The sequence below is a fragment of the Streptomyces sp. NPDC100445 genome, assembly GCF_044759735.1.
In the GTDB taxonomy this organism is placed as follows: Bacteria; Actinomycetota; Actinomycetes; order Streptomycetales; family Streptomycetaceae; genus Streptomyces.
Map to the genome: position 1 here is coordinate 1078284 of NZ_JBIVZV010000001.1, position 57197 is coordinate 1135480.

Here is a 57197-nt window from a genome sequence, read left to right on the forward strand (position 1 = left end):
CCGGTAGTCGCGGGGACCGCCCCGGTCCATGCCGGGGCGCGCGGTGTGGACGGTACGGGGCCGGCCCGGCCCCACGGGCGGCTCCGTACGGCGCTCGACCAGGCCGTCGGTCACCAGAGCGTCCAGGTGGAAGCGGACGGTGTTGGGATGCAGGCCCAGCCGCTCCGCCGTCTCGGCGACGCCCAGCGGCGTCGGCGCGGCGCGCAGCACGTCCAGGACCTGCCGGCGCCGTGGGCTCTGCCGCGTGGTCACGCCCGGACACCTCTCCCCGCCTGCCGCCGCTTTTTCACGAACCCTACCTGTATTAATTGTAGGCTGGCCCGGACCCCCAGCGGGTCGAGGAACGACCGAGCCGAGGGGAACTCCGTATGCCGCCGTCCGCGACGGACACCGCACCGGGCGGCCGCCCGCCGGCGGAACCACGCGTCCTGTGCGACACCCGCGCGCTGGCCGAGGCGCCTCCGGTGCCGGCGGGCGCGCTGTGGAAGCTGGCCGAGAGCGGCCGCCAGCTCGACGCCAACGTCGTCCGCCTCGCTCCCGGCGCACGGATCACCGTCCACACCGAGGCGCAGCTGGACGTGCTGCTCCTGGTCGTCGCCGGTGACGGCGTGCTCGACAAGGGCCCCTCGGCCGGGCAGGAGCCGCTCACCGGGGGTGCCCTCGTCTGGCTGCCGCACGGCGCCCCGCGCGGCGTCGCCGCGGGCACGGACGGCCTCACCTACCTGACCGTGCACCGTCGCCGCCCCGGCATGTGGATCGGCGGCGCGCCGGCTCCGGGCACGGACGCCGCACCGCGCTGACCCGGTGGTGAGGGGCGCTCACGGGCGGCACGGAGTGGGCGACCAGGGTGCCCGCGTGAGTGTGTCCACCGAAGAGAACGTCCCGGGCCGGTACGGCCCCCACGCGACCACTCCGGCGGACCCGCGCGAGGTCGGCCGGGTGCGCACCGAGTACTCGCCGGCCCACGACGGCGACCCGGACCCCGGGGAGATCGTGTGGACCTGGGTGCCGTACGAGGAGAACGACGGCCGGGGCAAGGACCGCCCGGTACTGGTCGTGGCCCGGGAGGCGGCGGGCACCCTGCTCGCCGTCCGGCTGTCCAGCAAGCGGCACGACGGCGACCGGGAGTGGGTGCCGATCGGCGACGGGCCGTGGGACCGGTCGGGCCGGGACTCCTGGGTGGCCGTGGACCGTGTGCTGCGGCTCCACGAGCAGGGCATGCGCCGCGAGGCGTGTGCGCTGGACCGGGCACGGTTCGACCTGGTCAGGCGACGGTTGCACGAGCGCTACGGCTGGACCTGACCGACGCCCCGCCGGCTCGCGCCCGGGCGGACCCGCGCAGGCGTGCACCCCCGGCGCCACCCCCGTGGGTGCCGCGACCGCCGCCTGCGGGGTCTCCCCCGTCGTGCTCACGCACGCATCTTGGGTGATGCTGGTGAGCGGTGCAACGGAGTTTTCCCGCCCGGGGAACGCTCCCCGATCACGCACGGAAACGGAAGTGACCGATCCGGAACGTCCCTCCGGGCGCCCTTGTGCGAATCGGTTCGAGGGTCTTGGGTGGAACGAGTACCGGCCCCGCCCCCACGGCGGACCAGGGCCGGTGACATGGTGGAATCTCAGGAGGATCCCGACATGTCCGAATCCAGGAACGACGGTGGTGATTGTACGGAGCCCCGTACCGCCGTCACCGAAGCCGAGGTGGAGGCCCTGGTCAGGGGCATCTGCTTCAAGACCGGACCACCCCGCGCGCTCGGGGTCGAGCTGGAGTGGCTCGTCCACGAACGGGAGCGGCCACAGCTCCCCGTCACATCCGAACGGCTCGAAGCGGCCTACGCCGCCCTGCGGGCCGTACCCCTTCGATCGGCACTCACCGTCGAACCCGGCGGCCAGCTCGAACTGAGCTCGCTGCCCGCCGCCTCCCTGATGGAGTGCGTCGACACCGTCGCCGCCGACCTGGACGCCGTCCGGGCCGTGCTGGCCGAGGACGGTCTCGCGCTCGCAGGCATCGGCCACGAACCCTGGCACCAGCCCCGCAGGTTCCTGCGCGAGCCGCGCTACGACGCCATGGAGGCATGCCTGGACCGCACCGGTCCGGCGGGCCGGCGGATGATGTGCGCGTCGGCCTCCGTGCAGGTCTGCGTGGACGCCGGGTTCGAGGAGCCCGGCCCGCTGGGCCACATCCGGCGCTGGTGGCTCGCGCACCAGCTGGGCCCGGTACTGGTCGCCGCGTTCGCCAACTCCCCGCTGGCCGGGGAGCGGCCCACCGGCTGGATGTCCACCCGGCAGCTGGTGTGGACGGAGATCGGTGCCGGCCGGGCCGGCGCTCCCCCGCTGGACGCCCGGCCGCGGACCGCCTGGGCCCGGCACGTGCTGGACTCCCCGGTGATGTGCGTCCGCCGGGACAGCGGGCCGTGGGAGGTGCCCGAGGATCTGACCTTCCGGGAGTGGACCCGCTCGCGGTCACCCCGGCCGCCCACCCGGGCGGACCTCGACTACCACCTGACCACGCTGTTCCCGCCGGTCCGGCCCCGCGGCCACCTGGAACTGCGGATGATCGACGCGCAGCCCGGGGAGGACGGCTGGACGGTGCCGCTGGCGGTGACGGCGGCGCTGTTCGACGACCCGCAGGCCGCGGAGACCGCGTACCGGACCGTCAAGCCGCTCACCGAACGGACCCTGAACCGGCCGGCCCCGCACAACCCGCTGTGGGTCGACGCGGCCCGGCGGGGGCTCGCCGACCCGGAGCTGCGCGACGCCGCCGCCGTCTGTTTCGAGGCCGCCCTGGAGGCGCTGCCCCGGCTCGGGGCCACCGCCCGGATCATCGGGGCCGTGGCCGCCTACCGGGACCGCTACGTCGCCCGCGGCCGGTGCCCGGCCGACGACCTGCTGGACCGGCTGCCCGCCGGCCCGCCCCGATCGGGGGCCGGCCCGGCCACCGCGCACGGGAGGAAGGACATCCGCGCATGACCGCCCCGGAGACCGACATCACGACCGCCGAGACGGACAGCGAGGCACTGCGGAAGCGGGCCCTGGCCTCCCTGACCGCGGCCCGCGAACGCACCACCCTGCTGACGACGTGCGTCGACGGCCCGGACCTCACCGCGCAGCACTCCCCGCTGATGTCACCGCTGGTGTGGGACCTGGCGCACATCGGCAACCAGGAGGAGCTGTGGCTGCTGCGGGCCGTCGGCGGCCGGGAGGCGATGCGTCCGGACATCGACTCCCTGTACGACGCCTTCGAGCATCCGCGCGCGGAGCGCCCCTCGCTGCCGCTGCTGCCGCCCGCCGAGGCCCGCCGGTACGCGGCCGACGTACGCGGCCGGGCGCTGGACCTGCTGGAGGGGGCGGACTTCCACGGCTCCCGGCTGACCGAGGCGGGTTTCGCCTTCGGGATGGTCGCGCAGCACGAACAGCAGCACGACGAGACCATGCTGATCACCCATCAGCTGCGGCGGGGACCGCGGGTCCTGACCGCCCCGGACCCGGAGCCGGCCCCGCCGTTCACCGGACCGGCCGAAGTGCTGGTGCCCGGCGGCCCGTTCACCATGGGCACCTCCACCGAGCCCTGGGCCCTCGACAACGAACGCCCGGCGCACACCCGGGAGGTGGCGCCGTTCTGGATCGACACGACACCGGTGACGAACGGCGCGTACCGGGCGTTCGTCGAGGACGGCGGCTACGACACCGAACGCTGGTGGTCGCCGGAGGGCTGGGCGCACGTCAGGGAGCACGGCATCACCGCCCCGCTGTTCTGGCGGCGGGACGGCGGCCAGTGGCTGCGGCGCAGGTTCGGGGTGACGGAAGTGGTCCCGCCGGACGAGCCGGTGCTGCACGTGTGCTGGTACGAGGCCGACGCTTACGCCCGCTGGGCCGGACGGCGGCTGCCGACCGAGACGGAGTGGGAGAAGGCGGCCCGCTTCGACCCCGCCACCGGCCGTTCGACGCGCTACCCGTGGGGTGACGTCGACCCCGCGCCCGAGCACGCCAACCTCGGCCAGCGCCATCTAGGTCCCGCCCCCGCCGGCAGCTACCCGGCCGGTGAGTCGCCGCTCGGGGTGCGGCAGTTGATCGGTGACGTGTGGGAGTGGACGGCCAGCGACTTCCTGCCGTACCCGGGCTTCCGGGCGTTCCCGTACGACGAGTACTCGCTGGTGTTCTTCGGCTCCGGCCACAAGGTGCTGCGCGGTGGTTCGTTCGCCGTGGACCCGGTGGCCTGCCGGGGCACCTTCCGCAACTGGGACCTCCCGGTCCGGCGGCAGATCTTCTCCGGGTTCCGCACCGCGCGCTCGGAGACCGTCTGATGTGCCGTCACCTCGCCTACCTGGGACCCCAGGAGCCGCTCGGCCGGGTGCTGACCGAGCCCGCGCACAGCCTGCTGCGTCAGTCCTGGGCGCCGCGGCGGCAACGGTACGGCACGGTCAACGCCGACGGGTTCGGCGTGGGGTGGTACGCCCCCGGGGACCCCGAGCCGGCGCGCTACCGGCGGGCCGGGCCGATCTGGGCGGACCTGTCCTTCGCCGACCTGGCACGCGTGGTGCGCTCCGGTGCCGTGCTCGCGGCGGTCCGGGACGCGACGCTGGCGGGCGCGGACGCCGAGGCCGCGGCGGCGCCGTTCGCGGCCGGCCGGTGGCTGTTCAGCCACAACGGCGCGATCGCCGGCTGGCCGGACGCGGCGGCGCCACTGGTGTCCACGCTTCCCCCGGTCGAACTGCTGTCACTCCAGGCCCGTACCGACTCGGCGTTCGTCTGGGCGCTGGTGCTGCACCGGCTGCGGGCGGGCGACGAGCCCGCCCGGGCCCTCGGCGACAGCGTGCGCGCCCTCGCCGAGGCGGCCCCCGCCTCCCGCCTGAACCTGCTGCTCACGGACGGCGCGACGATCACCGCGACCACCTGGGGCGACTCGCTCTGGTACCGCGTGGAGCCCGGCCGCAGCGCGGTCGTCGCGTCCGAGCCGTACGACGACGACCCGCTCTGGCGGGAGGTGCCCGACCGGACCGTGCTGACCGCGAGCCGCGCCGGTGTGCTGCTCGCCCCGCTGGAGGATCCGGCGTCCGAACCATCGAAGGAGCACTGCCGTTGAGCCCCCTGCACATCACCCGCACCCTTCCCGAGGACACCACGGGCGCCGCGCTGCGCGCCGACGTCCTGCACGGACTGACCTCCACGCCCAAGCGACTGCCGCCCAAGTGGTTCTACGACGCCCGGGGCAGCGAGCTGTTCGAGCGGATCACCGAACTGCCCGAGTACTACCCGACCCGCGCCGAGCGGGAGATCCTCGTGGCCCGGTCGGGGGAGATCGCCGCCGCGAGCGGTGCCCGGACACTGGTCGAGCTGGGGTCGGGTTCCTCGGAGAAGACCCGTTACCTCATCGAGGCGCTCCCCCTGTCGGCGTACGTCCCGGTGGACGTCAGCGAGAGCGCCCTCAGCCAGGCGGGGCGGGCGCTGGCCGGGGAACGCCCGGACCTCGACGTCCACGCGCTGATCGCCGACTTCACCGCGCCGCTCACCCTGCCGGTCACGCCCGGGCCACGCCTGGTGGCCTTCCTCGGCGGCACGGTCGGCAACCTGCTGCCGGCCGAACGTGCCGCGTTCCTCGCCTCCGTGCGGACCCTGCTCGCCCCGGGTGACGGGCTGCTGCTCGGCACCGACCTGGTCAAGGACGAGGAGGTGCTGGTCCGGGCGTACGACGACGCGGCCGGGGTGACGGCCGCGTTCAACAAGAACGTGCTGGCCGTCATCGACCGGGAGCTGGGCGCCGACTTCGATCCGGACGCCTTCGACCACGTGGCCCTGTGGGACGCCGAACGCGAGTGGATCGAGATGCGGCTGCGTTCCCGTACCGCGCAGACGGTGAAGGTGCCCGCGCTGGACCTCGCCGTGGAGTTCGCCGCGGGCGAGGAGCTGCGCACGGAGGTGTCGGCAAAGTTCCGCAAGGACGGGGTGACGGCCGAACTGGCCGCCGCCGGGCTGGAGCTGACCCACTGGTGGACGGACGGGCCGGGCCGGTTCGCGCTGTCGTTGAGCGTGGTCCGGTGAGTCAGCCTAGGTCGGGGGCGAGCATCCTGGTGATCGCGTGGGAGGCTTTGCGGGCCTCCACCGCCGCGTCGGCCCCCTTCAGCACCCGCGTCATGTAGTCCTTGATCGGGTTGTCGGCCTCGACGTCCGCCCACTGCGGGGTGTTGGGGGTCGCCCTGCCGTGCGCCGCTCCCGCGGCCATGGCGGCGACCCCCTCCTCCCCGGCGACCGCGCCGGCCAGCGAGGTCTTGTTCGGCACGTAGTTCATGGTGCGGGCGAGTTCGGTGTCCCACTTGGCGCCGGTGAGCGCCGCGACGACGGTGGTGGCGGCGAACTGGTCGCCCGTGTTCTGCGGGACGACGAGGTCGGAGCCGCCGGTGAAGACGGTGCCGGCCCGTCCGGCGGTCGGGCCGGGCACCGGGAAGTAGCCGAGCTTGTCCTTCAGCTTCGGGTTCTGCCGCACGACGGCCTGGGTGAGTCCGGGTACGGCGATGATCTGGGCGACCTTGCCGCCGGCGAACACCCCGGCCTGGGGCGGGTGTTCCTCGTCGGCGTCCACGGGCCCCTCGCCGAGGGCCTGGAGGCGCCGGTAGAAGTCCATGCCGCGCAGCGCGGCGGGCGTGTCCAGGGTGCCCTGCCACTCGTAGTCCTTCTCGCGGGCCAGTTCGCCGCCCTCGTCCCAGATGAAGCCGGAGAGGGTGTACCAGTCCTGTCCGGCGAGGTAGATCCCCTGCGTGTCACCGGAGTCGAGTTCGCGGGTGTCGGCCAGCCACTCGTCGCGGGTCCGCGGCGGGCGGGTGATGCCGGCCCGCGCGAACATGTCCTTGCGGTAGATCACGACCCGGTTGGCCGCGTACCAGGGGATGCCGTACTGCTTGTTGCCGTCCCGGCCGGGCTGGGCGAGACCGGGCAGCCACTTCTCCTTGCCCCAGTCCCGCATCGACTCCAGCGTGAGGTCCACCAGCCGGCCGTCGTCCGCGTACAGCGGCACCTGGGTGTTGCCCACCTCGATGACGTCCGGTCCGTCGTGCGCGCCGGGTTTCAGCGCGGCGCGGACTTTCTCGACGATGCCGGTCCACTCCTGGATGCGGATGTCCAGCCGGAGGTCGTCGTGGGTGCGTTCGAAGTCCTCGGTGAACCGGTGCAGGAACTCCTTGGACGCGCTGTCCTTCATCAGCCACACCGTGACGGTCTTCCGGTCGTGTCCACCGGGCAGCATCCCGCAGCCGCTGACGAGGGTTCCGGTGACACAGAGGAGGGCGATCAGACGACGTCTCACGAGGGGTCCTGTTCTGTCTGGCACGGTACTGCGGACAGGGGTGGGGGCCCGACGTGGGGGGACGAGTGGGGCGCTCGTACGGGTCTGCTGGATTTTGGTATGGACCAATACGGAGGTCAAGGGCTACCGGGCGGTACGCCCCGGACGCGCGTGCGGGCGGGGCGCGGATACGGCACGGTGGAGTACGCGTGAGACGAGAGGAGCACCCGCATGTCGAACCACACCTACCGGGTCACCGAGATCGTCGGCACCTCGCACGAGGGCGTCGACCAGGCCATCCGCAACGGCATCGCCCGCGCCGACCAGACGCTGCGCAACCTGGACTGGTTCGAGGTGACCCAGGTCCGCGGCCAGATCGAGAACGGCCGCATCGAGCACTACCAGGTGGGCATGAAGGTCGGTTTCCGCATCGAGGACGAGGGCGGCTCCTGAGCCCCGTCAGGTGCGGCCGTCCCGCTCCTGCGCCTCCTCCAGCGCGGCCGACCTCGCCGCCCAGCGGGCCCGCACGACGGTGAACCCGGCGCGCTCGGCTTCGTCGCACACCAGCTCGTCGTCGTCCACCAGGAACCGCACCTCGCGGTCCCGGGCGAGCCGGCGCAGGATCCGCAGCTTGGTGGACCGGGCGGGCCTGCGGTCGGCGTCGCCGCGCATGTGCACGGGCCCCTCCGGCAGCCCGTGGGCCGCCAGCCACTCCAGGGTGTCCCGGCGGCACCGCTCGGGGCGGCCGGTGAGGTAGACGACCTCGCAGTCGCGGGCGCTCTCCAGGGCCAGCGCCACGCCCTCGGCGAGCGGCGGGTCCTGGGGCGCGGCGGCGAAGAACCCGTCCCAGTCGCGCGGCCGCTTCTCCAGGAAGTGCTGCCGGTGGGCGGTGTCGGCGAGCGTGTTGTCCAGGTCGAACACCGCGAGCGGGCGACTGCTGCTGTCGATCACACCGACCACCCTAACCGGCCCCGCCCCCGCCCCCGGCGACCCGCGCACCGCCCACCCCACCGGCGGCCCGTCCCCCGGGCCCCCGCCGACTCGGCGCCCTCGGGGGCCCGCCGCCCCGGGAACCCCGCGACCCGGGTACCGACCGGCTCACTCACCGCGAAACCGTCCGGCGCCTTGACCAGGCCACCGCGCCGACCCAACCGCCCCGCTGCCCCATCGATCCCTCGCCCCCGGGCGGCCCGCGCCCCGCCGCCCCGCTCCTCGCGGTGGCTGGTCTCCCGGGTTCCGGGAATCAGGGAGCCGCGCGGGTGTTGAACACGAGGTGAGCAGTTCAGTGATCGCCCGGACCCGGTTCTCCCTCCTCGACCGCTCCCGTACCCGCGAGGGGCACCCGCCCGCCGAGGCGCTGCGGGACACCGTGGCGCTGGCCCGGGAGGCGGAGGCGCTCGGGTTCCACCGGTTCTGGGTCTCGGAGCACCACGGCGTGCCGGGCGTCGCCGGTTCCGCGCCGACCGTGCTCGCCGCCGCCGTCGCCGCGGCCACCCGCACGATCCGGGTCGGCACCGGCGGTGTCATGCTGCCCAACCACCGGCCGCTGGTCGTCGCCGAACAGTTCGGTGTGCTGGAGTCGCTGTTCCCGGGGCGGATCGACATGGGACTGGGCCGTTCCGTGGGTTTCACCGACGGGGTCCGCCGGGCGCTCGGCCGGGACAAGGGGGACGCCGAGGACTTCGGGGCGCAACTCGCCGAGCTGCTGGAGTGGTTCACGGTCGGCTCCCCCGCCGGGGTGCACGCCCGCCCGGCGGAGGGGCTGCCGGTGCGGCCGTTCGTGCTGGCGATGGGCGACGGCGCCCGCACCGCCGCGCTCGCCGGACTGCCGATGGTGATCGGGGACCTGCGCGACCGCGCGAAGATGCTGCGCGGCATCGACCGCTACCGCTCCCTGTTCCGCCCCTCCCCCTGGGCGCCCGAGCCGTACGTGGTGGTCTCCGGCACGGTCGCGGTGGCGGGCACCGAGGCGGAGGCGCGCCGGCTGCTGCTCCCCGAGGCCTGGTCGACGGCGTACTCCCGCACCCACGGCACCTTCCCGCCGCTGGCCCCCGCCGAGTCGGTCGAGGCCCGTCGGATGTCCGCGAGGGAACGGGACCTCTTCGAGGGCGCACTCGCCGGGCACATCGCCGGCACCCCGGATCAGGTGGCGCACGAGCTCGAGGCGGTCCTGAAGGAGACGGACGCGCGGGAGGTGCTGGTCACCACCAGCACGTACGACCGTACGGCCCTGCTCGACTCCCACCGGCGGCTCGCCGGGCTCATCGCTCCGCCCCGGTGAGGCGCCCGAGATGCGGACCCGGCCGGGGCCGGTGACCCTGGGAGGGCACATTCCGAACGACGAGGAGGCTTGTCAATGTCCTTCATGGACAAGATCAAGGGAATGCTCAAGGGTCACGAGGACATGGCCGGCAAGGGCATCGACAAGGGCGGCGACCAGATCGACCAGCGGACCGGCAACAAGTACCGGTCGCAGGTCGACACCGGGCAGGACAAGCTGAGGGACGAGTTCGGCACCCCGCGCGACCCGGGCAACCCGGGCAACCCGCCACAGGGGTGACCCGCGGGGGCGGCTAGAGTCTTCTTCCCATGCACAGCCCCCATGACCCCTACGTCCGCGTCCGCGGCGCCCGCGAGCACAACCTCAAGGGCGTCGACGTGGACGTCCCCAGGGACGTGCTCGCCGTGTTCACCGGCGTCTCCGGCTCGGGGAAGTCGTCCCTGGCGTTCGGCACCATCTACGCCGAGGCCCAGCGGCGGTACTTCGAGTCGGTCGCTCCCTACGCGCGCCGGCTGATCCACCAGGTCGGGGCGCCGGCCGTCGGCGAGATCAGCGGACTGCCGCCCGCGGTCTCGCTCCAGCAGCGCCGCTCGGCGCCCACCTCGCGCTCCTCGGTGGGCACGGTCACCAACCTCTCCAATTCGCTGCGGATGCTGTTCTCCCGCGCGGGGACGTACCCGCCCGGTGCCGAGCGCCTCGACTCGGACGCGTTCTCGCCGAACACCGCGGCCGGCGCCTGCCCCGGCTGCCACGGCCTCGGCCGGGTGCACGGGACGACGGAGGAGCTGCTGGTCCCGGACCCGTCGCTGTCCGTCCGCGAGGGTGCCGTCGCCGCCTGGCCGGGTGCCTGGCAGGGCAAGAATCTGCGGGACATCCTGGACACGCTCGGGTACGACGTGGACCGGCCCTGGCGGGACCTGCCCGCCGAACAGCGCGAGTGGATCCTGTTCACGGACGAGCAGCCGGTCGTCACCGTCCATCCCGTCCGGGACGCCGACCGCATCCAACGCCCCTACCAGGGCACGTACATGAGCGCCCGCCGGTACGTCCTCAAGACGTTCGCGGACACCCGCTCGGCCACCCTGCGGGCCAAGGCCGAGCGGTTTCTCACCAGCGCCCCCTGTCCGGACTGCGGAGGCAGCCGGCTGCGGCCCGAGGCGCTCGCGGTGACCTTCGCCGGCCGGACCATCGCCGAGCTGGCCGCCCTGCCGCTGACCGACCTCGCCGGCCTCCTCGAAGGGGAGACGGAGACCGCCCGTGTCCTCACCGGGGACCTGAGGACCCGGATCGAGCCGGTGACCGAACTGGGCCTCGGCTACCTGAGCATGGACCGGGCCACCCCCACGCTGTCGGCGGGCGAACTCCAGCGGCTGCGGCTCGCCACCCAGCTGCGGTCCGGACTGTTCGGCGTGGTGTACGTCCTGGACGAGCCGTCCGCCGGACTGCACCCCGCGGACACCGAGGCGCTGATCGCCGTGCTGGACCGGCTGAAGGCCGCGGGCAACTCGGTGTTCGTGGTGGAACACCACCTGGAGGTGGTGCGCGGCGCCGACTGGCTGGTGGACGTGGGTCCGGGCGCCGGCGAGCACGGCGGACGGGTGCTGTACAGCGGACCGGTGGCCGAGCTGGCCGGGGTGGAGGGGTCGGCCACCGCCGCGTACCTCTTCGACGAGTCGCCCGGGCCGGCGCGTGAGGTGCGCCGGCCGCGCGGCCGGCTGACCGTCGGCCCGGTGACCCGGCACAACCTGCGCGGGGTGACGGCCGAGTTCCCGCTCGGCGTGTTCACGGCGGTCACGGGGGTGTCCGGCTCGGGGAAGTCCACCCTCGTCGGGGAACTGGCGGAACGGCCGGGGGACGTGGAGCGGCTGGTCCGGGTCGACCAGAAGCCCATCGGACGCACCCCGCGCTCCAACCTGGCCACCTACACGGGCCTGTTCGACGTCGTGCGCAAGGTGTTCGCCGGCACCCCGGAGGCGCGGGCGCGCGGCTACGGCGTCGGGCGGTTCTCCTTCAACGTGGCGGGAGGACGGTGCGAGACCTGTCAGGGCGAGGGGTTCGTCAGCGTCGAGCTGCTGTTCCTGCCGAGCACGTACGCGCCGTGCCCCGACTGCGGCGGGGCCCGCTACAACCCCAGGACGCTGGAGGTGACGTACCGGGGGCGGAGCATCGCCGAGGTGCTGGACCTGACGGTGGAGTCGGCGGCCGCGTTCTTCGCCGACACCCCGGGCGCCGTGCGCGCTCTGGGCGCGCTGCTCGACGTGGGCCTCGGCTACCTGCGGCTGGGCCAGCCCGCGACCGAGCTGTCCGGCGGGGAGGCGCAGCGGATCAAGCTGGCGAGCGAACTCCAGCGCGGGCGCCGCGGCCACACCCTGTACCTGCTGGACGAGCCGACGACCGGGCTGCACCCGGCCGATGTGGAGGTGCTCACGGACCAGTTGCACGGACTGGTCGACGCCGGGCACACGGTGGTCGTCGTCGAGCACGACATGACGGTCGTCGCGGGCGCCGACTGGGTGATCGACATGGGGCCGGGCGGCGGCGACCGGGGCGGCCTGATCGTGGCGGCCGGCCCGCCCGAGCGGGTGGCCCGGGCCCGGGACAGCGCCACGGCGCCGTTCCTGGCGCGGGTCATGCCCTGAGTCGGGCGCGGCCCGCCGGCGCGGTGGCCACGGCCGTACCGGCGTACGGTCCGTGCAGGACGCCCGCGACCAGGGCGGCGTGGGTCCAGGCGGGCTCGGGGGCGTCCGGCCGAGCGGCGTGGGCGAGGGCCCGCCGGTCGCGGTGGGTGCCCGGCGGGATCACCGGCCGGACCTCGACCTCGGCGACCAGGCCCCGGGTGCGGACCACCCGCCACAGCGAGGCCAGAAGGGTGTCCTCGCCGACGAAGGCCGCCGCGGTGCCGGGTCCGCCGTCCAGCCGCCGGTAGCGCAGGCGGACCGGCTGGACGGGCACGCCCGCGTCGAGCGCGGCCTGGAAGACGGCACGGTGGAAGCGGCCGTGGGCGCGTCCGCACCAGGTGCTGCCCTCGGGAAAGGCGGTGACGGCGGCGCCGGCCCTGAGGGCGCCGGCGATCCGGTCCACGGTCCCGGGCAGGGCGCGCAGCCGGTCCCGTTCGATGAACAGGGTCCCGGCGCGCCCGGCCAGGGCACCCACCACGGGCCACCGCCCGATCTCGCTCTTGGCGAGCATCCGGGCGGGGCGTACGGCGGTGAGCAGCGGAATGTCCAGCCAGGAGACGTGGTTGGCGACCAGCAGCAGCCCGCCGGCCGGCGGGGCGGCGCCGGTGATGCCGACGCGCACTCCGGCGGCTCGCACGACGGCCCGGCACCACCGTCCGGTCCAGTCGGCGGGGAGTGGGCCGGGGCGGCCCCGGCCGAGCGGGTACAGCACGATCCCCGCCAGGACCAGGGCCGTGAGCGCGGCGAGCCGCAGCAGGGCCCGGGGCAGGGCCACGACGGCCCCCGGCCGGTCCACGCAGGTGCCCGGGGTGCAGGGCGCGCCGGGCTGCCGGCCGCCCATCAGGCCGGCACGAGGGAGAGGAAGTGCCGCAGGTAGCGGGGGTCTATCCGGCGCATCGACAGCAGGACGTACAGATCGGCGACGCCGAAGGCGGGGTCGTGGGCGGGCGGGCCGCAGACCTGGGCGCCCAGGCGGAGATAGCCGCGCAGCAGGGCGGGGAGTCCGGTGCGGGCGGCCGGGAGGCCGGGGGCGGGAACCCACGGCAGCAGGGGCCGGACGCGGAACGCCTCGGGTGCGAGGTGGCGGGCGCGGACCCGGTCCCAGGTGGCGGAGGCGAGGGCGCCGCCGTCGGCGAGCGGCAGGGAGCAGCAGCCAGCCAGCCACTCGTGGCCCCGGTCGGTCATGTAGCGGGCCACGCCGGCCCAGATCAGGCCGATGACGGCGCCGTCGCGGTGGTCGGGGTGGACGCAGGAGCGGCCGACCTCGACCAGGTCGGGCCGGATCGCGTCGAGCGCGCTCAGGTCGAACTCGCCGTCGGCGTAGAGCCGGCCGGCCACCGCGGCCCGCTCCGGCGGCAGCAGCCGGTAGGTGCCGACCACCTGCCCGGTCTCCGTGTCGTGGACGAGCAGGTGGTCGCAGTACGCGTCGAAGGCGTCGATGTCGTGGCCGGGCTCCGGGCCGGCCGTCAGGGCTCCCAGCTCACCGGCGAAGACGTCGTGCCGTAGGCGCTGCGCGGCGCGCACCTCGGCCTCGTCACGGGCGAGGGTGACGGTGTAGCGGACGGGTGCCGGGGGCTGCGGGGGACGGTCGAGGGTGGACACGCCGGTCATGGCACTCTCCTGGGCACGGGCGGGTCGGCGGCAGCGGCGGCGGGCCCGGGTGCGTGCGGCCCGCCTCCCCTGTTCTCCCGACGCCGGTTGGCGTGTACGTGACGGGTGCCGGGAGAGCGGATGTGGGGATGCTGAACGCCGGGATAGCCGGTCCGTGCCGGCCCGTTTCGCGCGGCGGGGAAACCGGACGGGGCCGGGTGAGCACCTACCCGGCCCCGCCCGCCCGCCCCTCGATGGGCGAACGTCCGCCGCGCTGTCCGGGGGCGCGGGGAGCCGCGGCCGGGCGCGGTCCTCCCCTCCCCCGGCGGCGCTACCGCCTGACCTTGCGGGTGGCCCGCAGCCACTCCTTGTTCATGCGGGTGATGGAGACGAGCGGGATGCCCTTGGGGCAGGCGGTCGCGCACTCCCCGGCCAGCGTGCAGCCGCCGAAGCCCTCGGCGTCCATCTGCGTCACCATGTCCAGCACGCGGGTCTCCCGTTCGGGCGCGCCCTGCGGCAGGACGTTGAGGTGGTTGACCTTCGCGGAGGTGAACAGCATCGCCGCCCCGTTGGGACAGGCGGCCACGCACGCGCCGCAGCCGATGCACTCGGCGTGTTCGAAGGCGAGGTCGGCGTCGGCCTTCGGGACCGGGGTGGCGTGCGCCTCCGGCGCCGAGCCGGTGGGCGCGGTGACGTACCCGCCGGCCTGGATGATCCGGTCGAACGCCGACCGGTCGACGACCAGGTCCTTGACGACCGGGAAGGCGGACGCCCGCCAGGGCTCGACGTCGATCGTGTCGCCGTCCCGGAAGGAGCGCATGTGCAGCTGGCAGGTGGTGGTGCGTTCGGGCCCGTGCGCGTCGCCGTTGATCACGAGCGAGCAGGCGCCGCAGATGCCCTCGCGGCAGTCGTGGTCGAAGGCGACGGGCTCCTCGCCGGAGAGGATGAGCCGTTCGTTGAGGACGTCCAGCATCTCCAGGAAGGACATGTCGGGCGAGATGCCGTCCACCTCGTAGGTGGACATGGCGCCTTCGACGTCGGCGTTCTTCTGCCGCCAGACGCGCAGGGTGAGCTTCATGCGTAGCTCCGCTGGGTGGGGTGGACGTACTCGAAGACCAGGTCTTCCTTGTGCAGGACGGGCGGCTCGCCCGTGCCGGTGAACTCCCAGGCGGCGGCGTAGGAGAACGCGTCGTCCTCGCGGGCGGCCTCGCCGTCCGCGGTCTGGGACTCCTCGCGGAAGTGGCCGCCGCAGGACTCGGTGCGGTGCAGTGCGTCGAGGCACATCAGCTCGGCGAGCTCCAGGTAGTCGACGACGCGGTTGGCCTTCTCCAGCGACTGGTTGAGCTCCGCGCCGGTGCCGGGGACCTTGACGCGCCGCCAGAACTCCTCGCGGATCTGCGGGATGCGCTCCAGGGCCTTGCGCAGCCCGCTGTCCGTACGGGCCATGCCGCAGAATTCCCACAGCAGTTCGCCGAGTTCGCGGTGGAAGGAGTCCGGGGTGCGGTCGCCGTCCACGGCAAGCAGCAGGTTGAGCCGGTCCTCGGTCTCGGCCAACGCCTCCTGGACGACCGGGTGTCCGTCGGTGACCGGCTCCTGGTGGCCGGTGCGGGCCAGGTAGTCGTTGATGGTGGCCGGCAGCACGAAGTAGCCGTCGGCCAGGCCCTGCATCAGCGCGCTGGCGCCGAGCCGGTTGGCGCCGTGGTCGGAGAAGTTGGCCTCGCCGATGGCGAACAGCCCGGGAACGGTGGTCTGGAGGTCGTAGTCGACCCACAGTCCGCCCATCGTGTAGTGCACCGCCGGGTAGATCCGCATCGGGACCTGGTACGGGTCCTCGTCGGTGATCCGCTGGTACATCTCGAAGAGGTTGCCGTACTTCGCCTCGACGGCCTCGCGGCCCAGGCGCGCGATGGCGTCGGCGAAGTCCAGGTAGACGCCCTGCCCGCCGGGGCCGACTCCCCTGCCCTCGTCACAGACGTTCTTCGCGGCCCGGGAGGCGATGTCACGGGGGACCAGGTTGCCGAAGGACGGATAGACGCGCTCCAGGTAGTAGTCGCGCTCCGCCTCGGGGATCTCGTGCGGCGGGCGGGTGTCGCCCTTCGCCACGGGCACCCAGATACGGCCGTCGTTGCGCAGCGACTCGCTCATCAGGGTCAGCTTGGACTGGTGGTCGCCGGTGCGCGGGATGCAGGTGGGGTGGATCTGGGTGAAGCAGGGGTTGGCGAAGTGGGCGCCGCGCCGGTGCGCCCGCCAGACGGCGGTCGCGTTGGAGTTCATCGCGTTGGTCGACAGGTGGAAGACGTTGCCGTAGCCGCCGGAGGCGAGGACGACGGTGTCCGCGAAGTACGTGTCGATCCTCCCGGTGACCAGGTCCCGGGCGACGATGCCGCGGGCCCGCCCGTCGACGACGATCAGGTCGAGCATCTCGGTGCGCGGGTGCATCTCCACGTTCCCGGCGGCGATCTGCCGGGACAGCGCCTGGTAGGCGCCGAGCAGGAGCTGCTGGCCCGTCTGGCCGCGGGCGTAGAAGGTGCGGGAGACCTGGACGCCGCCGAAGGAGCGGGTGTCGAGCAGGCCGCCGTACTCGCGGGCGAAGGGCACGCCCTGGGCCACGCACTGGTCGATGATCGCGACGGAGATCTGCGCGAGCCGGTGGACGTTGGACTCCCGGGCGCGGAAGTCGCCGCCCTTGACGGTGTCGTAGAACAGCCGGTGGACGGAGTCGCCGTCGTTGCGGTAGTTCTTCGCCGCGTTGATGCCGCCCTGCGCGGCGATGGAGTGGGCGCGGCGCGGGGAGTCCTGGTAGCAGAACTGGACGACGTGGTAGCCCTGTTCGGCGAGGGTGGCGCCCGCGGAACCGCCGGCGAGGCCGGTGCCGACGACGATGACCGTGTGCTTGCGCCGGTTGGCGGGGTTGACCAGCTTCGCCTCGAAGCGGCGCCGGTCCCAGCGCTCGTGGACGGGCCCGGCGGGGGCCTTGGTGTCGGCGATCGGCGCGCCGGTCGCGTAGGCGGTGTAGTCGGTGGAAACGGTCATGTCAGCTCACCACTCCGGTCATGACGCCCACGGGTACGGCGACGAAGCCGGCCGTGAGCAGCAGCGCGAGGACGTCGGCGACGGCCTTCAGGGCGCGGTCGCGGGTGCGGCTGCCGACGCCGAGGGTCTGGGCGGCGCTCCAGAAGCCGTGGCGAACGTGCAGGCCGAGCGCGAGCATCGCGACGATGTAGACGACGTTGCCGTACCAGGTGGAGAAGGTGTCCACGACGTTCTGGTACGGGTGGCCCGGCTGGAAGCCGCCGGGGTGCACGGTGCCGGTGGTCAGGTCCAGCACGTGCCAGACGATGAACAGGCCGAGGATGACACCGCCCCACCGCATGGTGCGGGTGGCGTAGCTCGCCCTCGGCTTCTTGTGCGCGTAGGCGGTGGGCCGTGCCCTGAGGTCGCGGCGGCTGAGCTGGTAGGCGGCGGTGGCGTGGGCGACCACGGCGGCGACCAGGACGATCCGCACGAGCCAGAGCGTCCACTCGTAGCGCATGAACGGCTCACCGACCGTGCGCAGCCAGTGGGCGTAGTGGTTGAACTCCGCCGCGCCGAAGAAGATCTTCAGGTTGCCGATGACGTGGGCGACCAGGTACAGCAGCATGATCACACCGCTGACGGCCATCACCGTCTTCTTGCCGACGGTGGAGTCCCACAGCGTGCGTGCCATGGACGGTCGTCGGTCCGTCCGCGTTGCCAGAGCCATGAAGAGCACGCTAGGCCTGGAGCGGCCGATCGGTCCAAGACATGGTCCGGCTCGTTTCGATAGGCGGTGACTATGCTGGTTGTATGCAGTTCCAGCAGCTCCAGTACTTCGTGGCCGTCGCCGAGACCCGGCACTTCACCCGGGCCGCCGAGCTGGTCCACGTGGCCCAGCCGTCGTTGTCCCAGCAGATCAAGGCGCTGGAGCGGGAGCTCGGCGCGGACCTGTTCCTGCGCGCCCGGGGCAACATCACGCTCACCGACGCCGGCGCGGCGCTGCTGCCGCTGGCCCGGCGCATCCTCGCCGACGCCGACACCGCCCGGCAGGAGGTGCAGGAGCTGGCGCAGCTGCGGCGCGGGCGGGTGCGGCTCGGGGCGACACCGAGCCTGTGCACCGGCCTGCTGCCGGACGTGCTGCGCGCCTTCCACGACCGGTACCCGGGGATCCGCCTGCTCGTCGAGGAGGGCGGCTCGCACGACCTGGTACGGGAGCTGGCGCGCGGCGCGCTCGACCTGGCACTGGTGGTGCTGCCGCTGCCCACCCCGGCGCCCGCGCTGACCACCGTGGAACTGCTCCGGGAGGACCTGGTGGTGGTGTCCTCACCGGAGGCGCCGGTGCCCGGCCGCGGCGGACCGGTCCTGGAGGTCGCCGAGCTGGAGGGGGAACGGCTGGTGATGTTCCGGCACGGGTACGACCTGCGGGAGCTGACCGTCGCCGCGTGCCGCTCCGCGGGGTTCGAGCCGGACTTCGCCGTGGAGGGGGGCGAGATGGACGCGGTGCTGGGCTTCGTACGGGCGGGGCTGGGGATCGCCGTGGTGCCCCGGATGGTGGCGGTCCGGGCGGGTCAGGGGCTCCGGGTCACCCCACTGGCCCGGCCGGGACTGCACCGGACCATCGCCCTGGCCCACCGCAGCGACGTGGCCCCACCCCGAGCCGCACGAGAACTCCAACACATGCTCCTCGAACACTGACCACCCCGACACGTGCCGTGGGCAGGGGCGCTGGCCGCGGGTATCGGGCGGGGACGGGCAGGGGGCGCGGAGGGCGAGCGCGGGCGCTGGGCAGGGGCGCCGGGCAGGCGACGGGCACGGGTTCCAGTTGAGGGCAGCGGACATAGGCACCGGGCAGGGGGCGGCACGGGCGCCAGCCGGGTACGGCGGGGACAGGAGCTAGGTACGGGCGCCAGGCAGAGACGTCGGCCACGGGCAACAGGCACGGATGCCGGCCATGGGCGCGAACGCGGGCCCAGGGAGGGGCGCCAGCACAGCCGCCGGCCACGGGGGCAGGGGCGGGGACGCGGGCGGCAGGCAAGGGCGGCGCACAGGCGCAGACACGGGCGCCAGCCGCAGGCTGCGAGCGCGGGCGGAGGGCGGGGGCGGGCTCCAGCCACGGCAGTGGTACTCGTGGGCTCGCGCATTCAACTGTCGCCAGTTGTCGGTGCTGCTGAGCGTGGTAGTGACTTTCATGATCTCCAGCGGGTTGTCCCCAGGCCCGCTACTCCTGCGTCAGCCCGTGGCACCGCTGTAGTTCCGCAGGACGTTCAGAGCCCTGTCGAAGGCTGAGTCCCTCTTCTTGTCGAACTCCTCCTTCGTGAAGACCGGCTCCTTGAGGTGCGGCGGAATGCCCGTGCCGTCGAAGGTCCTGCCCGACCGGGTCAGGAACTCCTCGTTCGGAAGCCAGGCCGACATGCCGTTGGGGAGCTTGCGCGACATGACGTCCGAGAAGACGCCCTGTGTGGGCTGCCCGATCCGGACCGTCCTGCCAGGCCGGTCCATGAGGGCCTGGGTGAAGGTCTCCCCCGCGCTGACGGTCGATCCGCCGGTCAGTACGGCGACCGGCCCGGTGTAGCGGGGGCCCTGAGCGGGCGTGACATACGCGGGCTGGGGGCGGGTGTGCCGGGTGGGGTCGGCGGGGTCGTTGCGTGCCCGCTTGGAGTAGGCGAGGTAGGGGGTGTCGGTGAGGCGCTCGGCGATGTGGATTCCCAGGGCGTCGGAGCCGCCGCCATTGATCCGCAGGTCGATGATCAGGCCCTTCAGGCTCTGGGGGCGCTCCTGGCTGAGGACCGTGTCCAGCGCCCTGTCGAGCTCGGCCAGCTGGGCGGCGTAGGGGGCGTGATCGCCCGCGTATCCGCCGAAGCCGGAGATCCGCAGATAGCCCTGCCCGCCGGGGAGGTCGGCGTAGGTGATCCGCCCGTTGGCGAAGTCCTGGAGGTTCCGGGCGTTCTTGAGGTCGCGCGCCACGATGAATTTCTTGACCTTGGCGTCCAACCCCTCGGTGGGCACGACAGTGCCGGGGCGAACCTGTGCGAAGACGTGATCGCCGTCCTGGACGGCAACGTGGGCATCGTAGAGCGGCTTGACCATCTCGCTGAAGACGGCGTAGAGCTCGTCCCTCGTCGTCCCAGCGTGTACCCCGGGGCGGTATTGGTCGCGTACGGCGTGCCAGTCGATGCCCTTGGCAGAAAAGAAGGGGTAGTTCTCCTCGAAGGACTGCCAGAAGACGTCAAAGGCAGCGAGCGGACCCTTGGGGGCCGGACTCGTGCAGGCGTCGGGCAACTCCGGGATCCGGCGCAGGTTCCGGTCGCCGACGGAGCCGTCCGCCCGCATGGACCCGCGGTCGCGGCCTCCGTGGGTGCGCACGGTGAGGACAGTGCCGTCGGGCATGGTGTAGGTGCTGGGGCCGGTCCGCTGCGCGGAATCGCCCTTGAGACAGCTGACGGCGGTGGTCTCGTACTCCTGGAAGGTTCCGTTCCGGATGGATAGGACTGTGCCGTAGCCGTCCATGCGCCAGATGCCGTCGGTGGTCGGCTGGTGGGCGGTGGCGGCTGGCGCGGCTTGCCCGGCGAGGGCCAGGGCGGCGGCGGTGGCCGTGACAATGCGCACGATCCTGCCTTCTCTGTAGGCGACTTGCTCGGGACAGCCCCACGGTCGCCGACATGGCGTCTCCCGGCCATCCGGCTGCCCGGTTGATCGAAGGTGGGGCCAGCCCCCGCTACCGGCAGTGCCCGGTGGTGATCGCGTTCAGGGACCGACCATCGCGGACCATGCCACGCTACTCATGGGCTCTCCTGTTCAACTGTCACCAGCTCCCCGCCGGGCGCAACTGCTGGTGCCCGTGTGCGATTTCCAGCGGTGTATCGGCTCCACGTCCCGACGGTCTCGTTGAGGAGGCGGGTGGTGGTCTTGTCGTGGTAGCCGAGAGCCTCCGCGACAACGGGAGCGGGCATCTCAAGGAGTTGTTGTCGGATGGCGGCGCCGCGGGCGGCGGCCACCGGGACGCCGATCTCATTCAGGAGTGCGGACAGATGGTCAGGGCGGAAGGGCCGGCCCGCCCGGCGTCCGGGGAACAGCCAGGGGGATGCTGGGTTGGTGGCGGTGTTCATGTGGTCGCGGTCAGCGATGTAGTCCAGCAGCAGGGAAGCGGCTGGCTCGGGGATGGGTGAGGCCGGTTCCCCGAGCCGGACCAGGCTCGTCCTCCAGGCCCCAGCCCCCGTCATCGCGAAGGCGCTCGGCTATCACGACAAGACCGCCACCCGCCTGGTCACCGAAGCCGGTGGGACCTGGAGCCGATACTCCCCAGGCGTCCACCAGCGGTGAAGCGCGGCTACTTACGCTGGGGCCACTGACCCCCGCTTGTCCTCAACGTGGACGACGTAAAGCTCGGTGCCGTCCCTGTGACGCCTGGAACGTCCGAACAACCCGACAGCGATCTGCGACTGATCCTGAGGCTCATCGGGGCCGACATAGGTAAGGACGTCGTTGTGATGCCCGGTGACGACCCATCCCCCCACGTCCTTGAGGTCGATCACCCCAAAGTCTCCTGCCGTGGATCCGGCATGCGCCGGGCCGAACCTCGGGGAGGCGGTCCACGTCCTCCGTGAACAGCCCTCCGCGCGGGGCGGGCGCATCCAGTCGGGCAGTGCGGTCATGGCTTCGCCGTAGCGGTGCGTCGGGTCCGGAAGGCGGCGCGCGGCGGGGCTGTCCTACTCGGCCGGCAGACGGAGCATCGGTTCGAAGGCCGCGTCCTCCTCGCCCTCGACCGAAGGGAGGAAGCCGTCCGGGACGGTGCGGGCGGCCGTGGTGAGGAGGCGGGCCAGGACCTCGGGCTCGGTGGCCGGGGGGAGGCGGAGGGCGGCGAGGAGGCGGTCGCGGACCTCGGGGTGGTCCGGGTTGTCCTCAAGGTAGTCGGCGTTGAGCGCGGGGGGACGGAAGCCGGCCAGGGCGTCGTGCCAGGAGGGGAGGACGATGGCCAGGGTCAGGGCCTCGGCGAGGGACTCCGCGATGAGGGAAGCCTGGCCCTCGGAGTCGGTGTAGAGGACGGGGCGGACGCGGTCGGAGCCGGCCGGGCCACAGAGGTAGTGGGTGCCTCCCGCGTTGCAGCCGGCCACGGGCTCCACCGGGAGACCGGCGGGCAGGGCGATCGACTCGATGGGGTCGGTCCGCGTGAGGTCGAACTCGCCGTCGCAGGCGAGGTACGCCTCGACCTCGGGGTCGGCGGCGATCCGGCGGAGCAGGGCCTCGTCGGAGAGGGCGACCGGGTTGAGGCCGTGGGCGGCTTCGGGGGTCAGGGGGTGGCCCGCGAGGACGTGGCGGACGGTGCCGAGGGGGACGGGCCGCCCGTAGTCCCCCTCGAAGTGCGCTTGGACGGCCTCGGGGGAGCGGTCGGTGAGGAGGCGGAAGAGGTGCCCGGAGCCGTCCGGGTCCGGGCTGCCCGAGGGGAACTCGATGCCCGAGCCGGTGCGCCAGGCGCTGCCGCCGGTCTCCCACCACAGGCAGGCGGTGACCCGCGGGGCGCCGAGGCCCTCGTCGACGAAAGCCGGGTCGTCCAGGAGCGGGCGCAGCGCGGCGGGCACTTCGTCGATGACACCGGGCCAGACCTGTTCGTCGTCCGTGGCGTACGGGCTCATCTCCGACTCGTGGTCGAAGCCGCGGACGAGCACACCGGCCGGGGTGAAGAGGACGGAGAAGTCGTCACCCGAGCCGTTGTCCATCAGGGCCGCCTCCGTCCCAGGCCCCCAGGTGGTGGAGAAGGAGTAGCGGGAGAACCGCGGGTCGCGGCAGATCGCCTGGTCCAGCACGGCCAGCGCGCGCAGGTGCGCGCGGAGCTCGGCGGGGTCCGGGAGGAGGGCGGCGGTCGTGTGCACGGTGTCCATGGGCTCATGCAAGCAGCCGGCACTGACATCCAGGGCGGCGGTGCGGTCACACCTGCTATCTCACTCAGGGAACGAAAAGCCCAGCTCACGCAGGCGGGGCAAGCACACTGCGAGGCATTGCTCCACAGACGCGGCATCGGTTCGCACAAGGACGTCCTCGCGCAACGGCGCTCCACTGGCGACGAAGGTCCAAGGCTCGCCCCTCTCTGCCATCCGCTCAGCGTCGGCCTTGAACAGCACCGTTACGCCCTGTTCAGCCAGTGCTTCCATGATCGCGACGACGTCCACCGGCACTCTCCCCTCCCGAAGCGCTTCGAACGCGCCATCGGACGAACATACTCACTCCGGGCCGGACCCTGGACACCGCCCGCATGACCCAAAGTGACCGATCGGGGCGCTCTGAGCTGGAATACGCGACACCTCAACATGCGAGCTCACCAGTCCCACGGCCGAGCCAAGGAAGCGTCGCAAGGAGGCGGGCGCGAGCGCCAACCACGGGGAGCGGGCACGGACATCGGCTACGGGTGACAGGCGCGGGCTCTAGCCGAGAACGCCGGCCACGGGCGCCACACAGGCGCCGGCCGCTGGCGGCGGGCACAGGCACGCGCGCCCGGCACAGGCGTCGGGCAGGCGCGGGCGCAGGCGCCCGCCCGGCGCCGGGCGGGCGGTGGTCGACGTCCTTCGGTTTCGGGGCGGTGGGCGGTCAGCCGGTGGCGTCGACCAGTGCCAGGTCGTGCAGGCGCTCCGGCGGGCCCGGGCGGGCGTAGTACCAGCCCTGGGCGGTGTCGCAGCCCAGGATGCGCAGTTGCTCGGCCTGCGCGCCGGTCTCCACGCCCTCGACCGTGACCGCGAGGTCGAGGCTGTGGGCGAGGGAGACGATCCCCTCCACGATTTTCAGGTCGACGGGGTCGGCGGGGAACTGCTGCATGCCCTGGGTGAAGGAGCGGTCCAGTTTGAGGACGCTCACCGGGAGGCGGCGCAGGTTGGCCAGGTTGGAGTAGCCGGTGCCGAAGTCGTCCAGGGCGATGTCGACGCCCATCTCGGCGAGCCGGCGCAACGGTTTGAGCAGGTCGTCGTCGGCGCCGATCAGCGCGGACTCGGTGACCTCCAGGCAGAGCGCGTCCGGGGTGACGCCCGCGCGTTCCAGGATGTCGACCGTGTCCTGGACCAGCCCGGGATGGGTGAGCTGGCAGGGCGAGAGGTTGACGTTGATGCGCAGGGGGCCGGTCGCCTGACCGCAGAGGCGTTCGCGCCAGGACCGGGCCTGGCGGATCGACTCCTCCAGGACCCAGCGGCCCAGCGGCACGATCAGGCCGGTGTGCTCGGCGAGCGGGATGAACCGGTCCGGGCCGAGGACACCGTGCTGCGGGTGCAGCCAGCGCACCAGCGCCTCGGCGCCGCGTACGCTGCCGTCGCCCAGATGTACCAGGGGCTGGTACTCGATGAAGAACTCGCCCCGCTCCAGAGCGGTCGGCAGGGCCGTGGTCAGGCCGTGCCGGGTGATGGCGCGGGCGTCGGCCTCGGGGTCGGCCAGTTCCGAGCGGTTGCCGCCCGCCGACTTGGCCCGGTACATGGTGATGTCGGCGCTGCGCAGGACCTCCGCGGCGGTGCGTTCGCCCGCCGGGCCCTCGACGATGCCGAGGCTGCCGCGGACCAGCAGGTCGCGGCCGTCGATGCTGACCGGCGTGACCAGCGCGTTCATGATGCGCTCGGCGAGTTCGTCGACCTCGTGCGCGGTGCCGGGGCCCGTGGTGAGGGCCACGAACTCGTCGCCGCCGAGCCGGGCGACCATCTCGCCGGGCGCGGTGGCGCACGACTCCAGCCGGTCGGCGACCTCCACCAGCAGCCGGTCGCCGGCCGCGTGACCGAGGCTGTCGTTGATGGTCTTGAAGCCGTCCAGGTCGAGGTAGCACAGGCCGAACCGCTGGCCCTCGCCCGCGTTGAGGGCCTTCTCCAGCCGCTCGAAGAACAGGGTGCGGTTGGGCAGGCCGGTCAGGGCGTCGTGGGTGGCCTCGTAGCGCAGCCGGAGGTTGAGCAGCCGGCGCTCGGTGGTGTCCTCCATCAGGGCGAGCTGGTACTGCGGGTTGCCGTCGGCGTCGCGCAGCAGGGAGACCGTCAGGTTGGTCCACAGCACGGTGCCGTCGGGCCGGTTGAACGCCTTCTCCATGTGGTAGTGCTCGCGTTCACCGCGCACGAGTTCGTCGTAGAGCCGCCAGGTCTGCGGGGCGTCCTCGGGGTGCACCCAGTCCTGGACGCGCCGGCCGCGCAGCGACTGCGGGGTGGCGCCGAACATGCGCAGCAGCGCCTCGTTGACCTGGAGGACGGTGCCGTCCAGGTCGGCGATGCCGATCCCTATGGCGGCGCCCTCGAAGACCGCGCGGAACCGCGCCTCGCTGGCGTGCAGCGCCTGCGCGACCACGCCCTGGGCCAGCAACGCGGCCTGGGCGATGGCCTCCTGCTCGGCGAGGGTGCGTTCGCGCAGCGCCTGGGCGTACCCGGCGGCCATCGCGTGCTGCAACCGCGAGGAGCGCACGCGCAGTTCGTCCTGCGGGCCGTCCTCGCCGCAGTACAGGACCAGGTAGGCGTCGACGCAGTCCAGGGTGCGGGTGAGCGCCTCGGGGTCGGTGCAGTGCGCCTCGACCAACGCGGCGCCGACGGCCCTGGCGGCGTCCGGGTCGAAGGTGCGGGCCCGCAGCAGTCCGCTCAACCGGCGGGCCAGCGGCAGGAGTCGCTCCTCGAACTCGGGGCGGGTCAGTGAGGTGGAGGTGACGGGGAAGACCGCCCGGCTCCAGATCGTCGTCAGCCGGCGCAGTCTGTCCTCCGGCCCGTCCGGCTCCGCGGTCACGCCGTACGCCCCACGCCGGCGAACCCGGAGAAGGCGTACGGATCCTCGTCCTCGGGAGCCGAGTCCGGGCGCCAGTTCGGCATCGGCACCAGTCCGGGTTCCACCATGTCGTACCCCTCGAAGAACCGCGCGATCTCCTCGCGCGAGCGCATGATCAGCGGGTTGCGGATGTCCTTGTACACGTCCACGGCGCCCTCGGCCCGCTCGGCGGGCACCGGGATCCCCTCGTACGAGGCATGCGTGAGGATCAGCAGGCTGCCCGGCGCGAGAGCCTCGCGCAACTCGGCCACCGCACCGTACGGGTCGTCCGCGTCGTCCACGAAGTGCAGTATGGCAACGAGGAGGAGGGCCACTGGCCGATTCAGGTCGATCAGCCGCTCAAGCCGTGGGGCCGAGAGGATCTCCTGCGGCTTGCGCAGGTCCGCGGCGACCACGTCGGCGTCGTCGTGACCCGCGAGGACCGCCTCGCTGTGGGCGACGGCGACCGGGTCGTGATCGACGTAGACCACGCGGGCGCCCGGGGCGGCGGCGCAGGCCACCTCGTGGACGCTGCCGAACGTCGGGATGCCGGAGCCGATGTCGAGGAACTGGGTGACGCCCTCGCCGGCCGCGAACCGCACGGCCCGGCGCATGAACGCCCGGTTGGCCTGCATGATCTTGGGCAGGCCCGGCATGAACTCCATGGCCTTGCGGGCCGCTTCCCGGTCGACCTCGAAGTTGTGCGAACCGCCCAGGTAGTAGTCGTAGATCCGTGAGACGCTCGGCACCGAGATGTCGATGCTCCGTGGGGCCCAGGCGGGACGCTCCATGTATGTCTCCAAGGCGTGGACAAGTGTAGGCGATCCGGTGTTCGAGCTGAGGCTACTGATCGCCCGCCAAAGGAGCGACCTGAAACGGAAATTGACCATCCGTTCCCGGTCACTGCCTGCGGCACGTGTCCACACGGCGGCGCTGCGTGACGGCCGCAGGGCAGCCGTCGCGCGACCGTCGCCGCGACGCACAACGGTCCGCCCCCTCCGTGCGGAGGGGGCGGACCTTCGGTCGTCTGCGCCGGGCCGGGCGGGACGATCGACTCTGGGGAGGTGATCTACTTGCCCGGCGCGCCGACCGGCTTGCCGTCGGGCGAGACGGCGTACCAGGTGCCGCCCACGCCCTGACCGTTGGTGTCGCCTGGGGCCTTGTCCCCGGAAAAGGTGTAGATCGGCCAGCAGTTGACCGACATCTGCCGGACGCCGTCGGGGCGGGTGAAGGGCATCAGGCCCTTCTTCTTCACGCCCTTCGTGTCGTCCGCGTTCACCGGGCCGACGGCCGGCCACTTCTCCAGGCAGGCGCCCGTGCAGTTCGAGACGGACTTCGGCCAGGCCTGGTCCTTCAGGAAGCGGTAGACCGTCATGCCGTTCTTGTCGACGACGACCTCGCCCAGCTCGGGGTCCTTGCGCACGGACAGGCCCGGCAGGTCGGACACCTTGGCCTTCTTGCCGGTGGGCGCCAGGGCGAACCACTTGCCGCCCACGCCCTGGCCGTTGACGTCACCGGAGTTGACGTCCTTGGCGTAGCGGTAGGCGGGCCAGCCGCCGACGGTGAGCTGCTTGCTGCCGTCGGCGCGGGTGACCTCACCGAGGAGCGCCTTGTCGATGCCGGCCCCGGCACTGGCGTCGTCGGCGGGGACCGGCGGCCAGGTGGTGGCGCAGTCCCCGGCACAGTTGGAGGTCGGCGGGTTGGCGGTGTCCTTGTCGAACCGGTAGAGCGTGAGGCCGGAGCCGTCGGTGAGCACGCTGCCCAGGTCGGGGTTGTTGGCCACGGTCAGCTTGCCCGCGGGGGCCGCGGCGGTCGGGGAGCTGGAGCTCTGGCTGCCGTCGGCGCCGTACCCGTTGCCCGCGGCGGTGGCGGTACCGGCGCCCGGGCTGCCGTAGTCACCGGCCGCGGCCGTGGCCCCGACGTTCTGGGCCGCCGCCGCGGGCGCCGCGCTGTTGTCCTGACCGCACGCCGTCGTGAGCGCCAGCACCGAGGCTGCCGTGGCCACCAGTGAGGCGGTCCGCCAGGAGGTCTTCATCCGTAACTCCCCAATATCGCCTGGATATCGCAGCGCCTGCCGCGCCGCCGCACGGCCATGGGTACGCGGCGCGGGGGCCGCGGTGTTCAACGGCGGCCGATATTTCTTTCCGGGGACCGGGACGCGCCGGCGCCCGCGGGCTCGTACAGACGTGCGTGCCGCTCCGGCCGGGACCCTCCGCCCGTCAAACCTTTGACCGCACCATGTCCCCCCTTCGGAGCATTGTGGGCGCACAACGGCGCACAACGCCCTCCCACCCCGCATGATCTTCGTCGTGCATGGACCCGAAGCGACCCGATGCGCACCCACCACAAGGGTGTTGGCCCTGTTGACGCTGGTCTGGACCCTGGTGGGCTGTCCGGCCGGCAGCGCGTCGGCCGACGCCTGCGCGTCCGCCTCGACCGGACCGGGCCGCACGGTGGCGGTCGCCCACGCCGGCGGCCACCACTGGCCGGACCCGCCCTGCCACCACTGGCCGGACCCGCCCTGTCCCGAGCCACCGCCGCCCTGCCCGCCGACGCCCACCCCCACGCCGACGCCCACGCCGCCCCCGCCACCCGAACCGACGCCCACACCCACTCCCCCACCACCCCCGAAGCCGACACCCCCACCGCGCCCGACCCCCACACCGAGGCCCGCCCCACCCCGGCCGCGACCGCCCGCCCGGCCCGCCCCGGCACCGCCGGCACCCACGCCCACCCCGCCCCCGCCGCCCGCGCCGAGGCCCGTACCGGAACCGACGCCCACACCCCCGCCCACGCCCACGCCGCGGCCCCCGGTGACCCAGGTGCGCTACCCGGCGTACCGCCCACACCCCGTCAGCCACCACGCGCGCGGTCACACCACGCCCGTCATCTACGTCCTGCTCATCACCGTCCCCGCGATCGTCGCCGTCGCGGCACTGCGCCCGCGCTGACGCGCCGGCCCGCTCACCCTGTGGAGGCACCAGTTGTCGGATTGGCTTGTTCTCGTCCTCGCGATGCTGGGGGCATGCGCCGTGGTGGTCGTCATCACGCTGGTGAGGCACCGCACCGCGGCCGAGGACGAGGACCCCAGCGAGACCCCGGACGTCATCGAGTACATGACGATGTGGATCGGCGTCATCTACGCCATCGTCCTGGGGCTGGCCATCGCGGGCGTGTGGGAGGCCCGCAGCGCCGCCCAGGACTACGTGCAGTCCGAGGCCCAGGCACTGCACGAGATCTCGGAGCGGGTCCGGGTCTACCCGCCGGACGTCCGTGACCGCGTCCGCGGTGACATCGACGCCTACGTCCAGTACGTCGTGCACACCGAGTGGACGGCGATGGCGGACGACGAGCAGGTGACGGAGCACGGCGCGGCCCTGCTGCGCAAGGTCCGCGAGGACGTCACCGACTACCGGCCCGGGAACGACTTCGAGGCCCAGTCCTACCAGCCGCTGCTGGACCAGATCGCCGCGGCCGACCAGGCCCGCAACGCGCGTGCCGACTCCACCGGGGCCACCATGCCGTCGGTCGTGTGGTGGGGGCTGATCACCGGGGGCCTGATCACCATCGGCATGGTGTTCGCGCTCCAGATCCGCCGGACCGGACGGGAACTGGTGCTGGCCGGACTGTTCTCGGCCACGATCGCCTTCATGCTGTTCCTCATCTGGGACCTCGACGCCCCGTACAGCCGGGGCATCGCGGTGACCGCGGAACCGTTCCTCAACCTCTTCCCCCACATCACGGGGTAGCCGCGGGCGGCACGCCGACAGGCCTCCGCCCCCGCTCCCGCGAGGGACCGGGGCGGAGGCCTGTCGGTGTGCGCGACGCCCGGACGCCGGGACGGACCCGTGGCCCGGCGGGGCGCGGGGCTCAGACGCGCCTCTCGTGCCGGCGGCGCAGCCAGAAGGCACCGCCGCCGATCAGGGCCGTGGCCACCAGGCCGCCGCCGATGACCATGTCGGTGGGGGTGGCGCCGCTGGTCCGGCTGCCGCCGATGCCGCCCTGCACACCGCCGATCACGGTGAAGGCCGCCGGGCGGGTCAGGGGGCGGCCGTCGCAGCGGACGGTGATGTCGTACCGGCCGGGACGGGTGCCGCGGTGGACGGTGGCGACACCGCGTGCGGTGTCGTCGCGGAACGGGGCCAGCGGGGCGGTGCCGAAGGCCCGGGAGGTCATGGTGCCGCCCCGGCAGCCGTTCACGGTGACGGTGAGGCGGCCCCCGGCGGCGATGACCGCGGGGGTGGCGACGATGTTGCGCGGGCCGCCGAAGTCGTTGCCGTGGCCGTTCCCGTTGCCGTTCCCGTTGCCGTTACCGAAGCCACCGTTGCCGTTGCCGAAACCACCGTCCCCGTGGCCATTGCCGTTCCCGTTCCCGTTCCCGTTCCCGTTACCGAAACCGCCGTTCCCGTGGCCGTTCCCGTTGCCGTTGTTGAAGCCGCCGTTCCCGTTGTTGAAGCCGCCGTTGCCGTTTCCGAACCCGCCGTTCCCGTTCCCGTTCCCGAAGCCGCCGTCCCCACGGCCGTTCCCGTTCCCGTTGTTGAACCCACCGTTGCCGTTCCCGAACCCGCCGTTGCCGTTGTTGAAACCACCGTTCCCGTTCCAGTTGCCGTTGCCGTTGGCGGCTCCGGTGCCCGTACCCGGGACGATGACGGTGGTGTCGGTACTGCTGGGCCCGCCCCCATTGCCCATGCCGTCCGCGACGGCCACGGGGGCGGCGAGCCCGAGCGCGGCGACCGCGGCGCACGCCGCCGCGAGGGCACGTTGGTTTCGCATGTGATCCTCCGCGGAAGGCGCCCCGGGTCCCGTTCCCGGTGGATCGGCGAGAAAGCACCTCCCGGACCGACCCTCCGACGTGCGGAACACGCCCGCATGTCGAGAATGGTCCGTCCTGGTGAGCCGACACGCCGACAGATATCCACACAATCTGATATTGCCGCAGGTCACGGGCCATCAGAAGAATCCTCGGAACGGCAACTCGGATGGCGCACCGGAAGGCCCCGGGGCCACCCGTTCGCCCCTCGCCCCGTCGCCCGTCGCGCGCGCGGGACTTAGCGTTTTCCCATGCGCGTGGGACGTGGTGCCGGCAGCGTGGAGAGGGGTTGGCGAATGTCTGCGTCCAGGCTGTCCGAGCTGGCCGAGGAGGAGGAACGGCGCAGGAAGCGCGCCCCCTGGGGGGTGATAGCGCTCGTCCTGCTGACCGGCCTGGCGCTGATGCGCAACGGGTCCGGCGAGTTCGACGTGGGCCCACCGCAGCCCGCGTCCGCGGCGGCCCCGGACACCGGGACCGCCCCGGAGACCTTCGCCGCCGCCCCCGCCACGCTGCCGTTCTCCGCCGTCGACCGGGTCCGGATCCCCGCCATCCAGGTGGACGCGCCGGTCGTGCCGGTCGGTCTCGACGCGGACGGCTGGGTCGCCGCGCCGCCGCCGGAGAACCCCGACACGGCCGGCTGGTTCACCGGCGCGGTCTCCCCCGGCGAGAAGGGCACCGCCGTCGTCGTCGGCCACGTCGACAACAAGCAGGGCCCCGCCGTGTTCTACGGACTCGGGGCCCTGAAGAAGGGGAACCGGGTGGAGATCGTGCGGCAGGACGGCCGGACCGCGGTCTTCGAGGTCTACGGGGTCGAGGTCTTCGAGAAGAACAACTTCCCCGGCGACCGCGTGTACGGCTCCAAGGGGACGCCGGAACTGCGGGTCATCACCTGCGGCGGCGGTTTCTCCAAGCAGAGCGGCTACGACGGCAACGTGGTCGTCTTCGCCCGCCTGGCCTCGGTCGGCTGAAGCCGCCGGGGCCCGGCGGGCGCACGGCCGGTCTCCCGGCGCCCCCGGGCGCGCGTCACACCCGCCGGCGGGGCACCGTCAGGTGGTAGCCGGAGTCCAGCAGGTACGGCAGGTACTCGCGGATCGCCTGGACGCTCTGCGAACGGTCGCCGCCGGCGTCGTGGGAGAGCACCACGACACCGGGGCCGGCGCCCTGCACCACCTGGTCGACGATGGTCTGGGTGCCGGGCACCGTCCAGTCGGTGGTGTCCACGGTCCAGGCCATCGGCTCCATGCCCATCTTCGCGCCCAGTTGGAAGGCCGCCCGGTTCCAGGCGCCGTAGGGCGCGCGGAACCACTGGGGGCGTTCGCCGTAGGTGTCCTCGATGACGTCGCTGGTGCGCTCCATCTCGGAGCGGATCTCCTTGCGGCCGAGGCTGGTCAGCAGGGGGTGCGTCCAGGTGTGGTTGCCGACGACATGGCCCTCGTCGGCCATCCGGGCCAGCAGCTCCCTGTTCTCGACGACGCACTCGCCGCACACGAAGAACATCGCCCGTACGTGGTACTTGGCGAGGGTGTCCAGGATGTGCGGGGTGTAGTTCGGGTTGGGGCCGTCGTCGAAGGTCAGCATCATGCGCCGGCCGTGTCCGGGGATCCGCAGGAAGGGTTCCTTGCGCACCTTGAGCTTGCGGGGCGCGGCGCGCGGCGGGCCGTCTCCGGTGAGCGGCTGGAGCCGGAAGGCGGAGGGTTTGAGCACCTGGCGGGCCTGCGGGCCGGCCACGGGGGCGGCGGCGGTCCGGGCCGCCTCCCCGTCGCCGCCCGTCAGCACGGTGCCGACGGCACCCGCGGCTCCCGCGGCTCCCAGAGCGGCGGCGCCTGCGAACAGCATCCGGCGCCGTGTGGGCAACTGATCCTTCTGCATGACTCATCAGTCGCCCCGTCGGGCCCCGGCGCACCACAACGGCACCGGTGCGGCGGCCCGATTGCACCCGGACAGCCGAGCGGACGACACTCTCAGCGGTGCCGGACGAGCGGGAAGGGCAGTGTCTCGCGGATGGTCAGTCCGGTGAGGAACATGACGAGCCGGTCGACGCCGAGGCCGAGGCCGCCGGTCGGGGGCATCGCGTACTCCAGGGCCTGGAGGAAGTCCTCGTCCAGTTCCATGGCCTCCGGGTCGCCGCCGGCGGCCAGCAGGGACTGCTCGGTGAGCCGGCGGCGCTGTTCGACGGGGTCGGTCAGCTCCGAGTAGGCGGTGCCGAGTTCGGTGCCGAAGGCGACGAGGTCCCAGCGCTCGGCGAGCCGCGGGTTGGTGCGGTGCTGCCGGGTCAGCGGGGAGACGTCGGTCGGGAAGTCCTTGTAGAAGGTGGGCAGCTCGGTGCGGTGTTCGACCAGCCGTTCGTACATCTCCAGAACGATGTCGCCGGGGCCGTCGTCGGGGGTGTACGGCACGCCGGCACGGTCGCACAGCCGGTGCAGGCGCAGTAGCTCGGTGCCGGGGCCGACGTCCTCGCCGAGTGCCTCGGAGAGCGCCCCGAACACCGTCTTCACCGGCCAGGCCCCGGAGATGTCGTACTCCGCGCCGTCCCTGCGCACCACCGGGGAGCCGAAGGCGGCGGTCGCGGCGGACTGGATCAGCCGGCGGGTGAGGTCGAGCATGACGTCGTAGTCGGCGTGGGCCTGGTAGGCCTCCAGCATCGTGAACTCGGGGTTGTGCTTGTGCGAGACGCCTTCGTTGCGGAAGGTGCGGCCCAGTTCGAAGACCCGCTCCAGGCCGCCGACGCACAGCCGTTTCAGGTACAGCTCGGGGGCGATGCGCAGGTGGAGGTCCAGGTCGTAGGCGTTGATGTGGGTGGTGAAGGGGCGGGCGTTGGCGCCGCCGTGGATCTGCTGGAGCATCGGGGTCTCGACCTCCAGGTAGCCGCGGTCCAGCAGGCCCTGCCGGAGGGCCTGGACGGCGGCGGAGCGGGCGCGGACGACGGCCCGGGCGTCGGGGCTGGTGAGCAGGTCGAGGTGGCGGTGGCGGACCCTGGCCTCGGGGTCGGTGAGGCCGCGCCGCTTGTCGGGCAGCGGGCGCAGGCACTTGCCGGTGAGCTGCCAGGTGGTGACGAAGACCGTGGGTTCGCCGTGGTCGCTGGGCCGGGCGTGGCCGACGGCGGTGATGTGGTCGCCGAGGTCGGTGTCGGCGGTGAAGCGGCCCGGTGCGGGGTGGGAGCCGTCGCGGGTGAGGGCGATCTGGTGGTCCCCGGACCAGTCGCGCAGCACGACGAAGACGATGCCGCCGAAGTCCCGGACCAGCATGACCCGTCCGGCGACGGTGACGTCGGCGCCGGTCGGCACGTCGGCGAGGGCGTGGGTGGGGGCGGCTGTGGCGACCGGGTAGGGGTCGGTGCCGCTGGCGCGCAGCCGGTCGAGCGTGCGGTGCCGGACGCGGACCTGGTCGGACAGGCCCGCGTCCGGGGCCGCGGGCCCGGCCCGGTCCCCTCCGTCGGGGCCGAGCGCCGCCACGGGCGGCGACCCCTCGGTGGTGGCGGGCCGTTGTCCGGTGCTCGGGTGCCCCTTTCCCCAGAGTTTGCGCAGGGACGGTACGGACACGAATCCCTCGGCGATGCCGGAGGCGAGCCCGATGCGGGCGAGGGAGGCGGTGTCGGCGTAACAGATGAAGCGCGGGTACCACTCGGGGCGGTACTTGGCGTTGGAGCGGTACAGCGCCTCCAGTTGCCACCAGCGGGAGAAGAACAGCAGCAGGCGGCGCCAGAGCCTGAGCACCGGGCCGGCGCCGATGCGGGCGCCCTCCTCGAACACCGACCGGAAGACGGCGAAGTTCAGGGAGATCCGGCGCACGCCGAGCTTCGGCGCGGCGGCGCACAGTTCGGCCACCATGAACTCCATCACCCCGTTGGGGGCGGTCCGGTCACGGCGCATCAGGTCCAGGGAGACGCCGTCGCGGCCCCAGGGGACGAAGGAGAGCAGGGCGAGGAGCCGGCCGTCGTCACCGAGCGCCTCGACGAGCAGGCAGTCGCCGTCGGCCGGGTCGCCGAGCCGGTCCAGGGCCATGGAGAAACCGCGTTCGGTCTCGGTGTCGCGCCAGGCATCGGCCTTGCGGACGATCTCCTCGGTCTCCACCGGGGTCAGGGCGGCGTGGCGGCGGACCCGGCAGGTGGCACCGGTGCGGCGGACCCGGTGCACGGCCTGCCGGGTGACCCGCATGTCGCGGCCGCCGAGGTCGAAGCCCGGGATGTGCAGGATCGCCTCGTCGCCCAGCTGGAGGGCGCCGAGTCCGGCGCGGGCGTAGGCGCGGGCGCCGTCCTCGGAGGCGCCCATCACAGCCGGCGCCCAGGCGTACCGGCGGGCCACGTCCAGCCAGGCGGCGATGGCCGGCGGCCAGGCCTCCGGGTCGCCGACGGGGTCGCCGCTGGCCAGGCAGACGCCGGCCTCGACGCGGTAGGTGACGGCGGCCTTGCCGCTGGGCGAGAAGACGACGGCCTTGTCGCGCCGGGTGGCGAAGTAGCCGAGGGAGTCCCGGTCGCCGTACGCGGTGAGCAGGGCGCGGATGCGGGCCTCCTCGTCGCCGTGCAGGGCGGCTTCCAGGCGCTGGGAGCGGAACAGCGCGGCCGCCGCGTTGAGCAGGGCGAGGGCGCCGAGCAGGCCGAGGACAAAGGTGACCCGGTGCGGCGGCCGGCCGTCGAAGGAGCTGTTGGAGACCAGCCCGCCGCACACCCGGTCGGCCGCCCAGGCGAGGTGCTGGCCCGCTGGGAGGGTGCCCGGGAAGAGCAGCACCAACCCCCAGCCGAGCAGGATCGCCACCGCCAGCCCGGCCAGCAGCACGACGAGCGCCCGGCGTACGGCGGCGCGGCGGGAGGCGGCGTAGAACTCCCGGCGGGCCGCGAGCAGCAGGAGCAGCAGGAGCGCGCACAGCACGAGGGACGGCAGTGACTCGGCGTACAGGCCGACGGCCGCGCCGAGCGCGTCGGTGAGGACCAGCAGCCCGAGGTAGACGACCACCAGCCACCAGGCGACCTTCTTGCGGGCGGCGGTGGCGCCGGCCAGCAGGAACAGGAAGACGGCGTAGGCCAGGTTGGCGCTGATCGGGACGAGCAGCAGGTCGAGGACGCGGACGACCGGCCGGAGCAGGCGGCGCAGCGGCGGGACGAACGCGAGCAGGGCGCACAGCAGGCCGAGAGCGGCGAACAGGGTCCCGAAGGCCTCCGGGACCCGGGCGAGGCGCCCGCCGGCCGGTGGGCGGGCCGGGGCCGTGGCGCCCCTGCCCGCGGCGGGCCCCGCGGTGGCAGTCATGGTTCCGACTGTAGGAAGGGGCGGCACGGGCCGCGCGTCGAGCGGCCGGCGCGGGCCGGTGGCGCGGGGCCGGGTCCGGGGCCCCGCGTCCCGGCGGGAGGGGGCCGTTCCGATAGCCTCACGGCCGTGACGGAACAGCACGAAGAGCGCTCGCACCGGTTCGAGCGGGGTACGGACGGACCGAAGGTCGTCCTGGTCGGGGTGGACGGTTCGGAGTCCTCGATGCGCGCCGCCGCGTACGCGGGCGGTCTGGCCCGGCGCCAGCACGCGCTGCTCGCCGTGGTGTACGTGCAACCGGTGCTCGCGGCCGGCGCGGCGCTCGGGGCGCCGGTGGCGGAGACCACCGACGAGATCGCCGACGAGTTGGTGGCGCAGATCCGGGAGGCCGCCGAGCGGCTGAAGGGGATATTCGAGGTGCGCTGGGAGTTCCACACCTTCCGCGGCGACCCGTACACCGGTCTGGTGACGGCGGCCGACGAGCTGAAGGCGGACGCGGTCGTGGTGGGCGCGTCGGAACAGGCCGGACATCGGATCATCGGCTCGGTGGCGGTCCGGCTGGTGAAGGCCGGCCGCTGGCCGGTGACGGTCGTCCCGTAACGATCGGCACCGCCGCCCCGGCGGTCTCGTGTCACTCACCCCGCCGGCGACACGCCTCGCCCGACGGACGGCCGTGACGACCAGCCGGCCCCCCCGCGGCGCAGCGCAGCGCGCGAAGCGCGAGACCGACGCGGTGGGCGACGACCGGACGACCGGAGGGGCGTGACGCCCTACCGCCATGCCCCCGTGCCGGGGGGCGCGCCGACCGGCGGCAGACGGACGCCCCCCAAGCGGGCGTGCGGCGGGCCTGGGCCCCAACGCCGTACCCCGCGCCGACCGGCGACAGGTGGACGCCCCCGCCGCACGCCCACCACCCTCCACCCCCGGCGGACAGCCGGAGGCGGGGCATCGCCATACCCCGCGCCGACCGCGACAGGCGAACGCCCCGCCACGGGGCCGCCAGCCCTGCCGCCTCCCCGAGTGGCCCGCCGCCCCCGTGCGACGGCGGAGGCGACCGGCCCGTACGCGGTGCGCGAGAGACGGACAGCCGAAGGGGCGTGGCCCCAACGCCGTACCCCGTCCGGGGGCCGCGCCGACCAGCGGCATGCGGACGCCCCCGCCACGCTCCCACCAACCCTGCCGACCCGCCCACCGCCCCCGTGCCGGCGGAGGGGAGGGGCCCCTGCCCGGTGGGCGACCGATGGACAACCGTCGGAGCGTGGCGCCCCGGCCCCGTGCCGGGGGTCGCGCCGGTCCGCGACGGGCCGGTGGCTCCGCCGTACCGCGGCCGCGAGTGCCCGGAGCTTGAGCTGCGGGGGCTGTTGCCGCATACCTGCGAGCCGTCGCGGGCGGTCCGAGCGGCCCGCCGTCCCGTGCGGGGGCGTATCGGGCCGGGGGCCCCGGGTTCGTGCGACCGGGATGGGTGCGGGACTGCGGGGTGGGACGTGCGTGGCGCCTTCCCTGGGGGGCGGCCCTGAGCCATCATGATCCGCCGTCAGCCGTTTGCCGTCGGCGAAGAGGTGAGGCGCATGGACCGGATCCGCGCGGGTGAGGGCATTCTCCGCCGCAAACCCATCGAACACATCGAGGACACCGAGGTCACCGAGGGCCCCCGGCTGGAGAGGTCGCTCGGGCTGTGGCAGCTCACCGCGATCGGGGTCGGCGGGATCATCGGGGCGGGCATCTTCACCCTCGCCGGCACCGTGGCCAACGGCACGGCCGGGCCCGCGGTGGTGATCTCCTTCCTGATCGCCGGTCTGGCGAGCGCCTGCGCGGCCCTGTCGTACGCCGAGTTCGCCGGGATGATCCCGAAGGCGGGTTCGGCGTACACGTACGGTTACGCGGTGCTGGGCGAGTTCGCGGGCTGGTTCATCGGCTGGGACCTGCTGCTGGAGTACACCGCGATCGTGGCGGTCGTCGCGATCGGCATCTCCGGCTACTTCGGCTTCCTGGTGACGGACATGGGCGCGCAGTTGCCGGCCTGGATGCTGGGCGCGCCCGGCACCGGGGCGGGGCACCGTGTCGACCTGTTCGCGATGGTGCTGTGCCTGCTGATCGCCTGGCTGCTCAACCTGGGCATGCGCAGCGCGGCCCGCTTCGAGACGTTCGTGGTGGCTCTGAAGGTGCTGGTGGTGCTGCTGGTGATCGGCGTGGGCGCGTTCCACATCGACAGCGGGAACTATCACCCGTTCTTCCCGTACGGCGTCAGCGGCGCGTTCGACGGCGCGGCGCTCGTGTTCTTCGCGGTGTTCGGCTACGACGCGATGTCCACGGCGGCCGAGGAGTCGAAGGACGCGCAGCGGCACATGCCGAGGGCGATCATCTACTCGCTGGCGATCTCGATGGTGCTGTACGTGGCGGCCTGCCTGGTGCTGACGGGCATGCAGAACTACCGGGACATCGACCAGGAGAGCGGTTTCTCCTCGGCGTTCAAGGCGGTCGGGCTCGGCGCCCTCGCGGACGTGATCGCGGTGGGCGCGATCATCGGCATCCTCACCGTGATGTTCACGTTCATGCTGGGCGTGACCCGGGTCTGGTTCTCCATGTCCCGGGACGGGCTGCTGCCGCGCTGGTTCGCCAAGACGCACCCCACCCGGCACGTGCCGACCCGGGTCACGTGGATCGTCGGGGCGGCGTCGGCCCTGATCGCCGGGCTCCTCCCGATCAGCGAGGTGGCCGAGCTGACCAACATCGGCATCCTGCTGGCGTTCGTGGTGGTGTGCGCGGCGGTGATCGTGCTGCGCTACCGGCGGCCGGAGCTGCCGCGCGCCTTCCGCACCCCGTGGATGCCGTTCCTGCCCGCGCTGGGCATCCTCTTCTCCGTCTGGCTGGTCACGCGCCTCCAGTGGCAGACCTGGGTCCGGTTCGCGGTGTGGTTCGTGATCGGCTGCGTGATCTACTTCGGTTACTCCTACCGGCATTCGTCGCTCGCCGACCGGCGGCCCGCCGAGTGATCACTCGGCCATGACCAGGCCGTCCTGGCCGGCGCCGCGGCTGAGCACCACGTCCCGGATCCGGTCGCGCACCCCTTCGAGGTCGGCGCCCTGGGCGACGGCCTGGTTCAGGTCGACGACCCGGCCGGCGTCGAGGTCGTACAGCTGGGGGACGAACTCGGCCTTGGTGACCCGCCAGGCGCCGCCCGGCCGGTCGGGCGGGGCGAAGGTGAAGCGGCCGAGCGTGGACTCGTTGCCGCGGGGGTCCTGGGCGCCCTCGCGGTTGTACATCTCGCCGGCGATCTGGTCGCCCATGCCGTAGATCACCCAGGTGCCGTTGACCTTCTCGTACGCCTGCGGGACGTGGGCGTGGGTGCCGAGGATCAGGTCGATGTCCGGGCGGCCGGCGGTGGCCGACGCGGTGAGCCGCTGGGCGAGGGTGAGCTGGAGCCGGTCGGGTTCGTCCTGCCATTCGGTGCCCCAGTTCACGGAGACCACGACCACGTCGGCGCCGGCCCGCCGGGCGGTACGGGCGTCGGCGACGATCCGGTCCGCGTCGATGAGGTTGACCGCCCAGGACGCGCCGTGCGGGGGCGGGTTGCCGTTGGTGCCGGCGGTGTAGGACAGGTGGGCGACCTTCGCCCCGCCCGCCCGCAGGAGGCTCACCGTGCGGGCCTCGGCCTCGCTGCGGGCGGTTCCCGCGTGCCGCAGGCCGGCCGCGTCCAGGGCGTCCAGGGTGCGGCGGATGCCGGTGGTGCCGTCGTCCAGGGCGTGGTTGGAGGCGGTGGAGCAGCCGTCGTAGCCGGTGGCGGCGAGGCCCTTGGCGATCTGCGGCGGCGACTTGAAGGACGGATAGCCGCTGTAGGCGCCCTCGACGCCGAAGACGGTCTCCATGTGACACAGCGCCAGGTCGGCGCGGGAGACGATCGGCCGGACACCGGAGAGCATCGGGCGGAAGTCGTGGCCGGTGCCGCCGGCGTCGTAGGAGGCCCGGTCGATGACGGAGGTGTGCGGCAGGACGTCTCCGGAGGCGACGAGGGTGAACCCGCGGGCCGCGGAGGGGGCCGGGCGCCCCTGCTGCGAGCCGGGGTCCTGCCGGTTGTGGTTCTGGCAGGCGGCCGCCGCCGTGAGCACGGCGGTCAGGGCCAGGGCCACCTGCTGTCTGCGTCCGATCATCAACTCACCCCAGGATTGTCGTATATGCAGACAAGGCCGTGACGGCATATGGGTATGAATCTGATGTGCCGGATAAACAGTCCGGGCCCTCCGATTAGCCCGTCCGGTGCCGCAGAAGCCGTTCGTCCGACCGTTCGCCGACCCGATCGACCGTCCGTCGCACGGCCGGGTCCACCCCCTGTCCGCCGGCCGGTCCCTGCGCTGCCATACGGCCATGACGGCCGGAACCTCACTCACCCACGGGACGACGACCGCCGGGCACGAGCTGGCCGCGCTCCAGCGCGAGCACGGCGGCCCCCTCTTCGCCCTGCTGCTCAGGCTCTGCGACGGAGACCGCCAGCGCGCCGAGGACCTCGTCCAGGAGACCCTGGTACGCGCCTGGCAGCATCCCGAGGCGCTGCACGCCGACGGCTTCGACTCCGTACGGCCCTGGCTGCTGACCGTCGCGCGACGGCTCGCCATCGACGCGCGGCGGGCCCGCCGGGCCCGGCCCCCCGAGGTCGGCGACGCGGTTCCCGAGGACGCCCGGGTGACCGCCGACCACGCGGAACGGGCCGCCGCGGCGCTCGACGTCCGGGAGGCTGTGAAGACACTCACGCCGGAGCACCGTGACGTCCTGGTGCTCGTGTACTTCCACGGGGCCAGCGTGGCGGAAGCGGCGCGAACCCTGGGGATCCCACCCGGTACCGTGAAGTCCCGCGCGTTCTACGCGCTGCGCGCCCTGCGCCGGGTCCTGCCCGGCTACGCGGCCGACCTGCGCTGAAACCGACGATCGGGTCAAGGCTCGGCAAAGCGCCTTGCTGCCGGCCCCCTTCCGGGCATGGGCTGTCCTCATCCGCGTTCCGCGCGGGGGCCGGGCCCGGGAGGCCCGGCCCGGGCGGCCGGGCGGCGCGCACGCACCGGAGGAAGGGCAGGAAAGGATGCAGCACAGAGGTCACGAGAGCAGGGGCGGTACCGACGACGGTGAACTCACCGTCCCGATGGCCTGGTTGTACGCCGAGTACATCGCCGACGAACTGCTGCGCACCGGCGATCTGATGCCGCCGACGTCCTTCGAGTTCCGGGCCGGCCGGGACGCGCTGGCGCTGACCGTGTTCCTGTCCGACACCGACGGCGAACTCTCCGGCATCCGGGTGATCTCGCAGCTGGAGAACTGGCTGTCGCTGACCGCCTACGACCAGCCGTGGCAGGACTGGGTGCGCGAACGGATGGCCGAGCTGACGGCTCCCTCCGGTCCGCCCTCGGCCGACCTGGCGCTGGCGGCGGACGCCTGGCGCTGGCTGGAGGAGACCGAGCTGCTCGCGCCCGACCTGGACGCGGTGCCCGGCGGCGGCGCGGTCGTCGGCGAGGACGAGGGGCCCAAGGTGTGGACGCCGGCCTGGCGGCTCGGACTGCCCCTGGGACACCTCGCGATCCACCTGTTCTGAACCTTCCGGAATTCACACCAATCCGCGGGCCGGACCGCTCCGAATCCCCTGTCCGCGATTCTGTGCGCGGCTTGAGTGATTCGGCGGTGCGCTGCGTACGGGTGGGAGCAAGGAGTAACCCCACCCGCACCCATAGGCACGAGGATTCGGCATGAGGTCCCTGGAAAGGCATCGCGACGTCGGCGCGTACGCGCTCGGCGTGCTGGACGAGGCGGAGGCCTTCCGCTTCGAGGACCACCTCATGGAGTGCCCCCGGTGCGCGGCACACGTGACCGGTTTCGGGCCCACCGCCCGGCAGCTGATGCTGTACCGGCGGGCCACCCCGCGCTTCGTGCACCCCATGACGCGCCCCGGCCCGCGCATGCTGGAGCGTCTGCTGGGCGAGCTGGCCCGGCGGCACCGGGCGCGGCGGCGCCGGCTGCTGTACGGCCTGGCCGCCTCGGTGGCGCTGGCCGTGGCCGGCCCGGCGGTCGTGGCCTTCACCGGCCACGCGGAGCCGGCGGCGCGCGTCATGGCGGCGACCGATCCCGACACCGGGGTGTGGGCGCGGGTCACATCCTCGGACGCGGGCTGGGGCAGCGACCTGCGGCTCGACATCAGGGACGGCTCCGGGCGGCACACCTGCCGGCTGGTCGCGGTCGGCCGCGACGGCACCGAGCAGGTCGTCGCCGGCTGGACCAGCCGCGGCGACGGCGGCCGGCCCACCACCGCGATGGGCGCGGCCGCGCTGCACCCCGGTCAGATCGCCCGGTACGAGGTCCGCACGGACGCGGGCGAACGGCTGGTCAGCGTCGGCGCGCCGTGACGGCACCGGCCGGGGGTCCCCCGGCCCGGCCACCCACCGGCGCTCACTTCAGCAACCGGGACAGCCGGCGGTCGGCGAGGGGCTTGCCGCCCGTCTGGCAGGTGGGGCAGTACTGGAGCGAGGAGTCGCTGAAGGACACCTCGCGGATCGTGTCCCCGCACACCGGACAGGGCTCACCGGTCCGGCCGTGCACGCGCAGACCACCGCGCTTCTCCGACTTCAGGCGCCCGGCGGCCACGCCCCGGGAGCGCTGGACCGCCTCGGTGAGCGTGCCGCGCAGGGCCTCGTACAGCCGGTGGGTCTCCTCCGGGGTGAGGGACGCGGCGAGCTTGAACGGGGACATCCGCGCCGCGTGCAGGACCTCGTCGCTGTAGGCGTTGCCGACACCGGCGAGCAGTGACTGGTCGCGCAAGGCGCCCTTCAGCTGCCGCCGCTCGCCCGCCAGCAGCGCGGCGAAGCGGTCCTCGTCGAAGTCGTCGGCGAGCGGGTCCGGGCCGAGGCGGGCGATGCCCTCCACCTCCCGCGGGTCGTGGACCACGTAGACGGCCAGGCGCTTCTGGGTGCCGGCCTCGGTGAGGTCGAAGCCCTCCCCCGTCTCCAGCGCCACGCGCAGCGCGAGGGGGCCCTTGCCGGGCTTCGGCGGGCCGTCCGGCAGCCGGTCGCGCCAGTGCAGCCAGCCGGCGCGGGCCAGATGGGTGACCAGGTGCGGTCCGGTGTCCGTCCCGATGTCCAGGAACTTGCCGTACCGGCGCACCGCCGTCACCCGGGCGCCTTCGACGGCGGTGACCGGCGGGTCGTACGTCTTCAGCACGCTGACGGCGACCGGCAGCACCCGCACGATCCGCAGGCCGACCAGGTGCTCGGTGAGGAAGTCCGTCAGCGCTTCTACCTCGGGCAGTTCCGGCATACGTCCAGGGTGCCATCCGGGACCGGGGACACCACGCCGCGCCGGGCCGGCCGCTACGGCACCCGGAACTCGCACCAGACGGCCTTGCCGCCGCCGCGGGCCTCCACGCCCCACACGTCGGCGAGACGGTCCACCAGGAGCAGACCGCGGCCGGAGACGCCCTCCTCCCCCGCCTCGCGGCGGCGCGGCAGGGCGCTGGAGGAGTCCTCCACCTCGATGCGCAGCCTGCGGTCACCGCCGTCCAGGGCCCGCAGGGTGACGATCGCGGAGCCCTCGGTGTGCATCAGCGCGTTGGTGATCAGCTCGTCGGCGACCAGTTCGACCTCGTCGGCGCGGTCGCGGGCGCCCCAGGCGCGGACGGCGTCCAGGATCATGTGCCGGGCCCGGCTGAGCGCGCGGGGGTCGCCGGGCGCCACGTGCTGCCGCAGCCGGCCCCGGGCGCGCGCGGCCTCGGGGGCGCGGCGGCGCAGCAGGAGCAGGGCCACGTCGTCGTCGCCGCCCTGCTCCTCGGCCAGCCGGATCAGCCGGTCGGCGAGGGCGCGCACCTCGTCCGGGCCGTCGCCGATGAGGGTGGCGAGCGCGCGCATGCTGTCGTCGAGGTCGGTGCCGGGCTGTTCGACCAGCCCGTCGGTGCACAGCAGCAGGGTGTGCCCGGGGTCCAGTTCGAGGGTGGAGACGGGGTACTCCAGCCGGCCGAACTCGGCGGACAGGCCGAGCGGCAGGCCGCCCTCGACGGGGACCCGGCCGCAGGTGCCGTCGTTGCGCCGGACCAGCGGGTCGATGTGTCCGGCGCGGACCATCTGGACGACGCCGGTGGCCAGGTCGGCCTCGGCGTACAGGCAGGTGGCGAAGCGGTCGGTGTCGAGCTCGTGGAGGAAGACGGAGGCGCGGGCCATGACGGCGGCCGGGGTGTGGCCCTCGGCGGCGTAGGCGCGCAGCACGATCCGCAACTGGCCCATGACGGCCGCGGCGTGCGTGTCGTGGCCCTGGACGTCGCCGATGACCGCGCCGACCCGGCCTCCCCCGGGCAGCGGGATGACGTCGTACCAGTCGCCGCCGATGTCCCGGCCGAGGGCGGCGGAGCGGTAGCGCACGGCGATGTCGGCACCGGGGACGCGGGGGATGGTGCGGGGCAGCATGGCCTGCTGGAGGCCCTGGGCGAGGTCCTTCTCCTGCTCGTACAGCCTGGCCCGCATCAGGCTCTGCGCGATGCTGCTGCCGAGCGCGACGAGGACGGCGCGTTCCTCGGCGGAGAAGCCCCGCCGGTCGTCGTAGAGCAGGCCCATCGCGCCGATCGGCCGGGCCTGGGCTATCAGCGGCAGGTAGGCGGCCGAGGTGATGCTCAGGTCGGTGAGGTGCGGCCAGAGGATCGGGTAGTCCTCGGCGAACTCCTCGGGCGACTCGATGAACCGGGGGCTGAGGGTGCGGACGACCTCGCTCATCGGGTACGGCTCGTCGATCCGGGTGACGCGGGTGCCGGGGACGAAGCTGCCCGCGGGGCCCTCGGCGACCAGCCGGATGCGGCCCGCCTCGACCAGGCCCATCACCAGGCTCGCCGCGCCGAGGTGGCGGACCCCGTGGGTGTCCTTGAGGACGTCGATGACGTCCTGGACGCTGCGGGCGTGGGCGAGGGCGGCGGAGATGACCTGGACCACACCGGTCTGCTGCCGGAATGCCTCGCTCCGGGCGGCTTGGTGGCTGCGCTCCTCGCTCTCGGCGAGTTCGTCGGTGGCGTCCCGGACGATGCCGACGACGCGGCGCGGGCGGCCCGTGTCGTCCCGCCGGATGTAGCCCTGGGTGTGCGTCCAGCGGGAGGAGCCGTCGCGGCAGCGGATGCGGAAGTAGGCGCCGTAGTTCTCGCTGCCGTCCTTGATGGCCCGGGAGACCACCGCGTCGAGCCGGGCGGCCTCCGGCGGCGGCACCCGGACGGCGAGGGTCTCCGGGCGGCCGTCGTACTCCTCGGGCAGCAGGTCGAAGACCGCGAAGGCCTGGGCGTCCATGTGGAACAGACCGGCGTCCAGGTCCCAGTCGAAGCTGCCCATGCGGTTGAGCGCCAGGATCGGGTCCGGGTGGGCGGGCCACTCCTGCGGGAGTGACAGGGCTCTCGCTCCCCGATCAGCCATGCGCCCACCTTGCCAGCATTTGCCGGATTCTTCGAGTGCGGTCCGGGTGGTGGGTCGGACGGCCCGGAGCGGTGGTCACGACAACGGCGGACGGCGTGCCCGTGACGCCCGGACGGGCGGCCGGTGCGCTCCCGGCGGGCCGGGGTGGCCCGTGGCGGGGCGGCCGGTGTGCGCGGCACCGTCGGGACCGGGACCGGTCGGGCCGACGGTGGCCGGCTGGGGCGCGGGCACGACCCGGTCCCGGCCGACGTCCCGGCCCGTCCGGCGTTCGATCCAGAGGCGGGCGTCGACGTCGACCAGCATGAGGCTGTCGACGGCCCGGGGCGCCGGGCTCACCGCGATCACCCGGCTGGGCCGGTATCCGGGCCAGGCGGCACCACGGGCGTCCACGCCGTCGTGGTCCGCCGTGGGCGCGTCCAGCGGGTTGCCGCAGGCGCAGCGCACCCGGGGCACACCCCGGTCGTCGACCAGAACGGCGGTGCCGGCCTGGAGCACGGCCTGGTACCCGGCCGCCCGCCGGCCCCGGTAGGCGTGGCTGGTGACCCGGGTGTCCCGGCGCAGCGCGGCCGGGGTCAGGCCGCGCAGGAAACCCGGGAGGGCCGCCGCGGAGACGCCCACCGCGTGGGCGAAGGCGCCCGCCCTGGCCCGGTCCGCCGTGAGGGAGCCGATGTGCCGCTCGACGTCGCAGCCGGCGACGTGCGCGGTGCCCCGGTACAGGCCGGGGGTCGTCCCCGACAGGGTGTGGGCCGCGGGCAGCGGGGCGAAGATCCCGTCGTCGCCCGGCGCGGCGGACGAGGGCGGCACGGTCGGCGGTGGCGCGCTCCGGGGCGGCGCGGACACGGGCGGCGCGATCGGTGGCGGCGCGGACCGGAGCGGCGTCGTGGCGCCGGTGCGTCCGGGTGCCGGGCCGGTGGTGACGGTGGCGGTGGCCGGGGGCGCGGTGCGGGAGGCGGGGCCGGAGGCGGTGGCCGACGGCCCGGACCCGGACTCGGTGAAAGGTTCGGGACCGCGGTCGGTGGCGGCCTGGAGGAAGACCGTCTCGCCCACCCGGTCCTGCTTGACGCCGGAGCCGGCGCAGCCCGCGGCGAGGAGAGCGGCCGGGAGCACGCAGGCCGTGACGATGGATCGGGGAGGTATCCGCACCGCACACTCCGCATCACTCCGGGTGATTCTTCCCCATTGTGGGCATCGCCCGCGGCCGGTCGGCAACTCGGGAAAGGGTCGAGGGCGGCACCGGTGCCGCCGTACGGGAGGGGGCGCGCGGCCGTGGACTGGTTCACCGCACCCGGTTACTGGCTGAGCCGGCTGGTCCTCCAGCGGGCCCTGGCCGCCGTGTACCTGGTCGCGTTCCTGTCGGCGGCCCTCCAGTTCCGGGCGCTGCTGGGCGAGCGCGGCATGCTGCCGGTCCCCCGCTTCACGGCCCGGGTGCGGTTCCGACGCGCCCCGAGCCTGTTCCAGCTGCACTACTCCGACCGGTTCTTCGCCACCGTCGCGTGGACGGGCTGCGCGGTGTCGGTGGCCCTGCTCGCCGGGGCGGACTCCGCGCTGCCGCTGTGGGCGGGCGTCGTGCTGTGGTTGGTGCCGTGGGCGCTGTACCTGTCGATCGTCAACGTGGGCCAGACGTGGTACGCGTTCGGCTGGGAGTCGCTGCTGCTGGAGACGGGGTTCCTCGCCGCGTTCCTCGGCAACGACGACGTGGCGCCACCCGTCGTCGTCCTCTTCCTGCTGCGCTGGATCCTGTTCCGGGTGGAGTTCGGCGCCGGGCTGATCAAGCTGCGCGGCGACGCGTGCTGGCGGGAACTGACCTGCTTGTACTACCACCACGAGACGCAGCCGATGCCGGGCCCGCTGAGCTGGTTCTTCCACCATCTGCCGGCCCCCCTGCACCGGGTGGAGGCGGCGGCCAACCACGTCACCCAGCTCGTCGTGCCGTTCCTGCTGTTCACACCCCAGCCGGTCGCCTCGGTCGCGGCGGCTCTGATGATCGTCACCCAGCTGTGGCTGGTGCTCTCCGGCAACTTCTCCTGGCTGAACTGGATCACCATCGTGCTGGCCGTGTCCGCGCTGCGGCTGCCCGGTCCCGCGCCGTCCGTGGGTCCGGCGCCGCTGTGGTACGAGGTGCTGGTGCTCGCGGTCGCCGCGCTGCTGCTGTTCCTGAGCCACCGCCCGGTGATGAACATGATCTCCCGTCGGCAGGTCATGAACCGCTCGTTCGACCCGCTGCACCTGGTGAACACGTACGGGGCGTTCGGCAGCGTCAGCCGGGTCCGCCACGAGGTGGTGGTCGAGGGCACGCTCGACGGCACCCCGCGCGAGGACTCCGACTGGCGGGAGTACGCCTTCCGCGGCAAGCCCGGCGATCCCCGGCGCTGGCCGCGCCAGTTCGCCCCCTACCACCTGCGCCTGGACTGGCTGATGTGGTTCGCGGCGCTGTCCCCCGGTTACGCCGGGGAGTGGTTCGGCGGCCTGGTGGAACGCCTGCTGGACAACGACCGTGACACGCTGCGGCTGCTCCGGGCCTCCCCGTTCCCGCCGGACACCCCGCCCCGCTACGTCCGGGCCCGGCTGTTCCGGTACCGCTACACGAGCCCGCGGGAGCGGCGGGAGACGGGGGCGTGCTGGGAGCGGACGTACGTACGGGAGTACCTGCCGCCCACCCGGCTGACGGGGCCGGCCCGGAAGCGGTAGTGCCGCCGTACGGTCCCAGGTGAGCCGGGGCGGGGCTCGCCGGACGCCGGGCGACGCCCGAGGGTTCCGGTCCGCGGGACGGCTCTCAGGCCGGCGCCCCGGGCGGCGGTGGACCGCCCTCGCCGAGTTCCCGCCAGAAGGCGTCCGGCACCGCCGTGGCGAACCGGTCGGCGCAGTCGTGGACCTCGGCCGCCGACCGGGCGCCGACCAGGACGCTCGCCACGGCAGGGTGCGCGGCGCAGAAGGCCAGGGCGGCGGCGCGCAGGGTGGTGCCGTGCCGGGCCGCCAGCGCCTCCAGCCGCAGGGCGCGCTCCAGCAGGTGCGCCGGTGCCCGCGTGTAGTCGTACGTCGCCCCGGGGGTGGGGTCGGCCAGCAGACCGGAGTTGAACGGGCCGCCGATGACGACGGACACCCCGCGCCGCGCGGCCTCGGGCAGCAACTCCGCCGCCGCGCTCCGGTCGAGCAGGGTGTAACGACCCGCGCAGAGCACCACGTCCACGTCGGTGTCGCGGACGAACCGGGTGAGCATCTCCGTCTGGTTCATGCCGGCGCCGATGGCACCGACCACGCCCTCCGAGCGGAGCCGCTCCAGGGCGGGGTAGCCCTCGCGGAAGGCCTGTTCGGCGTGGTCGTCGGGGTCGTGGAGGTAGACGACGTCGACGCGGTCCAGACCGAGGCGGTGCAGGCTGGCCTCCAGGGTGCGGCGGACGCCGTCGGCGGTGAAGTCCCAGACGCGGCGGTGGGTCGCGGGGACGGCGAACCCGTGGTCGAGGTCGTCGCCGGTCCCGTCGGCCGGGTCGAGGCGGCGGCCGACCTTCGTGGACACGGTGTAGTGGGCGCGGTCGTACTCCCGCAGGGCGGCGCCCAGGCGGCGTTCGGACAGGCCGAGGCCGTAGTGGGGCGCGGTGTCGAAGTAGCGGATGCCGCGCTGCCACGCGGCCCGCACCGTCGCGTGCGCCTGCTCGTCGTCCACCGGGGTGTAGAGGTTGCCGAGGGGGGCGGTGCCGAGGCCCAGGGGGCCGACCTGGACGCCGCTGCGGCCCAGGGCGGTCACCGGTCCACCGCCGGCCGCGGTCGCGGGGCCCGCGTGCCGCCGTCGCCGGCGGGGGCGGGGGCCGTTCCGGGGAGGCGGAGGTCGTGGGGGCGGGCAGGGTCGTGGGACACGGGGGCCCTTTCCGAGGACGACTGCGGTGGCCGGCGGACGTGGGCATGCTTACCAGACCGATGCGGCGACGCAACAGCCCGCTGCGGCACCCACGTCGGTGGGGTGGAGCGATGGCCGTGCTCCCGGCGCGGTCCCGCCCGGTGCCCGGTCAGCCCCGGCGCAGCCGCAGCGTCATCAGCTCGAACGGCCGCAGTCGTACGGTGATCCGCCGGCCCTCGCGCCGCGGCGGCGGTCCGTCGGCGCCGGGCCGCTCCAGCAGGTCCGTCACCCTGACGTCCGCGACCTCGAAGCCGGCGGTGAGGGTGGCGCGGGCCCGGCCGCCGTGGGCCTCGTGGAAGCGGACGACGACGTCCCCGCTGCCGTCGTCGGCGAGTTTCACCGCCGTGACGACCACCGCGTCGTCGTCCACCGTGATCAGCGGGACCACCGGCCCCGCGCCGGTCGTGCGCCGTTCCGGCAGGTTGATCCGCCAGCCCTCGCGGACCGCGTCGGCGATCGAGGCACCGGGCACCAGGGCGTGCCGGAAGCGGTGCACGCCCTGGTCGGTCTCCGGGTCGGGGAAGCGGGGGGCGCGCAGCAGTGACACCCGGACCGTCGTCGTCGTACCGCGGTCGCCGTCGGTGCGGACCGTACGGGCCACGTCGTGGCCGTACGTCGAGTCGTTGACGACCGCGACGCCCCAGCCGGGCTCCGCCACGTGGACGAAACGGTGGTTGCACGCCTCGAAGCGGGCCGCGTCCCAGGAGGTGTTGGTGTGGGTGGGGCGGTGGACGTGCCCGAACTGGGTCTCGGCGGCGTACCGTTCGGCGTGCACGTCGAGGGGGAAGGCCAGCTTCAGGAACTTCTCCGTCTCGCGCCAGTCGACCTCGGTGTCGATGAGCAGGCGTCGCTCCCCGGGCGGCAGGGACAGCACCTGGGTGACGCGGGACGCGCCGAAGGCCCGCGTGACCCGGACGGACGCGCCGTCCTCCCCGGCCGTGACCGACTCGGCGGCGGTGAGGTCGGTGACGGTGTTGCGGTAGAAGGAGTCGACGTCCCAGGCGTCCCACATGTTGGGGAAGTCGGGGTGGAGCTGGAGGAGGTTCGCGGCGGCTCCGGGGGCGACCGACTCGCGGTCGGCCGCGGGATCGTAGACGGAGACGATCAGCCCGCGGGCGTCGACGCCGATCCGCAGCAGGCCGTTGTCCAGGGTGAACCCGCCGCCCTCGCGGGGCGCCGTGGCCGTGTCGCCAGGGTCGGCCGGCGTGGCGGCGCCGCCCGCCGGGACACCGTGGCGGGCGTGCGGTGCCGCGTTGAACAGCAGCGGGGTGGTCCCCTCCCCGGCCAGCGCGCGCTGGGCGGAGTCGATGACCGCGGTCAGTTCGTCGGCCAGCCGCCGGTAGGTCGACCGGGCCTCGCGGTGCACCCAGGCGATGGAGGACCCGGGCAGGATGTCGTGGAACTGGTGCAGCAGGACCGTCTTCCAGACGCGGTCCAACTCCTCGTACGGGTAGGCGTGTCCGGTGCGCACGGCCGCTGTCGCCGCCCACAGCTCGGCCTCGCGCAGCAGGTGTTCGCTGCGCCGGTTGCCCCGCTTGGTGGCGGCCTGGCTGGTGAGGGTGGCGCGGTGCAGTTCGAGGTACAGCTCGCCCACCCAGACGGGTGGTTCGGGGTATTCGGCCTCGGCCTTCTCGAAGAACGCGCGCGGCGTCTCCCACGCGACGGCCGCGGAGCCCTCCAGGTCGCGCAGCCGGGCCGCCCGGGCGACCATCTCACGGGTCGTGCCGCCACCTCCGTCACCCCAGCCGGTGGGAGCGAGGGAGTGCCGGGCCCTGCCCTTCTCCCTGAAGTTGCGGGCCGCGTGGGCGACCTCGGCACCGCTCATCGAGCAGGTGTAGGTGTCGACGGGCGGGAAGTGGGTGAAGATCCGGGTGCCGTCGATGCCCTCCCACCGGAACGTGTGGTGCGGGAAGCTGTTCGTGCGCGACCAGGACATCTTCTGCGTCAGCAGCCAGCGGGAGCCGGCCGCCCTGATGATCTGCGGCAGTCCCGCGGCGAAACCGAAGGTGTCCGGCAGCCACACCTCCTGGTTCTCGATGCCGAACTCGTCGAGGAAGAACCGCTTGCCGTGCACGAACTGCCGGGCCATCGCCTCCGAACCGGGCATGTTGGTGTCCGACTCCACCCACATCCCGCCGGCCGGCACGAACCGCCCTTCGGACACGGCCTCCTTGACGCGCGCCCACACCCCGGGCCGGTGCTCCTTCAGCCAGGCCCACTGCTGCGCCTGCGACATGGCGAACACGAACTCCGGCTCGTCCTCGATGAGCGCGGTCATGTTGGCGGCCGTACGGGCCACCTTGCGGACGGTCTCCCGCAGCGGCCACAGCCACGCCGAGTCGATGTGCGCGTGCCCGACGGCGCTGATCCGGTGGGCGGACGGCGCCGCGGGCACGGACAGCACCCCGGTCAGCCGTGCCCGCGCCCGGGCCGCGGTGCCGTTCACGTCCTGGAGGTCGACGGCGTCCAGGGCGTGTTCGACCGCCCGCAGGACGTCCCAGCGGCGCGCTGAGTCCACGGGCAGCTCGGCCATCAGCTCGCCGAGCACCTCCAGGTCCCGCACCAGTTGCCACACGTCCTCGTCGAAGACGGCCAGGTCCATGCGGGCGAGCGTGTACTGCGGCTGGCGACCGGCGGTGTCCCGGTCCCCGAGCGGGGTGGGCCGGAACGGGTGGCGGCCGAGGACGACCGGGTTCGAGGCGGCCTCGACGTGCAGGCACACCTCCTCGCCGCCCTCGGCGGGGGCACCGACGCGCACCCACTGGTTGCGCGGCCCGAGGCCCTTCACCGGGGTGCCGTCGGGACGGTGCACCAGGCCCTCGCACTGGAAGCCGGGCATGCTGTCGTCGAAGCCCAGGTCCAGCAGTGCCTCCACGGTCCGCCCGGCCCACGCCTCGGGCACGGTCCCGGTCACCCGGAACCAGCTGGTGCCCCACGGGGCGCCCCACCGGGCGCCCACCTCGATCGGTTCGTGCGCGGCGGCGATGCCCTCCGCGACGGGCACGGGTTCGCCGGGCGCGTGCCACACCGCGACGCGGAGCGGCACCGACTCGGGGTACACGGCGGGGCGGATGCGTTCGGCGAGGACGCGTCCGAGGCGGGCCTCCACCAGAGTGCGGTCGTCGTGCATGCGGGACACTCCCTTGCTGCGTCGGGGACCGGGGCTCGCGCGGGCTGCGGGGGTGCGTGCCGGCCGCGCGGGCCGACGAGGTCTACAGCTCCCCCGCGGCGCGCGCCGCGAACCGTGCGGCCCGTCCCCCCGTGCCCGGAGCGGGCCCCGGCCCGGTCCCGGGCGATCGGTCCCCGCCGGCCCGTCCCGGACCCTCGACGTACGGTGCCCGCAGCGGGCAGAGTTCTCCCTGCCCGTCTTCCCTACCGATCAGTAACGAGGAGCGCCCGTGAGCAGCTGGGCCGGCCGGACCGCTGTCGAGATCGCCGCCGCCGTCCGCGAGAGGCGGGTCACGCCCCGGGAGGTGGTGGCCGAGCACCTCGCCCGGATCGACCGGCTCGACGCACGGGTCGGCGCCTTCCGCACGGTCCGGGGAAAGGCGGCGCTCGCCGAGGCCGACGAACTGGCCGCCCGCGCCGACCTCGGGGAACTGCCGCTGGCCGGCGTGCCGTTGGCGGTGAAGGACAATCTGTCGGTGCGCGGCGAGTCGCACCGCGACGGCACCACCGCCACCCCGGACACCCCGGCCGCCGAGGACCACGTCACGGTCGCCCGGCTGCGGGCGGCCGGCGCGGTGGTGGTGGGCCTGACGAACGTGCCCGAGCTGTGCGTGTTCGGCACCACGGAGGGCCCGTTCGGCACCGCCCGCAATCCGTGGGACCTCTCCCGCACGGCGGGCGGCTCCTCGGGCGGCAGCGCGGCGGCGGTCGCGGCGGGTCTGGTGCCGCTGGCCCTCGGCAACGACGGGATGGGCTCGCTGCGCATACCGGCCGCCCACTGCGGGCTCGTCACGCTGAAGCCGGGGCCCGGCGTGGTCCCGGCCGGGATCGGCAACGGCGACTGGTTCGGCATGTCGGAGAACGGCCCGCTGGCCACGACGGTCGGTGATCTGCGGCTGATGTTGGCGGTCCTCGCGGACACGGCGTTCGAGCGCCGGGAGGAGCGGACACCCCGGCGGATCGCCGCCGCCGTGCGCAGCCCGCTCACCGGGGTGAGCGTCAGCCGGCCGTACACGACCGCGGTGCGGGAGGCCGCCGGCGTGCTGGCGCGGGCCGGGCACCAGGTGCGGCGGGCCGAGCCGCCTTACCCGGCATCGCTGGGGGTGACGGCGCTGCGGCACTGGACGGCGGGGACGGCGGTGGACGCCGAGGGCCTGGACCCGGCGCGGCTGGCCCGCCGGACCCGGGTCCACGCGAGCGTGGGCCGCCGTTTCGTCGGCGGGGTCCGCACCGGCGACGCCCGTGAGCGGCTGCGCGCCCGGCTGACCCCGTTCCTCAGCGCCTACGACGTCCTGCTCACCCCGGCGCTGGCCCGGCGCTCCCCGCAGGCCGGACCGTGGCACGAACGCGGCTGGCTGCGCAACGTCCTGGTGAACACCGCCTGTTCGCCGTTCACGCCGGTGTGGAACCTGACGGGCTGGCCCGCGATGTCCGTCCCCTTCGGCACCCTGCCGTCCGGTGCCCCGTGCGCCGTCCAGCTGGTGGGCCGCCCGGGAGCGGAGGCGGTCCTGCTGGAGGTGGCGCAGGAACTGGAGGAGCTGAGTCCGTGGCGGCGTACGGCGCCCCTGCCGAACCGGTCGTAGCGGGGCGAGCCGGGGCGGGCGGCGGCCGGTGTCGCGGACGAGTCGTCAGTCCAGCGCCCGGTACATGATGTGCAGGCCGACCGGGCCGTGCCGGGGGTGGTCGTAGGCCTCCGGGACGGTGCCGAGCACGGTGAAGCCGAGGGAGGTCCAGAGCCCGACGGCGGGGTTCGTCTCGACCACGGCGTTGAAGACCATCGCGCGGTACCCGTGGGCCCTGGCCTCGGCGAGGACGTGCTCGGCGAGGGCGCGGCCGACGCCCCGGCCGGCGTGGTCGGGGTCGACCATGAAGCCGGCGTTGGCGACGCGGGCGGCGGGGCCGCCGTAGTTGGGGGTGAGGTAGGCGGAGCCGACCACGGTTCCGGCCGGGTCCTCGGCGACGTAGACCCGCTTGGCCGGGTCCATCCACAGGGTGCGGGCGGCTTCCTCGGTGGTGTCCGGGTCCCAGGTGTACGTCTCGGCCCCGGCGACGATGCGGTGCCAGAAGGGCCAGATGCGCGGCCAGTCCGCGGCCACGGCTTCTCTGATCGGCATGGGCGTGAGTCTGCCACGCCCACGCGTGCGGCGATCGCGACGGGTCCGACCCGGGGGTCAGTCCACGCTCGGCAGGATGTGGGGCTCGGCGAGGTCGTCCTCGTAACCCGCGAGGCGGATCGGGGCGGACCGGGCCCACACGTCCAGGCTGCCGAGTTCTCCGGGCCGGCGGCCCGCGCGCTCCGTGCGTTCCTTGGGGCGCTGTTCGCGATTCGTCTTCTCCGGTGTCACCGCGCACTCCTTATGTGTCGGTCACCCTCGGGGCGCGCCGGACGGTCTGCGCTCCGGCGTTCGAGCCCGTTCGGGCCTGGATGGAAGGCCAGTTCGGACGCGGTGGCGCCGGTGTCTCAGGACGGAGCAGGCCGTTGTCGACCGGCTCACCCCAGGACGGACGATGGGTGTGGGTGGGACCCCGTGCTGCTGTCCGTCCACCCCAGATTAACCAAATGAGCGGCCATCCGCTCGATAGGGAGTGAAAACAAGGTGTAACCAATACACTTCGCGGGGTTCTCAATACCCCTCAATATGAGGGTTTTTATGACGAACCGCATCACTCGTGCGCCCCGGCGAATCACCCACTCGGGCGATATCCGCGAACACGCCGCCGAATCGGCCGCCTCCACGCGCCCGTCCGGGGCGGGGCGGACCGCGGCCGTCCGAGTGACGGCCGTTCGGGTGGCGTGTCCCGGAGCCGGACACGCCACCGGGCGCCGGTCACCACTTGCCGGGCGCGTAGTCCTTCATGAAGACGCCGTACAGGTCCTCGCCCGACTCGCCCCGCACGATCGGGTCGTAGACGCGGGCGGCGCCGTCGACCAGGTCGAGGGGGGCGTGGAAGCCGGCCTCGGCGAGGCGGACCTTGTCCGGGTGCGGGCGCTCGTCGGTGATCCAGCCGGTGTCCACGGCCGTCATCAGGATGCCGTCCTTCTCGAACATCTCCTGCGCACTGGTGCGCGTGAGCATGTTCAGGGCGGCCTTGGCCATGTTGGTGTGCGGGTGGCCGGCGCCCTTGTAACCGCGTTCGAAGACACCCTCCATGGCGGAGACGTTCACGATGTAGGTGCGGGGGGACTTCGCCGCCGCCATCGCCGGGCGCAGCCGGCTGATGAGGATGAAGGGGGCCGTGGAGTTGCAGAGCTGGACCTCCAGCAGCTCCACCGGGGTCACCTCCTCCACCGTCTGCACCCAGCTGTTGGTGTCGTGCAGGTCGGGCACCAGGCCTCCGGCGTCGATGGCCGTACCGGCCGCGATCCGCTCCAGCGACGCCGAGCCGGAGACCAACGCGAGACCGGTGACGTCCTGGGCGGTCAGCGCGCCGCCGCCGGCGACCGGGAGCTGGGCCACCGCGCCGGAGCCGAAGGTGCCGATCACCTCGGAGGCCGGCAGCTCGCCGGCGGGCAGCGGCGCGGACTCGGCGGCGACCAGCTCGCTGTACGCCTGCGGGGAGCGCCGTACCGTCTGTGCCGCGTTGTTGATCAGGATGTCGAGCGGGCCCTCCGCCGTGACGGAGTCGGCGAGGGCGACCACCTGGGCGGGATCGCGCAGGTCGATGCCGACGATCTTCAGGCGGTGGATCCACTCGTCGCTGTCGGGCTGGGCCTTGAAGCGGCGGACGGCGTCGTTGGGGAAGCGCGTCGTGATGGTGGTGTGGGCGCCGTCGCGCAGCAGGCGCAGCGCGATGTACATGCCGATCTTGGCCCGGCCGCCGGTGAGCAGCGCGCGCTTGCCGGTGAGGTCGGCGCGGGCGTCCCGCCGGGCGCGGTTCTCGTCGGCGCACCGCTGGCAGAGCTGGTGGTAGAAGTAGTCGACCTCGACGTAGCGCTGCTTGCAGATGTAGCAGGAGCGCGGGCGCTGGAGTATGCCCGCGATCCGGCCCTCGTCGACCTTGGAGGAGGGCAGGACGCCCTCGGTCTCGTCGTCGATGCGCTCGGCGGAGCCGGTGGCGGTCGCCTCGGTGACGGCGCGGTCGTGCGCGGTCTTGGCGGCCCGGCGCTCCTGGCGGCGGCGCTGCTTGACCGTGCGGTAGATGTGCGAGGTGGCCCGGCGCACCCTGATCGCGTCGGGGTGGTCGACATCGAGCCGGTCCAGCTCCTCCAGCACGTCCAGGCAGACGGCGAGCCGCTCGGGGTCGATACCGGGCCCGAAGACCACCTCGTCCATGGAGGCGTCCGTGGGGACGTCCATGGGGACCTCCATGGACGCGGAACCGTCCTCTGTCACCGTCATCGCGCTGCCGTTTCCCTGATCACCCGCGCAGCGCTCCGACTCGCGCCCGCTTTCGAACGGAGAATTTTACGGAGCGCACGGCCCCAGCACCAAATGCCCCGTTCCCCGGGCGCCCGGCGCACTCCCGGCTCAGTGCCCGCAGACCCCCAGCAGCGTCTCCAGCTCGGCCGACACCGCGTGGGCGAACCGGTCCAGGTCCGGCACGGCCTCGGCGTCGGCGACCAGCCCGTAGTGCACGCGCCCGCAGTACGTGGAGATCGCCACCGCGAGCGCCTGCCCGGGCGCCAGCGGGGCCAGCGGGTACACCTCGGTCAGCTGGTTGCCGCCGAGCCGCAGCCCGAGCCCGGGCAGCGGCACGCTGGTGACGAGGATGTCGAACCACAGCCGGGCGGCCTGGCCGACCAGGGGCCCGCCGAGCCGGTGGCCGAGCGCGGGCACGTGGTCGGCGAGCAGCGCCACCGCGCCGGCGCCCCGGTCGGGACCCGCGTCCTTGTTGCGGACCATCGCGGTGCGCACCCGGTCGAGGCGGCCGAGCGGGTCGGCCTCGTGCACCGGAAGCGGTATCAAGTACCCGGAGAGCCGGTTGCCCGGGTGGCCGGTGTGGTGGCGGCGCCGGGAGACGGGGATCAGCGCGCGGGGCGCCACCCCCTTGCTGCCGTCGCCGCGCTCGTCGAGCCAGCGGCGCAGCGCCCCGGCGACGACGGCGATCAGCACGTCGTTCACGGTGCCGCCGGCGCTCTTGCGCACCCGGTGCACGTCGTCGA

The 57197-nt window shown here is 73.6% G+C and carries 47 protein-coding genes and 1 pseudogene (2 of these 48 cut by a window edge); 21 read left to right on the forward strand and 27 right to left on the reverse strand.

The genetic code is table 11. From position 1 onward, the window contains the following. Positions 1-252, reverse strand: the 5' end (the start) of a protein-coding gene (locus ACIQVT_RS04680) for a helix-turn-helix transcriptional regulator (protein WP_403747400.1). Its footprint begins 525 nt before the window's first position; 252 of the gene's 777 nt are visible here — the first part of the coding sequence; it begins with the start codon at positions 250-252; the stop codon falls past the left edge of the window. A gap of 116 nt (positions 253-368) precedes the next feature. Here ACIQVT_RS04680 and ACIQVT_RS04685 point away from each other — a divergent pair, with 116 nt between their 5' ends. The 6 genes from ACIQVT_RS04685 to egtD all read left to right on the forward strand — a co-directional run bounded on the left by ACIQVT_RS04685 (position 369) and on the right by egtD (position 6036). Further along, on the forward strand, positions 369-800 hold the full coding sequence (locus ACIQVT_RS04685; RefSeq protein WP_403747403.1) for a cupin domain-containing protein: 432 nt from the start codon (positions 369-371) through the stop codon (positions 798-800). Between the two features lie 55 nt (positions 801-855). Beyond that, positions 856-1302, forward strand: coding sequence for a type II toxin-antitoxin system PemK/MazF family toxin (locus ACIQVT_RS04690; protein WP_403747406.1), 447 nt, complete (start codon positions 856-858; stop codon positions 1300-1302). A 330-nt stretch (positions 1303-1632) separates the two neighbouring features. Continuing rightward, positions 1633-2967 carry an ergothioneine biosynthesis glutamate--cysteine ligase EgtA gene (gene egtA / locus ACIQVT_RS04695; protein WP_403747409.1) on the forward strand — a complete coding sequence of 445 codons (1335 nt, stop codon included), beginning with the start codon at positions 1633-1635 and terminating at the stop codon, positions 2965-2967. Beyond that, positions 2964-4301: an ergothioneine biosynthesis protein EgtB gene (gene egtB / locus ACIQVT_RS04700; RefSeq protein WP_403747412.1), complete on the forward strand. Its 1338-nt coding sequence runs from the start codon at positions 2964-2966 to the stop codon at positions 4299-4301. Before egtA ends, egtB begins: the two co-directional genes overlap by 4 nt. Then, positions 4301-5080, forward strand: a complete 780-nt coding sequence (gene egtC / locus ACIQVT_RS04705; RefSeq protein ID WP_403747415.1) for an ergothioneine biosynthesis protein EgtC — start codon at positions 4301-4303, stop codon at positions 5078-5080. Before egtB ends, egtC begins: the two co-directional genes overlap by 1 nt. Next, the gene (egtD, locus tag ACIQVT_RS04710; RefSeq protein WP_403747418.1) at positions 5077-6036 is read left to right on the forward strand and encodes an L-histidine N(alpha)-methyltransferase; all 960 of its coding nucleotides are present in this window, start codon (positions 5077-5079) and stop codon (positions 6034-6036) included. The genes egtC and egtD overlap by 4 nt, the downstream gene beginning before the upstream one ends. A 1-nt stretch (position 6037) precedes the next feature. Here the strand turns inward: egtD and ACIQVT_RS04715 are convergent, their stop codons facing one another. Then, positions 6038-7294, reverse strand: a complete 1257-nt coding sequence (locus tag ACIQVT_RS04715) for an extracellular solute-binding protein (protein WP_403747421.1) — start codon at positions 7292-7294, stop codon at positions 6038-6040. A 210-nt stretch (positions 7295-7504) separates the two neighbouring features. On the opposite strand from ACIQVT_RS04715, the gene ACIQVT_RS04720 reads away from it, so the two are divergent. Then, the gene (locus ACIQVT_RS04720; RefSeq protein WP_121785665.1) at positions 7505-7726 is read left to right on the forward strand and encodes a dodecin; all 222 of its coding nucleotides are present in this window, start codon (positions 7505-7507) and stop codon (positions 7724-7726) included. Between the two features lie 6 nt (positions 7727-7732). On the opposite strand, the gene ACIQVT_RS04725 is transcribed toward ACIQVT_RS04720, so the two are convergent. Further along, positions 7733-8224 carry a hypothetical protein gene (locus ACIQVT_RS04725; protein WP_403747425.1) on the reverse strand — a complete coding sequence of 164 codons (492 nt, stop codon included), beginning with the start codon at positions 8222-8224 and terminating at the stop codon, positions 7733-7735. A 322-nt stretch (positions 8225-8546) separates the two neighbouring features. Between ACIQVT_RS04725 and ACIQVT_RS04730 the strand changes: the two genes are divergently transcribed. The 3 genes from ACIQVT_RS04730 (at position 8547) to ACIQVT_RS04740 (ending at position 12193) form a co-directional block, all read left to right on the forward strand. Continuing rightward, a complete protein-coding gene (locus ACIQVT_RS04730; protein WP_403747429.1) occupies positions 8547-9554 on the forward strand; it encodes an LLM class flavin-dependent oxidoreductase in 1008 nt (335 codons plus the stop codon). Positions 9555-9629: 75 nt separating this feature from the next. Next, positions 9630-9833 (forward strand): antitoxin, encoded by a 204-nt coding sequence (locus tag ACIQVT_RS04735; RefSeq protein WP_403747432.1) that lies wholly within the window; start codon positions 9630-9632, stop codon positions 9831-9833. A 29-nt stretch (positions 9834-9862) separates the two neighbouring features. Further along, positions 9863-12193 (forward strand): ABC transporter, encoded by a 2331-nt coding sequence (locus ACIQVT_RS04740; RefSeq protein WP_403747436.1) that lies wholly within the window; start codon positions 9863-9865, stop codon positions 12191-12193. Here ACIQVT_RS04740 and ACIQVT_RS04745 read toward each other — a convergent pair. The 5 genes from ACIQVT_RS04745 to ACIQVT_RS04765 form a co-directional block, all read right to left on the reverse strand. Then, positions 12183-13073 (reverse strand): lysophospholipid acyltransferase family protein, encoded by an 891-nt coding sequence (locus tag ACIQVT_RS04745; RefSeq protein ID WP_403747440.1) that lies wholly within the window; start codon positions 13071-13073, stop codon positions 12183-12185. The genes ACIQVT_RS04740 and ACIQVT_RS04745 overlap by 11 nt on opposite strands. After that, on the reverse strand, positions 13073-13843 hold the full coding sequence (locus tag ACIQVT_RS04750) for a GNAT family N-acetyltransferase (protein WP_403747443.1): 771 nt from the start codon (positions 13841-13843) through the stop codon (positions 13073-13075). Before ACIQVT_RS04750 ends, ACIQVT_RS04745 begins: the two co-directional genes overlap by 1 nt. A 310-nt stretch (positions 13844-14153) precedes the next feature. After that, positions 14154-14900, reverse strand: coding sequence for a succinate dehydrogenase/fumarate reductase iron-sulfur subunit (locus ACIQVT_RS04755; RefSeq protein ID WP_403747445.1), 747 nt, complete (start codon positions 14898-14900; stop codon positions 14154-14156). After that, positions 14897-16855 carry a fumarate reductase/succinate dehydrogenase flavoprotein subunit gene (locus ACIQVT_RS04760; protein ID WP_403747447.1) on the reverse strand — a complete coding sequence of 653 codons (1959 nt, stop codon included), beginning with the start codon at positions 16853-16855 and terminating at the stop codon, positions 14897-14899. The genes ACIQVT_RS04755 and ACIQVT_RS04760 overlap by 4 nt, the downstream gene beginning before the upstream one ends. A gap of 1 nt (position 16856) precedes the next feature. After that, positions 16857-17528, reverse strand: a complete 672-nt coding sequence (locus ACIQVT_RS04765; RefSeq protein WP_403747936.1) for a succinate dehydrogenase — start codon at positions 17526-17528, stop codon at positions 16857-16859. Between the two features lie 119 nt (positions 17529-17647). On the opposite strand from ACIQVT_RS04765, the gene ACIQVT_RS04770 reads away from it, so the two are divergent. Next, positions 17648-18532 carry a LysR family transcriptional regulator gene (locus ACIQVT_RS04770; protein WP_403747449.1) on the forward strand — a complete coding sequence of 295 codons (885 nt, stop codon included), beginning with the start codon at positions 17648-17650 and terminating at the stop codon, positions 18530-18532. Positions 18533-19066: 534 nt separating this feature from the next. Here ACIQVT_RS04770 and ACIQVT_RS04775 read toward each other — a convergent pair. From ACIQVT_RS04775 to ACIQVT_RS04800, 6 genes are all read right to left on the reverse strand, one after another. Next, positions 19067-20443: a S41 family peptidase gene (locus tag ACIQVT_RS04775; RefSeq protein ID WP_403747451.1), complete on the reverse strand. Its 1377-nt coding sequence runs from the start codon at positions 20441-20443 to the stop codon at positions 19067-19069. Positions 20444-21543: 1100 nt separating this feature from the next. Beyond that, a complete protein-coding gene (locus ACIQVT_RS04780) occupies positions 21544-22713 on the reverse strand; it encodes a hypothetical protein (protein ID WP_403747453.1) in 1170 nt (389 codons plus the stop codon). 60 nt (positions 22714-22773) lie between these two features. Next, a complete protein-coding gene (locus ACIQVT_RS04785; RefSeq protein WP_403747455.1) occupies positions 22774-23001 on the reverse strand; it encodes a hypothetical protein in 228 nt (75 codons plus the stop codon). Positions 23002-23416: 415 nt separating this feature from the next. Then, complete coding sequence (locus tag ACIQVT_RS04790; RefSeq protein ID WP_403747458.1) at positions 23417-25558, reverse strand: putative bifunctional diguanylate cyclase/phosphodiesterase; 2142 nt, start codon at positions 25556-25558, stop codon at positions 23417-23419. Continuing rightward, positions 25555-26367: an SAM-dependent methyltransferase gene (locus tag ACIQVT_RS04795; RefSeq protein WP_403747939.1), complete on the reverse strand. Its 813-nt coding sequence runs from the start codon at positions 26365-26367 to the stop codon at positions 25555-25557. The genes ACIQVT_RS04790 and ACIQVT_RS04795 overlap by 4 nt, the downstream gene beginning before the upstream one ends. Before the next feature lie 278 nt (positions 26368-26645). After that, positions 26646-27611: an SCO0930 family lipoprotein gene (locus tag ACIQVT_RS04800; RefSeq protein ID WP_403747461.1), complete on the reverse strand. Its 966-nt coding sequence runs from the start codon at positions 27609-27611 to the stop codon at positions 26646-26648. A gap of 778 nt (positions 27612-28389) precedes the next feature. Between ACIQVT_RS04800 and ACIQVT_RS04805 the strand changes: the two genes are divergently transcribed. Then, positions 28390-28527, forward strand: a complete 138-nt coding sequence (locus ACIQVT_RS04805) for a hypothetical protein (protein ID WP_403747464.1) — start codon at positions 28390-28392, stop codon at positions 28525-28527. Between the two features lie 33 nt (positions 28528-28560). After that, positions 28561-29325 carry a hypothetical protein gene (locus ACIQVT_RS04810; protein WP_403747467.1) on the forward strand — a complete coding sequence of 255 codons (765 nt, stop codon included), beginning with the start codon at positions 28561-28563 and terminating at the stop codon, positions 29323-29325. Positions 29326-29446: 121 nt separating this feature from the next. Here ACIQVT_RS04810 and ACIQVT_RS04815 read toward each other — a convergent pair. Beyond that, positions 29447-29934 (reverse strand): annotated as a pseudogene (locus ACIQVT_RS04815) (hypothetical protein). 748 nt (positions 29935-30682) lie between these two features. Between ACIQVT_RS04815 and ACIQVT_RS04820 the strand changes: the two are divergent. Further along, positions 30683-31354 (forward strand): class F sortase, encoded by a 672-nt coding sequence (locus tag ACIQVT_RS04820; RefSeq protein ID WP_403747472.1) that lies wholly within the window; start codon positions 30683-30685, stop codon positions 31352-31354. Between the two features lie 55 nt (positions 31355-31409). On the opposite strand, the gene ACIQVT_RS04825 is transcribed toward ACIQVT_RS04820, so the two are convergent. After that, positions 31410-32255 carry a polysaccharide deacetylase family protein gene (locus ACIQVT_RS04825; RefSeq protein ID WP_403747476.1) on the reverse strand — a complete coding sequence of 282 codons (846 nt, stop codon included), beginning with the start codon at positions 32253-32255 and terminating at the stop codon, positions 31410-31412. Positions 32256-32347: 92 nt separating this feature from the next. Beyond that, positions 32348-35626: a bifunctional lysylphosphatidylglycerol synthetase/lysine--tRNA ligase LysX gene (lysX, locus tag ACIQVT_RS04830; protein ID WP_403747479.1), complete on the reverse strand. Its 3279-nt coding sequence runs from the start codon at positions 35624-35626 to the stop codon at positions 32348-32350. A 126-nt stretch (positions 35627-35752) separates the two neighbouring features. On the opposite strand from lysX, the gene ACIQVT_RS04835 reads away from it, so the two are divergent. Both ACIQVT_RS04835 and ACIQVT_RS04840 read left to right on the forward strand, forming a co-directional pair. Then, entirely contained in the window at positions 35753-36223 is a 471-nt protein-coding gene (locus tag ACIQVT_RS04835) for a universal stress protein (RefSeq protein ID WP_403747481.1), read from the forward strand. A 968-nt stretch (positions 36224-37191) separates the two neighbouring features. After that, on the forward strand, positions 37192-38616 hold the full coding sequence (locus tag ACIQVT_RS04840) for an amino acid permease (RefSeq protein ID WP_403747483.1): 1425 nt from the start codon (positions 37192-37194) through the stop codon (positions 38614-38616). Here the strand turns inward: ACIQVT_RS04840 and ACIQVT_RS04845 are convergent, their stop codons facing one another. Continuing rightward, a complete protein-coding gene (locus ACIQVT_RS04845) occupies positions 38617-39771 on the reverse strand; it encodes a CapA family protein (protein WP_403747486.1) in 1155 nt (384 codons plus the stop codon). 214 nt (positions 39772-39985) lie between these two features. Here ACIQVT_RS04845 and ACIQVT_RS04850 point away from each other — a divergent pair, with 214 nt between their 5' ends. The 3 genes from ACIQVT_RS04850 (at position 39986) to ACIQVT_RS04860 (ending at position 42003) form a co-directional block, all read left to right on the forward strand. Next, positions 39986-40534: a sigma-70 family RNA polymerase sigma factor gene (locus ACIQVT_RS04850; protein WP_403747489.1), complete on the forward strand. Its 549-nt coding sequence runs from the start codon at positions 39986-39988 to the stop codon at positions 40532-40534. 157 nt (positions 40535-40691) lie between these two features. Next, complete coding sequence (locus ACIQVT_RS04855) at positions 40692-41198, forward strand: hypothetical protein (protein ID WP_403747493.1); 507 nt, start codon at positions 40692-40694, stop codon at positions 41196-41198. Between the two features lie 151 nt (positions 41199-41349). Next, positions 41350-42003: a zf-HC2 domain-containing protein gene (locus tag ACIQVT_RS04860; protein ID WP_403747498.1), complete on the forward strand. Its 654-nt coding sequence runs from the start codon at positions 41350-41352 to the stop codon at positions 42001-42003. Positions 42004-42046: 43 nt separating this feature from the next. Here ACIQVT_RS04860 and ACIQVT_RS04865 read toward each other — a convergent pair whose 3' ends face one another. From ACIQVT_RS04865 to ACIQVT_RS04875, 3 genes are all read right to left on the reverse strand, one after another. Then, on the reverse strand, positions 42047-42910 hold the full coding sequence (locus tag ACIQVT_RS04865; RefSeq protein ID WP_403747502.1) for an Fpg/Nei family DNA glycosylase: 864 nt from the start codon (positions 42908-42910) through the stop codon (positions 42047-42049). 53 nt (positions 42911-42963) lie between these two features. Beyond that, positions 42964-45033 carry a SpoIIE family protein phosphatase gene (locus ACIQVT_RS04870; RefSeq protein WP_403747504.1) on the reverse strand — a complete coding sequence of 690 codons (2070 nt, stop codon included), beginning with the start codon at positions 45031-45033 and terminating at the stop codon, positions 42964-42966. Positions 45034-45108: 75 nt separating this feature from the next. Continuing rightward, a complete protein-coding gene (locus ACIQVT_RS04875; protein WP_403747507.1) occupies positions 45109-46176 on the reverse strand; it encodes a DUF6777 domain-containing protein in 1068 nt (355 codons plus the stop codon). Positions 46177-46299: 123 nt separating this feature from the next. Between ACIQVT_RS04875 and ACIQVT_RS04880 the strand changes: the two genes are divergently transcribed. After that, positions 46300-47721, forward strand: a complete 1422-nt coding sequence (locus ACIQVT_RS04880) for a lipase maturation factor family protein (RefSeq protein ID WP_403747509.1) — start codon at positions 46300-46302, stop codon at positions 47719-47721. An 85-nt stretch (positions 47722-47806) separates the two neighbouring features. Here the strand turns inward: ACIQVT_RS04880 and ACIQVT_RS04885 are convergent, their stop codons facing one another. Both ACIQVT_RS04885 and ACIQVT_RS04890 read right to left on the reverse strand, forming a co-directional pair. Continuing rightward, the gene (locus tag ACIQVT_RS04885) at positions 47807-48775 is read right to left on the reverse strand and encodes an aldo/keto reductase (RefSeq protein ID WP_403747512.1); all 969 of its coding nucleotides are present in this window, start codon (positions 48773-48775) and stop codon (positions 47807-47809) included. A 259-nt stretch (positions 48776-49034) separates the two neighbouring features. After that, a complete protein-coding gene (locus tag ACIQVT_RS04890; RefSeq protein ID WP_403747514.1) occupies positions 49035-52055 on the reverse strand; it encodes an alpha-mannosidase in 3021 nt (1006 codons plus the stop codon). Positions 52056-52323: 268 nt separating this feature from the next. Between ACIQVT_RS04890 and ACIQVT_RS04895 the strand changes: the two genes are divergently transcribed. Next, positions 52324-53676: an amidase gene (locus ACIQVT_RS04895; RefSeq protein WP_403747516.1), complete on the forward strand. Its 1353-nt coding sequence runs from the start codon at positions 52324-52326 to the stop codon at positions 53674-53676. A 45-nt stretch (positions 53677-53721) separates the two neighbouring features. On the opposite strand, the gene ACIQVT_RS04900 is transcribed toward ACIQVT_RS04895, so the two are convergent. The 4 genes from ACIQVT_RS04900 to ACIQVT_RS04915 all read right to left on the reverse strand — a co-directional run. Then, the gene (locus ACIQVT_RS04900; protein ID WP_403747518.1) at positions 53722-54207 is read right to left on the reverse strand and encodes a GNAT family N-acetyltransferase; all 486 of its coding nucleotides are present in this window, start codon (positions 54205-54207) and stop codon (positions 53722-53724) included. Positions 54208-54264: 57 nt separating this feature from the next. Next, positions 54265-54438, reverse strand: coding sequence for a hypothetical protein (locus ACIQVT_RS04905; RefSeq protein ID WP_106980896.1), 174 nt, complete (start codon positions 54436-54438; stop codon positions 54265-54267). Positions 54439-54921: 483 nt separating this feature from the next. Continuing rightward, a complete protein-coding gene (locus ACIQVT_RS04910) occupies positions 54922-56433 on the reverse strand; it encodes an SDR family NAD(P)-dependent oxidoreductase (RefSeq protein WP_403747521.1) in 1512 nt (503 codons plus the stop codon). A 129-nt stretch (positions 56434-56562) separates the two neighbouring features. Continuing rightward, positions 56563-57197: the end of a wax ester/triacylglycerol synthase family O-acyltransferase gene (locus ACIQVT_RS04915; RefSeq protein WP_403747524.1), read on the reverse strand. Its footprint extends 694 nt past the window's final position; only the last 635 of its 1329 coding nucleotides appear in the window; the start codon falls outside the window, past its right edge; its stop codon occupies positions 56563-56565.

What these genes read in the sequence shown, in the direction of transcription:
- ACIQVT_RS04795 (WP_403747939.1), bottom strand. Translation starts at nt 26,367, where the DNA reads ATGGAGCGTCCCGCCTGGGCCCCACGGAGCATCGACATCTCGGTGCCG.
- egtA (WP_403747409.1), top strand. Translation starts at nt 1,633, where the DNA reads ATGTCCGAATCCAGGAACGACGGTGGTGATTGTACGGAGCCCCGTACC.
- ACIQVT_RS04860 (WP_403747498.1), top strand. Translation starts at nt 41,350, where the DNA reads ATGAGGTCCCTGGAAAGGCATCGCGACGTCGGCGCGTACGCGCTCGGC.
- lysX (WP_403747479.1), bottom strand. Translation starts at nt 35,626, where the DNA reads ATGACTGCCACCGCGGGGCCCGCCGCGGGCAGGGGCGCCACGGCCCCG.
- ACIQVT_RS04760 (WP_403747447.1), bottom strand. Translation starts at nt 16,855, where the DNA reads ATGACCGTTTCCACCGACTACACCGCCTACGCGACCGGCGCGCCGATC.
- ACIQVT_RS04840 (WP_403747483.1), top strand. Translation starts at nt 37,192, where the DNA reads ATGGACCGGATCCGCGCGGGTGAGGGCATTCTCCGCCGCAAACCCATC.
- ACIQVT_RS04745 (WP_403747440.1), bottom strand. Translation starts at nt 13,073, where the DNA reads ATGGGCGGCCGGCAGCCCGGCGCGCCCTGCACCCCGGGCACCTGCGTG.
- ACIQVT_RS04765 (WP_403747936.1), bottom strand. Translation starts at nt 17,528, where the DNA reads ATGGCACGCACGCTGTGGGACTCCACCGTCGGCAAGAAGACGGTGATG.
- ACIQVT_RS04850 (WP_403747489.1), top strand. Translation starts at nt 39,986, where the DNA reads ATGACGGCCGGAACCTCACTCACCCACGGGACGACGACCGCCGGGCAC.
- ACIQVT_RS04750 (WP_403747443.1), bottom strand. Translation starts at nt 13,843, where the DNA reads ATGACCGGCGTGTCCACCCTCGACCGTCCCCCGCAGCCCCCGGCACCC.
- ACIQVT_RS04845 (WP_403747486.1), bottom strand. Translation starts at nt 39,771, where the DNA reads ATGATCGGACGCAGACAGCAGGTGGCCCTGGCCCTGACCGCCGTGCTC.
- ACIQVT_RS04890 (WP_403747514.1), bottom strand. Translation starts at nt 52,055, where the DNA reads ATGCACGACGACCGCACTCTGGTGGAGGCCCGCCTCGGACGCGTCCTC.
- ACIQVT_RS04735 (WP_403747432.1), top strand. Translation starts at nt 9,630, where the DNA reads ATGTCCTTCATGGACAAGATCAAGGGAATGCTCAAGGGTCACGAGGAC.
- ACIQVT_RS04740 (WP_403747436.1), top strand. Translation starts at nt 9,863, where the DNA reads ATGCACAGCCCCCATGACCCCTACGTCCGCGTCCGCGGCGCCCGCGAG.
- ACIQVT_RS04720 (WP_121785665.1), top strand. Translation starts at nt 7,505, where the DNA reads ATGTCGAACCACACCTACCGGGTCACCGAGATCGTCGGCACCTCGCAC.
- ACIQVT_RS04820 (WP_403747472.1), top strand. Translation starts at nt 30,683, where the DNA reads ATGTCTGCGTCCAGGCTGTCCGAGCTGGCCGAGGAGGAGGAACGGCGC.
- ACIQVT_RS04755 (WP_403747445.1), bottom strand. Translation starts at nt 14,900, where the DNA reads ATGAAGCTCACCCTGCGCGTCTGGCGGCAGAAGAACGCCGACGTCGAA.
- ACIQVT_RS04900 (WP_403747518.1), bottom strand. Translation starts at nt 54,207, where the DNA reads ATGCCGATCAGAGAAGCCGTGGCCGCGGACTGGCCGCGCATCTGGCCC.
- egtB (WP_403747412.1), top strand. Translation starts at nt 2,964, where the DNA reads ATGACCGCCCCGGAGACCGACATCACGACCGCCGAGACGGACAGCGAG.
- ACIQVT_RS04865 (WP_403747502.1), bottom strand. Translation starts at nt 42,910, where the DNA reads ATGCCGGAACTGCCCGAGGTAGAAGCGCTGACGGACTTCCTCACCGAG.
- ACIQVT_RS04685 (WP_403747403.1), top strand. Translation starts at nt 369, where the DNA reads ATGCCGCCGTCCGCGACGGACACCGCACCGGGCGGCCGCCCGCCGGCG.
- ACIQVT_RS04855 (WP_403747493.1), top strand. Translation starts at nt 40,692, where the DNA reads ATGCAGCACAGAGGTCACGAGAGCAGGGGCGGTACCGACGACGGTGAA.
- ACIQVT_RS04780 (WP_403747453.1), bottom strand. Translation starts at nt 22,713, where the DNA reads ATGGACACCGTGCACACGACCGCCGCCCTCCTCCCGGACCCCGCCGAG.
- ACIQVT_RS04800 (WP_403747461.1), bottom strand. Translation starts at nt 27,611, where the DNA reads ATGAAGACCTCCTGGCGGACCGCCTCACTGGTGGCCACGGCAGCCTCG.
- egtC (WP_403747415.1), top strand. Translation starts at nt 4,301, where the DNA reads ATGTGCCGTCACCTCGCCTACCTGGGACCCCAGGAGCCGCTCGGCCGG.
- ACIQVT_RS04770 (WP_403747449.1), top strand. Translation starts at nt 17,648, where the DNA reads ATGCAGTTCCAGCAGCTCCAGTACTTCGTGGCCGTCGCCGAGACCCGG.
- ACIQVT_RS04825 (WP_403747476.1), bottom strand. Translation starts at nt 32,255, where the DNA reads ATGCAGAAGGATCAGTTGCCCACACGGCGCCGGATGCTGTTCGCAGGC.
- ACIQVT_RS04910 (WP_403747521.1), bottom strand. Translation starts at nt 56,433, where the DNA reads ATGACGGTGACAGAGGACGGTTCCGCGTCCATGGAGGTCCCCATGGAC.
- ACIQVT_RS04870 (WP_403747504.1), bottom strand. Translation starts at nt 45,033, where the DNA reads ATGGCTGATCGGGGAGCGAGAGCCCTGTCACTCCCGCAGGAGTGGCCC.